The organism is Pseudaestuariivita rosea (genome assembly GCF_017592335.1).
GTDB lineage: Bacteria > Pseudomonadota > Alphaproteobacteria > Rhodobacterales > Rhodobacteraceae > Parasulfitobacter > Parasulfitobacter rosea.
In genome coordinates this window covers 1-55,670 of sequence record NZ_JACNMP010000020.1, presented here as the reverse complement: position 1 = coordinate 55,670, position 55,670 = coordinate 1, and the positions used below count along the sequence as shown (strand labels likewise).

General features: G+C 56.6%; 57 protein-coding genes (1 of these 57 running past the window's edge). 30 read left to right on the top strand and 27 right to left on the bottom strand.

The window, feature by feature from the left end:
* A protein-coding gene (locus tag H7848_RS13575) for a DUF2256 domain-containing protein (protein ID WP_208352447.1) crosses the window boundary here: on the bottom strand, window positions 1-25 show its 5' portion. 140 nt of this gene lie to the left of the window's left edge; the window shows 25 of its 165 coding nt (coding positions 1-25); its start codon is at window positions 23-25; its stop codon lies beyond the left edge, outside the window.
* Window positions 22-1,557, bottom strand: a complete 1,536-nt coding sequence (locus tag H7848_RS13570; RefSeq protein ID WP_208352446.1) for an FAD-binding domain-containing protein — start codon at window positions 1,555-1,557, stop codon at window positions 22-24. Before H7848_RS13570 ends, H7848_RS13575 begins: the two co-directional genes overlap by 4 nt.
* 133 nt (window positions 1,558-1,690) lie before the next feature.
* Here H7848_RS13570 and H7848_RS13565 point away from each other — a divergent pair, with 133 nt between their 5' ends.
* Entirely contained in the window at window positions 1,691-1,951 is a 261-nt protein-coding gene (locus tag H7848_RS13565; protein WP_208352445.1) for a hypothetical protein, read from the top strand.
* A 29-nt stretch (window positions 1,952-1,980) separates the two neighbouring features.
* Here H7848_RS13565 and H7848_RS13560 read toward each other — a convergent pair whose 3' ends face one another.
* From H7848_RS13560 to H7848_RS13550, 3 genes are all read right to left on the bottom strand, one after another.
* Window positions 1,981-2,142, bottom strand: coding sequence for a hypothetical protein (locus H7848_RS13560; protein ID WP_208352444.1), 162 nt, complete (start codon window positions 2,140-2,142; stop codon window positions 1,981-1,983).
* A gap of 63 nt (window positions 2,143-2,205) precedes the next feature.
* Complete coding sequence (locus tag H7848_RS13555) at window positions 2,206-2,898, bottom strand: helix-turn-helix transcriptional regulator (protein WP_208352443.1); 693 nt, start codon at window positions 2,896-2,898, stop codon at window positions 2,206-2,208.
* Window positions 2,898-3,275 (bottom strand): VOC family protein, encoded by a 378-nt coding sequence (locus H7848_RS13550; RefSeq protein WP_208352441.1) that lies wholly within the window; start codon window positions 3,273-3,275, stop codon window positions 2,898-2,900. The genes H7848_RS13555 and H7848_RS13550 overlap by 1 nt, the downstream gene beginning before the upstream one ends.
* Window positions 3,276-3,374: 99 nt before the next feature.
* Between H7848_RS13550 and pepN the strand changes: the two genes are divergently transcribed.
* From pepN to H7848_RS13525, 5 genes are all read left to right on the top strand, one after another.
* Window positions 3,375-5,927, top strand: coding sequence for an aminopeptidase N (pepN, locus tag H7848_RS13545; RefSeq protein WP_208352439.1), 2,553 nt, complete (start codon window positions 3,375-3,377; stop codon window positions 5,925-5,927).
* A 34-nt stretch (window positions 5,928-5,961) separates the two neighbouring features.
* Window positions 5,962-6,492 carry a hypothetical protein gene (locus H7848_RS13540; RefSeq protein WP_208352436.1) on the top strand — a complete coding sequence of 177 codons (531 nt, stop codon included), beginning with the start codon at window positions 5,962-5,964 and terminating at the stop codon, window positions 6,490-6,492.
* A gap of 111 nt (window positions 6,493-6,603) precedes the next feature.
* The gene (locus tag H7848_RS13535; protein ID WP_208352433.1) at window positions 6,604-7,461 is read left to right on the top strand and encodes a lysophospholipid acyltransferase family protein; all 858 of its coding nucleotides are present in this window, start codon (window positions 6,604-6,606) and stop codon (window positions 7,459-7,461) included.
* Between the two features lie 378 nt (window positions 7,462-7,839).
* Complete coding sequence (locus H7848_RS13530; RefSeq protein ID WP_208352431.1) at window positions 7,840-8,493, top strand: DUF5343 domain-containing protein; 654 nt, start codon at window positions 7,840-7,842, stop codon at window positions 8,491-8,493.
* Window positions 8,486-9,070 carry a Swt1 family HEPN domain-containing protein gene (locus tag H7848_RS13525; RefSeq protein ID WP_208352428.1) on the top strand — a complete coding sequence of 195 codons (585 nt, stop codon included), beginning with the start codon at window positions 8,486-8,488 and terminating at the stop codon, window positions 9,068-9,070. The genes H7848_RS13530 and H7848_RS13525 overlap by 8 nt, the downstream gene beginning before the upstream one ends.
* 170 nt (window positions 9,071-9,240) lie before the next feature.
* Here the strand turns inward: H7848_RS13525 and H7848_RS13520 are convergent, their stop codons facing one another.
* Complete coding sequence (locus H7848_RS13520; protein WP_208352426.1) at window positions 9,241-9,840, bottom strand: transglycosylase SLT domain-containing protein; 600 nt, start codon at window positions 9,838-9,840, stop codon at window positions 9,241-9,243.
* A gap of 125 nt (window positions 9,841-9,965) precedes the next feature.
* Here H7848_RS13520 and gatB point away from each other — a divergent pair, with 125 nt between their 5' ends.
* On the top strand, window positions 9,966-11,477 hold the full coding sequence (gene gatB / locus H7848_RS13515; protein WP_208352421.1) for an Asp-tRNA(Asn)/Glu-tRNA(Gln) amidotransferase subunit GatB: 1,512 nt from the start codon (window positions 9,966-9,968) through the stop codon (window positions 11,475-11,477).
* Between the two features lie 9 nt (window positions 11,478-11,486).
* On the opposite strand, the gene H7848_RS13510 is transcribed toward gatB, so the two are convergent.
* On the bottom strand, window positions 11,487-13,763 hold the full coding sequence (locus H7848_RS13510) for an NADP-dependent malic enzyme (RefSeq protein WP_208352419.1): 2,277 nt from the start codon (window positions 13,761-13,763) through the stop codon (window positions 11,487-11,489).
* 101 nt (window positions 13,764-13,864) lie between these two features.
* Entirely contained in the window at window positions 13,865-14,116 is a 252-nt protein-coding gene (locus H7848_RS13505) for an accessory factor UbiK family protein (protein ID WP_208352416.1), read from the bottom strand.
* A 98-nt stretch (window positions 14,117-14,214) separates the two neighbouring features.
* Between H7848_RS13505 and lgt the strand changes: the two genes are divergently transcribed.
* The 4 genes from lgt (at window position 14,215) to H7848_RS13485 (ending at window position 17,286) form a co-directional block, all read left to right on the top strand.
* Window positions 14,215-15,114 (top strand): prolipoprotein diacylglyceryl transferase, encoded by a 900-nt coding sequence (gene lgt / locus H7848_RS13500; protein ID WP_208352413.1) that lies wholly within the window; start codon window positions 14,215-14,217, stop codon window positions 15,112-15,114.
* Window positions 15,101-16,150, top strand: coding sequence for a class I SAM-dependent methyltransferase (locus H7848_RS13495; protein WP_208352410.1), 1,050 nt, complete (start codon window positions 15,101-15,103; stop codon window positions 16,148-16,150). Before lgt ends, H7848_RS13495 begins: the two co-directional genes overlap by 14 nt.
* Entirely contained in the window at window positions 16,147-16,902 is a 756-nt protein-coding gene (gene pgeF / locus H7848_RS13490) for a peptidoglycan editing factor PgeF (protein WP_208352406.1), read from the top strand. Before H7848_RS13495 ends, pgeF begins: the two co-directional genes overlap by 4 nt.
* Before the next feature lie 207 nt (window positions 16,903-17,109).
* Entirely contained in the window at window positions 17,110-17,286 is a 177-nt protein-coding gene (locus tag H7848_RS13485; protein ID WP_208352404.1) for a hypothetical protein, read from the top strand.
* Window positions 17,287-17,877: 591 nt separating this feature from the next.
* On the opposite strand, the gene H7848_RS20215 is transcribed toward H7848_RS13485, so the two are convergent.
* Genes H7848_RS20215 through fnrL form a run of 3 tightly spaced genes read right to left on the bottom strand, consistent with a single transcriptional unit; the run spans window position 17,878 to window position 19,536 of the window.
* The gene (locus H7848_RS20215) at window positions 17,878-18,351 is read right to left on the bottom strand and encodes a PhzF family phenazine biosynthesis protein (RefSeq protein WP_272874408.1); all 474 of its coding nucleotides are present in this window, start codon (window positions 18,349-18,351) and stop codon (window positions 17,878-17,880) included.
* Between the two features lie 17 nt (window positions 18,352-18,368).
* On the bottom strand, window positions 18,369-18,812 hold the full coding sequence (locus H7848_RS20210) for a PhzF family phenazine biosynthesis protein (RefSeq protein WP_336512100.1): 444 nt from the start codon (window positions 18,810-18,812) through the stop codon (window positions 18,369-18,371).
* Window positions 18,796-19,536, bottom strand: a complete 741-nt coding sequence (fnrL, locus tag H7848_RS13475) for a transcriptional regulator FnrL (RefSeq protein ID WP_208352402.1) — start codon at window positions 19,534-19,536, stop codon at window positions 18,796-18,798. Before fnrL ends, H7848_RS20210 begins: the two co-directional genes overlap by 17 nt.
* A 71-nt stretch (window positions 19,537-19,607) precedes the next feature.
* On the opposite strand from fnrL, the gene hemN reads away from it, so the two are divergent.
* The gene (gene hemN / locus H7848_RS13470) at window positions 19,608-20,963 is read left to right on the top strand and encodes an oxygen-independent coproporphyrinogen III oxidase (protein ID WP_208352401.1); all 1,356 of its coding nucleotides are present in this window, start codon (window positions 19,608-19,610) and stop codon (window positions 20,961-20,963) included.
* A 5-nt stretch (window positions 20,964-20,968) separates the two neighbouring features.
* On the opposite strand, the gene H7848_RS13465 is transcribed toward hemN, so the two are convergent.
* Window positions 20,969-23,302 carry an aldehyde dehydrogenase family protein gene (locus tag H7848_RS13465; RefSeq protein WP_208352399.1) on the bottom strand — a complete coding sequence of 778 codons (2,334 nt, stop codon included), beginning with the start codon at window positions 23,300-23,302 and terminating at the stop codon, window positions 20,969-20,971.
* A 130-nt stretch (window positions 23,303-23,432) separates the two neighbouring features.
* Window positions 23,433-24,413 carry a deoxyribose-phosphate aldolase gene (deoC, locus tag H7848_RS13460; RefSeq protein WP_208352396.1) on the bottom strand — a complete coding sequence of 327 codons (981 nt, stop codon included), beginning with the start codon at window positions 24,411-24,413 and terminating at the stop codon, window positions 23,433-23,435.
* Window positions 24,414-24,518: 105 nt separating this feature from the next.
* Between deoC and rpe the strand changes: the two genes are divergently transcribed.
* A complete protein-coding gene (gene rpe, locus H7848_RS13455; RefSeq protein WP_208352393.1) occupies window positions 24,519-25,214 on the top strand; it encodes a ribulose-phosphate 3-epimerase in 696 nt (231 codons plus the stop codon).
* A 185-nt stretch (window positions 25,215-25,399) separates the two neighbouring features.
* On the opposite strand, the gene H7848_RS13450 is transcribed toward rpe, so the two are convergent.
* The 4 genes from H7848_RS13450 to ppsA all read right to left on the bottom strand — a co-directional run bounded on the left by H7848_RS13450 (window position 25,400) and on the right by ppsA (window position 29,860).
* Entirely contained in the window at window positions 25,400-26,179 is a 780-nt protein-coding gene (locus H7848_RS13450; RefSeq protein ID WP_208352391.1) for an anti-sigma factor family protein, read from the bottom strand.
* Window positions 26,176-26,823: an RNA polymerase sigma factor gene (locus H7848_RS13445; RefSeq protein ID WP_237072743.1), complete on the bottom strand. Its 648-nt coding sequence runs from the start codon at window positions 26,821-26,823 to the stop codon at window positions 26,176-26,178. Before H7848_RS13445 ends, H7848_RS13450 begins: the two co-directional genes overlap by 4 nt.
* 32 nt (window positions 26,824-26,855) lie before the next feature.
* Entirely contained in the window at window positions 26,856-27,245 is a 390-nt protein-coding gene (locus H7848_RS13440) for a COG4315 family predicted lipoprotein (protein ID WP_208352389.1), read from the bottom strand.
* Between the two features lie 221 nt (window positions 27,246-27,466).
* Window positions 27,467-29,860 carry a phosphoenolpyruvate synthase gene (gene ppsA, locus H7848_RS13435; protein WP_208352388.1) on the bottom strand — a complete coding sequence of 798 codons (2,394 nt, stop codon included), beginning with the start codon at window positions 29,858-29,860 and terminating at the stop codon, window positions 27,467-27,469.
* Between the two features lie 138 nt (window positions 29,861-29,998).
* On the opposite strand from ppsA, the gene H7848_RS13430 reads away from it, so the two are divergent.
* Window positions 29,999-30,370, top strand: a complete 372-nt coding sequence (locus tag H7848_RS13430; protein ID WP_208352387.1) for a hypothetical protein — start codon at window positions 29,999-30,001, stop codon at window positions 30,368-30,370.
* Between the two features lie 511 nt (window positions 30,371-30,881).
* Here the strand turns inward: H7848_RS13430 and H7848_RS13425 are convergent.
* Together H7848_RS13425 and greA are read right to left on the bottom strand one after the other, a co-directional pair.
* Complete coding sequence (locus H7848_RS13425; protein WP_208352385.1) at window positions 30,882-31,850, bottom strand: hypothetical protein; 969 nt, start codon at window positions 31,848-31,850, stop codon at window positions 30,882-30,884.
* Window positions 31,851-31,867: 17 nt separating this feature from the next.
* A complete protein-coding gene (gene greA / locus H7848_RS13420; RefSeq protein ID WP_208352383.1) occupies window positions 31,868-32,338 on the bottom strand; it encodes a transcription elongation factor GreA in 471 nt (156 codons plus the stop codon).
* A gap of 242 nt (window positions 32,339-32,580) precedes the next feature.
* Here greA and H7848_RS13415 point away from each other — a divergent pair, with 242 nt between their 5' ends.
* The 3 genes from H7848_RS13415 to H7848_RS13405 all read left to right on the top strand — a co-directional run bounded on the left by H7848_RS13415 (window position 32,581) and on the right by H7848_RS13405 (window position 36,978).
* Window positions 32,581-34,233: an electron transfer flavoprotein-ubiquinone oxidoreductase gene (locus H7848_RS13415; protein ID WP_208352380.1), complete on the top strand. Its 1,653-nt coding sequence runs from the start codon at window positions 32,581-32,583 to the stop codon at window positions 34,231-34,233.
* A 97-nt stretch (window positions 34,234-34,330) separates the two neighbouring features.
* Window positions 34,331-36,031, top strand: coding sequence for a tetratricopeptide repeat protein (locus tag H7848_RS13410; RefSeq protein WP_336512099.1), 1,701 nt, complete (start codon window positions 34,331-34,333; stop codon window positions 36,029-36,031).
* A 20-nt stretch (window positions 36,032-36,051) separates the two neighbouring features.
* Window positions 36,052-36,978 (top strand): 4-(cytidine 5'-diphospho)-2-C-methyl-D-erythritol kinase, encoded by a 927-nt coding sequence (locus H7848_RS13405; RefSeq protein WP_208352378.1) that lies wholly within the window; start codon window positions 36,052-36,054, stop codon window positions 36,976-36,978.
* On the opposite strand, the gene H7848_RS13400 is transcribed toward H7848_RS13405, so the two are convergent.
* On the bottom strand, window positions 36,975-37,976 hold the full coding sequence (locus H7848_RS13400; protein WP_208352375.1) for a polyprenyl synthetase family protein: 1,002 nt from the start codon (window positions 37,974-37,976) through the stop codon (window positions 36,975-36,977). The two genes, H7848_RS13405 and H7848_RS13400, sit on opposite strands and share 4 nt — an antisense overlap.
* 56 nt (window positions 37,977-38,032) lie before the next feature.
* On the opposite strand from H7848_RS13400, the gene H7848_RS13395 reads away from it, so the two are divergent.
* The 3 genes from H7848_RS13395 to H7848_RS13385 all read left to right on the top strand — a co-directional run bounded on the left by H7848_RS13395 (window position 38,033) and on the right by H7848_RS13385 (window position 39,283).
* Window positions 38,033-38,248 (top strand): putative signal transducing protein, encoded by a 216-nt coding sequence (locus H7848_RS13395; protein ID WP_208352374.1) that lies wholly within the window; start codon window positions 38,033-38,035, stop codon window positions 38,246-38,248.
* A complete protein-coding gene (locus H7848_RS13390) occupies window positions 38,245-38,991 on the top strand; it encodes a tRNA1(Val) (adenine(37)-N6)-methyltransferase (protein ID WP_208352373.1) in 747 nt (248 codons plus the stop codon). The genes H7848_RS13395 and H7848_RS13390 overlap by 4 nt, the downstream gene beginning before the upstream one ends.
* A gap of 124 nt (window positions 38,992-39,115) precedes the next feature.
* Window positions 39,116-39,283 carry a YdcH family protein gene (locus tag H7848_RS13385; RefSeq protein ID WP_208352372.1) on the top strand — a complete coding sequence of 56 codons (168 nt, stop codon included), beginning with the start codon at window positions 39,116-39,118 and terminating at the stop codon, window positions 39,281-39,283.
* A gap of 5 nt (window positions 39,284-39,288) precedes the next feature.
* Here the strand turns inward: H7848_RS13385 and yddG are convergent, their stop codons facing one another.
* The 5 genes from yddG to H7848_RS13360 form a co-directional block, all read right to left on the bottom strand.
* On the bottom strand, window positions 39,289-40,146 hold the full coding sequence (gene yddG, locus H7848_RS13380) for an aromatic amino acid exporter YddG (RefSeq protein WP_208352371.1): 858 nt from the start codon (window positions 40,144-40,146) through the stop codon (window positions 39,289-39,291).
* Window positions 40,143-41,087, bottom strand: a complete 945-nt coding sequence (locus tag H7848_RS13375) for a transcriptional regulator GcvA (RefSeq protein ID WP_208352370.1) — start codon at window positions 41,085-41,087, stop codon at window positions 40,143-40,145. The genes yddG and H7848_RS13375 overlap by 4 nt, the downstream gene beginning before the upstream one ends.
* 336 nt (window positions 41,088-41,423) lie before the next feature.
* Window positions 41,424-42,149 (bottom strand): acetoacetyl-CoA reductase, encoded by a 726-nt coding sequence (gene phbB, locus H7848_RS13370; RefSeq protein WP_208352368.1) that lies wholly within the window; start codon window positions 42,147-42,149, stop codon window positions 41,424-41,426.
* A gap of 70 nt (window positions 42,150-42,219) precedes the next feature.
* A complete protein-coding gene (locus H7848_RS13365) occupies window positions 42,220-43,392 on the bottom strand; it encodes an acetyl-CoA C-acetyltransferase (RefSeq protein WP_208352365.1) in 1,173 nt (390 codons plus the stop codon).
* Between the two features lie 132 nt (window positions 43,393-43,524).
* Window positions 43,525-44,358 (bottom strand): EAL domain-containing protein, encoded by an 834-nt coding sequence (locus tag H7848_RS13360; RefSeq protein WP_208352458.1) that lies wholly within the window; start codon window positions 44,356-44,358, stop codon window positions 43,525-43,527.
* A gap of 96 nt (window positions 44,359-44,454) precedes the next feature.
* On the opposite strand from H7848_RS13360, the gene H7848_RS13355 reads away from it, so the two are divergent.
* Window positions 44,455-45,033, top strand: a complete 579-nt coding sequence (locus H7848_RS13355; RefSeq protein ID WP_208352362.1) for a DNA-3-methyladenine glycosylase I — start codon at window positions 44,455-44,457, stop codon at window positions 45,031-45,033.
* A 15-nt stretch (window positions 45,034-45,048) separates the two neighbouring features.
* On the opposite strand, the gene H7848_RS13350 is transcribed toward H7848_RS13355, so the two are convergent.
* On the bottom strand, window positions 45,049-45,606 hold the full coding sequence (locus H7848_RS13350) for a TlpA disulfide reductase family protein (RefSeq protein ID WP_208352359.1): 558 nt from the start codon (window positions 45,604-45,606) through the stop codon (window positions 45,049-45,051).
* Between the two features lie 21 nt (window positions 45,607-45,627).
* Here H7848_RS13350 and argH point away from each other — a divergent pair, with 21 nt between their 5' ends.
* The 9 genes from argH (at window position 45,628) to H7848_RS13305 (ending at window position 54,848) form a co-directional block, all read left to right on the top strand.
* Window positions 45,628-47,016, top strand: a complete 1,389-nt coding sequence (argH, locus tag H7848_RS13345; RefSeq protein ID WP_208352357.1) for an argininosuccinate lyase — start codon at window positions 45,628-45,630, stop codon at window positions 47,014-47,016.
* Window positions 47,013-47,210, top strand: a complete 198-nt coding sequence (locus H7848_RS13340) for a hypothetical protein (RefSeq protein ID WP_208352355.1) — start codon at window positions 47,013-47,015, stop codon at window positions 47,208-47,210. The genes argH and H7848_RS13340 overlap by 4 nt, the downstream gene beginning before the upstream one ends.
* A complete protein-coding gene (locus tag H7848_RS13335) occupies window positions 47,207-47,329 on the top strand; it encodes an argininosuccinate lyase (RefSeq protein WP_208352354.1) in 123 nt (40 codons plus the stop codon). The genes H7848_RS13340 and H7848_RS13335 overlap by 4 nt, the downstream gene beginning before the upstream one ends.
* A complete protein-coding gene (locus H7848_RS13330; RefSeq protein ID WP_208352352.1) occupies window positions 47,329-47,646 on the top strand; it encodes a DUF2834 domain-containing protein in 318 nt (105 codons plus the stop codon). Before H7848_RS13335 ends, H7848_RS13330 begins: the two co-directional genes overlap by 1 nt.
* The gene (gene lysA / locus H7848_RS13325) at window positions 47,646-48,911 is read left to right on the top strand and encodes a diaminopimelate decarboxylase (protein WP_208352350.1); all 1,266 of its coding nucleotides are present in this window, start codon (window positions 47,646-47,648) and stop codon (window positions 48,909-48,911) included. Before H7848_RS13330 ends, lysA begins: the two co-directional genes overlap by 1 nt.
* Before the next feature lie 49 nt (window positions 48,912-48,960).
* The gene (locus tag H7848_RS13320) at window positions 48,961-51,546 is read left to right on the top strand and encodes a TIGR02302 family protein (protein WP_208352347.1); all 2,586 of its coding nucleotides are present in this window, start codon (window positions 48,961-48,963) and stop codon (window positions 51,544-51,546) included.
* Between the two features lie 127 nt (window positions 51,547-51,673).
* Window positions 51,674-52,309: a hypothetical protein gene (locus H7848_RS13315; RefSeq protein WP_208352346.1), complete on the top strand. Its 636-nt coding sequence runs from the start codon at window positions 51,674-51,676 to the stop codon at window positions 52,307-52,309.
* A gap of 33 nt (window positions 52,310-52,342) precedes the next feature.
* Window positions 52,343-53,623: a surface lipoprotein assembly modifier gene (locus H7848_RS13310; RefSeq protein ID WP_208352345.1), complete on the top strand. Its 1,281-nt coding sequence runs from the start codon at window positions 52,343-52,345 to the stop codon at window positions 53,621-53,623.
* Between the two features lie 541 nt (window positions 53,624-54,164).
* Window positions 54,165-54,848 carry a DUF4123 domain-containing protein gene (locus tag H7848_RS13305; protein WP_208352344.1) on the top strand — a complete coding sequence of 228 codons (684 nt, stop codon included), beginning with the start codon at window positions 54,165-54,167 and terminating at the stop codon, window positions 54,846-54,848.
* A gap of 97 nt (window positions 54,849-54,945) precedes the next feature.
* On the opposite strand, the gene H7848_RS13300 is transcribed toward H7848_RS13305, so the two are convergent.
* Window positions 54,946-55,311 carry a hypothetical protein gene (locus H7848_RS13300; RefSeq protein WP_208352343.1) on the bottom strand — a complete coding sequence of 122 codons (366 nt, stop codon included), beginning with the start codon at window positions 55,309-55,311 and terminating at the stop codon, window positions 54,946-54,948.
* Window positions 55,312-55,670: the final 359 nt, after the last annotated feature.

Genomic DNA, 55,670 nt, shown 5'->3' with positions numbered 1-55,670 from the left:
CGGATTTCTTGCGATGGCGCGTCATAGGTCCAACTTCAGTTGTTCGGTGCGCGCCGGGCGTTTGCGCGGCGGATTTTTACGCGGCGCGCGATCGTTGACAAAGTGATTGTTGCTGTCTTTCCGGCTGGCATGTTTTTCGACGATCTGCGCGGCCTCGGCCCGGAAAGCGTCCCCCCGACGAACCGCCCAGACCCTGTCCCGCGCTTCGGCGGCGGCGGACTTCACATCGACGATCGGATGTGGATAGCGCTTGCCCAAAAGCTGGCCCGCGCCATCCCATTTCCAGGGCTCTTGCAGGAATGCGTCGGGAACGTCCGCCAGTTCAGGCACCCAACGCCGGGTGAAGATGCCGGTTGGGTCCTGATCGTAGCCCTGTTTGACCGGGTTATAAATGCGCACAGTATTCATGCCCGTGGTGCCCGATTGCATCTGCGTCTGTGACCAGTGAATGCCCGGTTCATAATCGGTAAACATCCGCGCCAGATGGTTGCCCGTCGGTCGCCAATCGAGCCACAGGTGATAGGATGCCACAGCCATCAGCATCGACCGCATCCGGAAATTCAGCCAACCCGTCGCTGTCAGATAGCGCATACACGCATCTACGAACGGCAGGCCTGTTTCGCCCACCTGCCAGGCATGCAGTCGGGCGGCGTCAGGTTCTTTCGGCCGCAGATTTTCGTAAGCTGAATGCAGGCAGTGGGTTTCGATCCTGGGTTCATCTTCGAGCTTTTGCATGAAGTGATCACGCCAGGCCAAGCGGCTGGTAAAGGAACTCAGCGATCCTGACCAGCCATCACGCTGGCCTTTGACCTGGGCTTTGCGCTGGTTTGCGGCCTGAACGACTTCCTTCATCGACAAGGTGCCCACTGCCAAATGGGCCGACAGCCTGGAACAGGCCCATTCCCCCTGAACTGGGGATGACATCGCCTTGCGATAGGTCTGCCCGCGCGTGTTCAGGAAACTGTCCAAAAGCGCCAAACCATTGGCCCGCCCGCCATTTTGTCGTTGTGGGCATCGATCGGGTTTCAGACCAAGCTGATCTGATGTGGGTATCTGGCCGGGATCACATTCTATAGCCTTCAGCGCCACTGGCGCAGCTATGATCGGAGCGCGGACAAAACGTTCGCGCCGCGCCGCCCAGCCATCGCGACCCTTTAATCGTCTGACCACCCCACTTTGCGGCATCTCATGCCAAAGGATACCATTTGCCCTGCACCAGTCTGCCACGCGAAGATCGCGGCGATAAGTCCAAAGATTGCCCGTTTCTTCGTGACTGATGATACGTGTCAGTCGATGCTCTTCATGGAATTGACCAAACACATCAATCGCGTCACCAACCCGAACAATCAGCGGTGCGCCGAACTGGGCCATGGCTTGCCTTAGCTCATGCAGGCTTTCCGCGATAAAGTCGTACTGTCGTGCAGACGTATCGCTTAGACGCCAATAGTCGGGTTCGACAATATACAGTGGTAAAACGGCATCCGAATGGCCAACTGCCGTCAGAGCCGCGTTATCATGTGTGCGTAGATCACGTTTGAACCAAAGCAAAATTGTCATAGCAAACAGATAAATTTTAATCGACTTATGTCCACGCCTTCCTTTTCCGCGTGCAGTGACATAGCGATGTTTCACAAAACTATGATGTCATCTGCTTTCGAAATCAGGCATCATTGAAGCGAGGGAATGTAAAATGCTGTATCGTATCTATAGTTTAATTGGCGCGATTGTGTTGGGTGGCAGCCTTGGATATCTAGGATTTCTTTTGTTTTCCGGTACGCCTGCTCAAACTGGCAATCGCCGGGCACAATTGTTTATGGATGCCCAGAATTGGCTGATCGAACAATTGGGCATGACAAACGCTGGTCTTTTACTTATGGGTCTTGGCGCTGTCATCGGACTTTACTTTGTTTGGTCCGCGCTGTTTTCCAAGCATGATGATGAAAAAGCTTAAGCATTGTTAAGACTAACTTTTCGCTGCTGCTATTCGATGCCAGCCAAACTGGCTGATTGACCTGCATAAAAGGTCCAGCCAAGCAGTAATGTCAGTAAAACAAGCGCGAATACAACGACCAACGCAATGCCTATCAAAGGTGGACGATGGTTTTCGCGCTGTTTTTCAACGTTTGTATCGGGGGCAGACATTATCAACTCCTTATTGCACTACTCTGGCCAATTAACGGACCGCAGCAGAAAAAGTTCCAAGCATTATTGATTTTCGATGCCTTCGCATTCTGCCTTATGATAAAACGCAATCAGGGACTTATCCGGATCAGGCTTAAAATGGCCAACGCTGCGGGCCTTTTGGATGCGATCAACTCGGAACATTCTGAAGTCGTCGCGCAACTCGCACCATGACATCAGCGTCCAGACCTTGCCCCAAAACCAAAGCCCAAGCGGGCGAATATGTCGCGTCGATCGTTCGCCGTTCGCATCGCTGTAAGTGATATCCAGCACCTGACACTTTTCTATAGCAGCGTCGATCTGATCCAGCCTGGCGCGTAACTTATCATTCATTTCAGGCGCAATTGAGCGTATTTCAACCTTGTCCATCACGGCGCGATCACCTTCAGACAGGACGGCTTCGATCTTGATCAGCGCCTCTTCTGCAGCGCGTGCCATGGAAAGACCGCCCCAGGCCTTGGTCAATCGCGCGCCTGCGACCAATGCGGTGATCTCATCATGGGTAAACATCAGGGGCGGCATGTCAAAACCGCCCTGCATGACATAGCCTACGCCAGCCTCGCCCGTGATCGGAACGCCACTGGCCTGCAGATCAGCGACATCACGATAAATCGTGCGCTTTGAAACCTCGTGCAGGTTCGCCAGCTTTTCCGCCGTGACCAGCCGACCGCCCCGCAGATCTTGCACAATCCTGAAAAGACGGTCGGCGCGTCGCATCACTTGGCCTCGAACAGACCGACAGAGTTGCCGTCAAGATCGTATATATAAAAGAAATCACCGGCAGGGATCGGGATTGCAGGTGACAGCACTTCTCCGCCTGCGGCTTTGACACGGTCCATCGTATCCTGCAGTTTGCCGGGCGCGATCAGGTGGATAGTCGGACCTGTTCCCCTGGTGGCTGGCTTGCCGGGGTAGATATGACCGGCAATGCCCTTATCCCTGTCTTTGGTCTCAAAGTAGGCAACTGGGTTCGGTCCGGTTTCATCATACCGCAGCTTGGTTTGCAGGACCGCTTCGTAAAATTCAGTTGCACGCGCCATGTCGGTGACCGGAATTTCTGCCCAAACTGTAAAATGATCAGGATGGAATGTCATTGGTTTGCTCCTTGTTGTATATCGTGACACATCATTGGCACAGGCCTGCTGACAACGTTATGTCAGCATCGTGTCAGGATCGAAACAGAAAGGGCCAAGATGCGCACCGATACGCCTCAGACGATTTATCTTGCTGACTACACGCCACCGGCTTTTCTGGTGGATGCGGTTCATCTGACCTTTCGTCTTGATCCGAATGCGACGCGCGTCATCAGCCGGATCGAATTTCGTCCGAACCCTGATGCGACATCACAGGATTTTATGCTGCACGGCGAACATCTGAAGCTGATCTGGGCCAAAGTCGACGGTCAGGATGTTCAGACCAATCTGACAGGCGACAGTCTAAAGCTGGATGTACCCAACGCACCATTCATCTGGGAGGCCGAGGTTGAAATCAGCCCCGCCACCAACACCGCACTTGAAGGTCTTTATATGTCGCGCGGTATGTATTGCACCCAGTGTGAGGCCGAAGGGTTTCGCAAGATCACCTATTACCCCGATCGCCCCGATGTGATGGCCGTATTCACTGTACGCATTGAAGGCAACCTGCCGGTACTATTGTCGAACGGCAACGCAGTGGCGCAGGGCGAAGGTTGGGCAGAATGGCACGATCCATGGCCCAAGCCCGCCTATCTATTTGCGCTGGTTGCGGGCGATCTGATTGCGAAGTCCGATACATTCACCACGCGGTCCGGCAGGCAGGTCGATCTGAACCTGTATGTCCGCCCGGGGGACGAACACAAGTGCGATTTCGGGCTGGATGCGCTGAAACGGTCCATGGTCTGGGACGAAAATTTCTATAACGCTGAATATGATCTGGATATCTTTAACATCGTCGCTGTGGACGACTTTAATATGGGCGCAATGGAAAACAAGGGGCTGAATATCTTCAACTCTGCCGCCGTTCTGGCGTCGCCTGAAACCTCAACTGATGCCAACTATGAACGGATTGAGGCGATCATTGCCCATGAGTATTTCCATAACTGGACGGGTAATCGGATCACTTGCCGCGACTGGTTTCAGCTTTGCCTGAAAGAGGGTCTGACCGTTTTCCGCGACCAGCAGTTCACCGCAGATGAACGCAGTGCGGCTGTTGCACGGATCAACGATGTGATGGCGTTGCGTGGGCGTCAATTCCGCGAAGATAACGGACCACTGGCACACCCCGTGCGGCCCGAAAGCTTTGTCGAGATCAACAATTTCTACACCGCCACCGTTTACGAAAAAGGGGCCGAGCTTATCCGGATGCTCAAAACGCTTGTGGGTGATCAGGATTACTACAAAGCGCTTGATCTGTATTTCCGCCGTCACGACGGTCAGGCTTGCACAATCGAAGATTGGCTGAAGGTTTTCGAAGACACCACAGGGCGCGATCTGACCCAATTCAAACGCTGGTATTCGCAGGCCGGAACACCGCGGTTAAAGGTGAGTGAGGCATTTGAAAATGGTGCCTATACGCTAACCTTCCGCCAGAATACGCCACCCACGCCAGGGCAAGAGGCCAAGCAACCGGTTGTCATCCCCATCGCGGTTGGGCTGCTGAACCCGGATGGGGGCGAGGTCGTGGAAACCCAGGTGCTTGAGATGACTGAGGCCGAACAAAGTTTCAGCTTCGATGGCCTTGGGGCAAAGCCCATTCCATCCATTCTGCGCGGATTTTCTGCCCCGGTCATTCTTGAAACAGACGGGATTGGCGATAATGCTGCCTTCCTTCTGGCCCATGATACAGACCCGTTCAACAAATGGGAATCCGGTCGCGCGCTGGCCCGTAGGACCCTGATCGACATGATTACCAAAGGTGCGGCGCCCGATCAAGCATTCCTTGATGCGCTGTTGGCGGTTTTGCGGGATGATAGCCTTGATCCGGCTTTTCGTGCGCTTGTTATGCGCCTGCCGACACAGGATGAACTGGCACAAACCTTGTTTGACATGGGGCACACGCCCGATCCGATGGCGATTTATCAGGCGCTTGAAACGCTGCGCCAGACAATGGCACAGCATATGCAGGACGCTCTTCCGCGGATCTATGCAGCAATGCATGTCGATGGCTCCTACTCCCCCGATGCCGAAGCGGCGGGAAAACGGGCCTTGGGCAATGCTGTTTTATCCTTAATTTCGTTGACCGACGGCGGTGCGCAGGCGCAAAAGCAATATGATTCTGCTGACAATATGACCCAGCAATTGGCGGCATTCGGGTGCTTGTTGAATATCGATCAGTCCGACACTGCAACGCAATCATTTTATGAACAGTGGAAAGCCGACCGACTGGTCATAGACAAGTGGTTTGGCCTGCAGATTTCATATGCCGCCCCGGCAAAGGCGGCCGAGATTACTGAACACCTGACCCAGCATCCTGATTTTGACTGGAAAAACCCCAACCGGTTCCGCAGTGCTTTGGGCGCATTAACGGGAAATGCAGCTGGCTTTCATCATCCAAGCGGCGCAAGCTATGATCTGTTGGCCGACTGGTTGATCCGGTTGGATCCGTTCAATCCGCAGACCACCGCGCGCATGTGCACCGCATTCGAGACCTGGCGCCGTTATGACACAGATCGTCAGGCAAAGATGAAAGCCGCATTGCAAAGAATCGCAGATACACCGAATTTGTCACGCGATGTAACCGAAATGGTGGGCCGCATATTGAACGGCTGATTATGTGCCATTCTTGACGATGTAAAGGACTGAAATGCCATTTTTAATTGCTTTGGCAGGTGCTGCCGTTGCTCTATATTTCTTTGTTCTGCGGTCAAGGAATGCGGCCAATATCGCAGGTGACATATTCGACGCCGCCCTGGACGTGAAAAATGCGGCTCGCAGATTTGGGTTCAAGCGCCGCGCCAATACTCATCCTGTAGAAGATATCGACGACCCCAAGATTGCCATTGCGGCGCTGGCGGTGTCATTTCTTGAGCTTGATGATTATCCCACCCAGGAACATCGCAATGCGCTGCACCGCAATTTGCAATCAGTTCTAAGTATGTCCGACAAGGACGCCGAAGAAATGACCGTTTTGGGACGTTGGCTGATGAACCAATGTGGTGGTGCGGATCAGGCTGTATCGCGCCTGTCTCGCAAGTTGTATAAAATGACCGGCGGCGAGGCTTTCACCCCCCTGCTAACAGTTCTGCGCGATACGCTATCGACGAATGGCGACGATATGAATGACAAACAACGCGATGCGCTGGATGACGTAAAACGGGCCTTCCATATCACCTAGGCTGTGCGGCGCATTAGCTGATATTGGCGGATAATTTCCGACCGACTTGTAGCGCTGTGAAAAATACACACCTGTCATGCAAACGTTGCATTTATCTGATGTGTCAGGCCCATGCAGGAACGGATCGATCCCCTTATTCAGGAACGTGCCCCTTGGTTGTTCAGGGACCGGCCAGGTACGCATTTAGCCCGCACAGCGCTTCACAATATGCTGGGCTACGCGCGCACTTTGGAACTGGCAGAAGAGTTTCGAAGCCAACCCACTGATCAGATCATGCATCGTCTGGGTGCGTTGCTGGCACGCGATGTGACGGTCAGCGGCTTGCAGCACATTCCGCGCCACGGACCCGCTTTGATTGTCGCCAATCATCCGACGGGTATCGCTGATGGTGTCATTCTGAACCACCTGATCAGTCAGTTGCGGTCTGACGCGTTTTATTTTGCCAACGGGGATATCCTGCGCGTTCTGCCGCAGATGGAAACCATGATAGCCTCGGTCGAGTGGCGCGAAGAAAAGCGTACGATAGCCAAGACGCGGGCCACGATGGACTATACACGCAAGGCCGTGAACGATGGCCGCCTTGGGGTGATCTTTCCATCCGGTCGACTGGCCAAACGCCGCGGATTGCGTCTTTATGAACGGCCCTGGATGGCCTCGGCTGCGATGATCGCGCGCAAGTTCGACCTACAGGTGATCCCCGTCAATATCCGCGCCCGAAATTCGGCGCTATTTTATCTGTTCGATCTGATCCACCCCACGCTGCGGGACATCACACTGTTTTATGAAACGCTGAACAAACACCGCCAACCGTTCCGGATCACGGTCGGCGATCCCATTTCCGCCAAGGCTCTACCAGCCAAATCGGAAGACGCCATTCGGGTTTTACGCGACGCAACACTCGCCCTGGGCGGCCGCCACGCACCTGCTGTGTCTTTGGTGCAAATGACACGACGCCCAAGCTGGGTCTGACTTTACGCAGGTCTCAGCTTCATCAACCCTTAAGAGGGCGTTGCTCTATCCAGTTGAGCTACGTGGTCGTGTTGGTTTTTGGTTTTCTGAAGCGTGCAGCGGTTCAAAATGGGAAGCAAGGCGGGAAGCAGAAAACTCTATACAAATCAGTTACATTTTTTTGCCGCTGGTCAGCAGATCATTAAGTTGTACCCCGTGAAAAAACAGCCTTGATCACGCATATTAATGGCTTGCTACTCCTAGCCTATTTCCGTTCTCCGCTTCTACTGGAAATTGTGCCGTGACTTTTTTATTGTGCGTTGACGGTGAGCAAACCGACTCAAAGATAGTTTTCAAATCGAAAGCACTTCATAGATGGTATCTATATAGGAAATTTTTATGGCACTTTTAAAGCAAACGACACAAATCTACACAAAGCTTGGGGAATTTTTTGATAAGTTGCGCGAAGGCCAAGCGCCTTCAACATTTAACCGAACTTTTTTGAAAGACCTTGGTTTAACATCATCAAACTGGCATTCTACAATCGGCTTGATGAAGGGTCTCGGTTTCTTGTCAGCCGATGGGACACCAACAAATCAATACATGGACTTCCTCGACAAAACCCGCTGGAAGATCGTGTTGGGTGAAGCCGTCAGAGAAGCTTATAGTGATATTTTCGTTATGAAACGAGAGCCTTCACCTGCCGATCTCGACATGATCGTAGGTAAGTACAAAAGCACCTACAATATGTCAGATACATCAGCTGACAGGGCCGCGCGGACATTCTTGGCGCTCTATGAACTTTCAGACAAGCAATCGATTATAGGTGGAGGGGTTCAGGCACGCGAACCTGAACTGGAAGTTAAAAGACCTGATAAGTCCGCAACCAGCGCAGTAAAAGAAACGACAGACTCCGTTCAGCCGCAGATTCCAGTGATGCAACCAAATAGCATCGGGTTGAATTATAATATCCAAATTCATCTACCTGCTACCAAAGACATAGAAGTTTACAATGCTATCTTCAAATCCCTGCGGGAGCATATCATTGAGTAGCTCAGTCAGAGATTTCGTCTTTCGTGGATTACTTTTTGAGTCGGAGTCGGAGATTTTTAGGCAGGCAGGAATTAAGGTTGGAGCAGATATCGGCCAGACCGAAGAGAAGCTGCTGCTAGAAGCTCTAAGTCCATTTGGCGTGCAGCGAAGAAACGACGCACTCGAAATGGCTCGCTTGTACTCTGTTTTGCATGCGTTCGAGAATGAAGTGCGTTCTTTGATACGAGACACCCTGGATGAGAAAGTCAGCCCGGAATGGTGGGAAACAGACTCTGTTCCAAACAAGGTCAAGAGCATGGCCGAGTCTCGCCAAAAAACTGCTGAGAAAGATTCGTGGCTAGAAGGTGCCAAAGGCGATCGTCTGGAGTTTGTCGATTTTGGTGATTTAGCCTCGATCATCATCGAGAACTGGGCGCATTTCAAAGACACAATGCCAAGCCAGGCTTGGATTCGACAACGAATGACAGAACTGGAAAAAGCTCGTAATTTTGTTGCGCACAATCGCATGCTTCTACCGTCGGAATTCCAACGCATATACATGTATATCTCGGATTGGAACAAAGTGGTTGGCCTTTAAAGTGAGGCTTACAAAGCCAGAAAGCCGTAACTGGACACGTTGTCAGCCCCCAAACCACGGGGTATGGGTTTGAGTGGTTAAGTCAAGGGAGGGTATCAAAATCCAACTGGCTATTCGTCATGTGGCTTTAGCCATATTCCGTACTTCTTAGAGCACGCCAGACATCGGCTTTATAAGCTGCAGTAGCTTTGCGACGACGTCCAGGCGGCCATGCTTTCGCGTTTTTCCGCGCTGACAAATGGGCCCCAGTCGGCGGCGACGCCTCCGCGGCGGCCGTCTTCTTTGAATGCCACAGCGTTATCGCGCGTGACCGTTGTGGCCATGATGCGGATGGCGCAGCTTAGGTTTGCCTCACCATCCTGCAAAGCAAGGCCTGACTTGGCCCGGCACCCATACCCACGTGCCGTTGCGGGTGATATCTGAACCAAACCGAACCACTGCCCACCCCCGCCGACGGCCTGTGGGTTCCAGGTGCTTTCGTATTTTGCCAGGGCCGACAAAAGGCCAGTCCAGAATGCGCGACGTTCGGCGGCACTGGCCTCAGGATAAGCAGGACACCATGTAGCGATGTCGTTGGGTACCGTGTCTGTCAAAGCTGCACCATGGGATTCCAGCGCATCCATACTGGCCTGCGTCCAGTCCGGACCTTGTTCATGAAAATCCCATTGCATGACAGGCAGATAGGTCGAAGGTTCTTCGGATGTATCTGCACCGCACCCCATCGGAAGGGCCAGCAGTGTCAGACTAAAAACTGTTTTCAATGCACTCATGTCACCAGCTTTTAGAACTTGGCAGCATCATTCAAGCAATTTCTGCATCACATGGCTTTATCGGCAGGCTTGCCCCCTTTGTCTGGCTGTCTTAGAACGCACTGACAGACAAAGGACTCACAGCCATGCTTGATCTGACCTACGACACCCCGAAACCCAAAGTGATCGCTGGCGCGAAACATGATTGGGAACTGGTCATTGGGATGGAAGTCCACGCGCAGGTGTCCAGCAAGGCCAAGTTGTTTTCCGGCGCCTCGACCCAATTCGGGGCCGAGCCTAACTCAAACGTCGCCTTTGTGGACGCGGGCATGCCGGGCATGTTGCCGGTGATCAACGAAGGCTGCGTGGCGCTGGCCGTGAAGACCGGGCTGGGGCTAAAAGCGCAGATCAACCTGCGGTCGGCCTTTGACCGCAAGAACTATTTCTACCCCGATTTGCCACAGGGCTATCAGATTTCGCAGCTGTATCATCCCATTGTGGGCGAGGGCGAAGTTCTGGTCGAAATGGGCGACGGCACCGCGCGCATGGTACGGATCGAACGCATTCATCTGGAACAGGACGCTGGCAAATCCATCCACGACATGGACCCTGCGATGAGCTTTGTGGATCTGAACCGGACAGGCGTCGCACTGATGGAGATCGTCAGCCGCCCCGACATCCGCGGCCCCGAAGAAGCCGCCGCCTATATCGCCAAACTGCGCCAGATCCTGCGCTATCTGGGCACCTGTGATGGCAACATGCAGAACGGAAACCTGCGGGCGGATGTGAACGTATCGGTCTGTCGTCCGGGTCAGTATGAAAAGTATCAGGAAACGCAGGATTTTTCGCATTTGGGCACGCGGTGCGAGATCAAGAACATGAACTCAATGCGGTTTATCCAGCAGGCGATTGAGTATGAAGCTCGCCGCCAGATCACCATCCTTGAGAGCGGCGGCAGCATTGATCAGGAAACCCGCCTTTATGATCCTGACAAGGGCGAAACGCGGTCGATGCGATCCAAGGAAGAGGCGCATGATTATCGTTATTTCCCCGATCCCGATCTGCTACCGCTTGAGATCGAACAGGCCTGGGTCGATGAGATTGCCTCCGATATGCCCGAACTGCCGGATGAGAAGAAGGCGCGGTTTATCAGTGACTTCAGTCTGTCGGACTATGACGCCAGTGTGCTGACGGCCGAGGCTGAGAATGCCGCCTATTTTGAGGAGGTCGCCACCCACGGTGACGGCAAACTGGCCGCGAACTGGGTAATCAACGAACTGTTCGGGCGGCTGAAGAAAGAGGATCACGATATCACCGAAACCCCCGTCAGCCCCGCGCAATTGGGCGCGATTATTGAGCTGATTGCCAAGGGCGATATCTCGGGCAAGATCGCGAAGGACCTGTTTGAGATCGTTTATACCGAAGGGGGCGATCCTGCGCAGATCGTGGAAGAGCGCGGGATGAAACAGGTCACCGACACGAGCGCCATTGAGGCGGCGGTGGATCAGGTGATCGCGGACAACCCGGCTCAGGTCGAGAAGGCCAAGGAAAACCCGAAACTGGCGGGATGGTTCGTTGGTCAGGTGATGAAGGCGACGGGCGGCAAGGCCAACCCGAAGGCCGTAAATGAAATCGTTGCAAAAAAGCTGAACGGATAGCTGTTCAAGCTATCCGTAATGCGTCACCGGCGTTCCGGCTAAAGCTGACATATTCAGCAATCCACGCGCAGTGATCGACGGGGTTACGATATGCGCGCGGTTGCCCATACCCATCAGGATCGGGCCGACCTCAAGCCCGCCACCCTTCATCTTAAGTACGTTTCGCACGCCCGAGGCGGCATCTGCATTGGCAAAAATCACGACATTCGCCGCGCCTTCCATCCGGGCGTCGGGGAAAATCCGGTTGCGCAGTTCCGGGTCCAGGGCGCTGTCGATGTGCATTTCGCCTTCGTAGATAAAATCGCGCGGGGCTGCATCCAGAATTTCCAACGCCGCGCGCATTCGACGGCCCGTATCACAATCCAGATTGCCGAACTGAGAATGCGAACACAGCGCGATCTTCGGCGTAATTCCAAAACGGCGGACATGACGCGCTGCACCAACCGTGGCCTCGGCGATCTGTTCAGGCGATGGTTCGGGATGAACCTGCGTGTCGGCGATAAAAAGCGGGCCATCTTCCAGGATCATCAGGCTGAGCGCACCAACCGGGCGCATATCCCCGGTCGCCAAAACCTGTTCGACGTAATTCAGATGCCACAGATACTGGCCGAAAGTACCGCAGATCATGCTGTCGGCTTCGCCCATATGCACCATGACAGCGCCGATTGCGGTGGTGTTCGTCCGCATGATGGCGCGGGCCAGATCGGGGGTGACCCCACGGCGTGCCATCAGCGCATGATATGTGCCCCAATATTCGCGGTACCGCGGGTCATTCTCAGGATTCACGATCTGCATGTCTGCCGCACAAATGCTAAGCCCCAGACGCTGGCAGCGGGTTTCGATCACATCCGGGCGACCGATCAGAACGGGTATATCGGTGTGTTCCTCCATCATCGCCTGAGCAGCGCGAAGCACCCGTTCATCTTCGCCTTCGGCAAAAACGATGCGGCGGTTGGCGGTTGCAGCCGCCTCGAACACAGGGCGCATCAGCAGGGCTGACTTGAAAACCGACTGGTTCAGCTTGGCCTTATAGGCCTTCATATCCTCTAGCGGGCGCGTGGCCACGCCGGTTTCCATTGCGGCCTTGGCCACTGCACTGGCCACAACGCCCATCAGGCGGGGATCAAAGGGTTTGGGGATCAGGTAGTCCGGCCCAAAGGTCATCTGTTCACCCTGATAGGCCGCGGCGGCCTCGGCACTGGTGGTGGTGCGGGCAAGTTCGGCAAGACCTTCGATGCAGGCGATTTTCATCTCATCATTGATATCGGTCGCACCGACATCCAATGCACCGCGAAAGATAAACGGGAAACACAGCACGTTATTGACCTGATTGGGAAAATCGCTGCGCCCTGTCGCGATGATAGCGTTTGGAGCAACTTCCCGCGCCAGGTCAGGCATGATTTCAGGCGTCGGGTTGGCCAAAGCAAAGATGATAGGCTGCGCCGCCATCTTACCCACCATTTCGGGCGTCAGAACATTCGGGCCCGACAGTCCAAGAAACAAATCCGCACCTTCAATCACCTGATCCAGCGTGCGCAGATCGCTTTTCTGCGCATATTCGGCTTTCTGTGGGGTCATACTGCTATCTCGGCCCTCGTAGATCAGCCCATCGATATCGCACAGCCAAACGTTTTCGCGTCGCACCCCCAATTTCAACAGCATGTTCAGGCACGCAATGCCAGCAGCCCCACCACCCGTTGAGACGATCTTGATATCTTCGAATTTTTTATCGGCGACGCGCAGTGCATTACTGGCAGCGGCCCCCACCACAATAGCCGTTCCATGCTGATCATCATGGAAAACGGGGATATTCATCCGTTCGCGGCACAGCTTTTCCACGATAAAGCAATCAGGCGCTTTGATATCTTCCAGATTGATCGCGCCAAAAGTGGGTTCCAGCGCGCAGACAATATCGGCCAATCGTTCCGGATCAGTTTCGTTCAGTTCGATATCAAAACAATCAATATTGGCAAATTTCTTAAACAGAACCGCCTTGCCTTCCATCACAGGTTTTGACGCCAAACCGCCGATGTTGCCAAGACCTAAAACGGCGGACCCGTTCGAAACAACCGCAACAAGGTTACCGCGGGCGGTATACGTGGATGCGCTGGCGGGATTGGATTGGATTTCAAGACAGGCTTCGGCAACACCCGGTGAATAGGCACGTGCCAGGTCGCGACCATTCGCCAAAGGCTTTGTCGCACGGACCTCTAGTTTTCCAGGCTTTGGATATGCGTGATAGTCAAGTGCAGCCTGCCGCAGGCCATCATTCGCGCCGTCGTTCATACAAACAAATCCTTCATCCCCAGAATTTGTTTAACGTTAAACTATTTTTCACAGCTTTGAAAAGCCGATAGTTTGCAAGAGTTAAAACCGCTGGCTTTCGGCTATTTTTTCTTGCCCTTAGCTTCCAGCGCTTCGATGCGTGCCAAAAGGGCTGCGTTTTCTTCACGTGCCTTTTGTGCCATTGTACGAACGGCTTCGAATTCCTCGCGCGTGACGAAATCACGATCAGCCAGCCAACGGTCAACCATACCTTTAAAGGCCGTCTCGGCTTCGTCTTTGGCGCCTTGGGCCACGCCCATCGCATTCGTCATCAACTGAGAGATATCGTCAAAAATTTTATTACGGGTCTGCATCATTCGTCCCTTAAGCATCACATTGATTTTATATATGGGCTGCAAAAGGCGAAGTCACAAGGTTGACTTTATCGCATCGTCACAGCAGGAACGCATTTATGCTTGCAGCCATCCCATTCCCCGATATCTCGCCCGAGATCTTTTCGATTTCTATTGGCGGCTTCGACTTTGCCCTGCGGTGGTACGCTATGGCCTATATTGTCGGCATCATCATAGGTGTTACGCTGGTGATCCGCGCGACCAAGCAACCTGCTTTATGGCCCAACAATACCCCACCCCTGACGCGTCAGCAGATTGACGATCTTTTAATGTGGTTGGTTTTGGGGGTCATTCTAGGGGGGCGCCTGGGCTATGTGATTTTCTATAAGCCCATGGAGTATCTTCAGGATCCACTGGCGATCTTCATGGTATGGGAAGGCGGCATGGCCTTTCACGGCGGCTTTCTGGGCGTTATATTAGCAGCCTATATCTATTGTCGGCGCTATGACATTCCAAAGCTATCTGTAGGTGACGCCATTGCCTTGGCGACACCCCCTGGTTTGTTGTTGGGGCGCATTGCGAATTTCATCAATGCCGAGCTTTGGGGTAGGCCAACCGATCTGCCGTGGGGTGTGATTTTTCCTGGGCGAGCAGCGCAGAACTGCCCTGACATCGTCGGTCTATGCGCGCGGCACCCGTCGCAGCTTTATGAAGCATTGCTAGAGGGGCTGATTTTGGGTGCGGTTCTGATCTATCTGGTCTGGCGACGCGGTGCGCTTAGAACACCCGGCCTTGTCGGCGGTGTTTTTCTAATCGGATACGGTCTGGCCCGCTTTATGGTCGAATTTGTCCGGCAGCCTGATGCGCAGTTTGTCAGCGAAATCAATCCGATCGGCTTTTATGTGCATATTCAGGGGTATGGCCTGACGGCAGGTCAGCTTCTGTCGCTGCCCATGATCATCTTTGGCATCATCCTGATCCAATACGCCCGCCGGACCCGACAGCATGAGCCTGCGTGAGCTGCTGATCCAACAGATTGCCACATCTGGCCCCATGACGATTGCCGAATACATGCACCAGTGTTTGATGCATCCTCGTTATGGTTACTATGCGACGCGCGATCCCTTCGGTGCATCTGGCGATTTCATTACAGCGCCGGAAATCAGCCAGATGTTCGGCGAATTGGTTGGATTATCGCTGGCCCAGACATGGCTGGATCAAGGGGCGCCTGCGGAATTTCTTCTGGTTGAACTGGGTCCGGGTCGCGGCACCCTGATGAAGGACATCCTGCGTGCGACCAGACATGTTCCTGGCTTTTCCAACGCTCAGGTTCATTTGATCGAAACCTCAGCGGCATTGAAAGAGATACAAAAACAGACACTGGGACCTGTAATATGGCATGATAATCTGAATAGCTTGCCGGATTGCCCCGCTTATTTTGTGGCGAATGAATTTTTTGATGCCTTGCCGGTACATCAATTCGTGCGACGTGGTGCTGCGTGGGCGGAACGCTGCATTACTGTTAACGGGGATGATCTGGCATTTGCGCTGATGCCGCCGCGTCCTGTTCATGATCTGTCGCATCGGCTGGAAGACACAGCCGAAGATGATATCGTAGAATTCTGCCGCCCTGCACGTACTATCGCATGCCAGATCGGTGAACACATCGAAAATCACGGCGGTGCCGCGCTGATTTTTGATTATGGTGAATGGCGCAGTCTGGGCAACACTCTGCAGGCACTGAAATCCCATAACCCCATTAATCCGCTGGAAACACCCGGCCAGGCCGATCTGACCACGCATGTTGATTTTGAGATGCTTGCGCAGGCAGCCCCTTGCGCCCACACAAGGCTAACACCCCAGGGCGTCTTTCTGGAACGTTTGGGCATCACCGAACGTGCGCAGATTCTGGCCCGTCAGCTTGATGGTCCGGCGCTGAAGACGCATGTCGCTGCACATCGTCGCTTGACGCACCCCGAAGAAATGGGAACGCTATTCAAAACGATGGGATTCTATTCAACATCGCAAAAACCACCACCTGGGCTTGAGGGATGACACTGGAAATTCTGACCTCTGACGAACTGGACGGCGTGCGTCACGGGTTCTTTACCCGTCGTGGCGGGGCGTCATCGGGTGTTTTCAGTGGCCTGAATTGCGGCATGGGCAGTTCAGACCAGGCCGAGGTTGTCGCAATCAATCGCGCCCGTGTCGCAGCAGCGATGAACGTCGGCCAAGATGATCTGCTGACCGTACATCAGGTACATTCGTCTGACGTGGTCGTCATCGAAGACGCACGCGATGCGCATACACAGGCTGATGCCATGGTGACGAGGGTTCCCGGTTTGGGGCTTGGGGTCTTGGCCGCAGATTGCCAACCGGTTCTGTTTGCTGATCGCCACAATAGCATTATCGGTGCAGCACATGCCGGCTGGAAAGGGGCCCTTGGCGGCGTGCTTGAAGCGACGATAGATGCGATGGTCCGTACCGGGGCCATGCGTGAAAATATCAGAGCCGTGATTGGCCCATCCATCAGTCAGCGTGTTTATGAGGTCGGGCCAGAGTTTCTTGATCAGTTCATTGCAGAAGATACAGATAACAGCCGATTTTTTGCCAATGGTTATGGGGATCGATACCATTTTGACTTGCCGGGTTTTGGACTACACCGTCTGCGCCGGGCCGGTATTGCATCGGCCAGTTGGACCGGACACTGTACCTATTCCGATCCTAAGCGCTTTTACAGCTACAGACGCAGCGTGCATCAGAAAGAAGTCGACTACGGTCGTCTTATTTCGGCCATCCGTCTCTGAATCTGGCGTGATGATGTCAATTTTGGTCTAATTCTTGCCAGACTTCAGATTATTGCCGCTTTAAACACGTTGTTTTTAACACTGTCGGCCTTTCTACCATAAATGCATAGGTAATTAAAAATTGGCGATAATCGTCATGCTTCTGACAAAACCACGCCGCAAAAGATCTTCATCATAGTATTAACCAAGTAATAAGGGTCGCTCGGCATGATGCATTATGAAGTGATAGAAGGTCGTGAAATGACAGTTTCTGAAAACACGTGGGTCCAATCCATTCTTGATGCAACCGATAGGGAAAATTTTCAAATGCCGTGGGCCCGTGGATCGCGCAGAAAAGCGATGTTTCAGCGGCTGAAAGAAGATGCTCATATCGCTGGTGAATAACGGTACGTTCATTCTAATAAATTAGAATTTTTATACTTCAAAGACAAAGGCTTGCTTTCACGATTAATTCTTGTGCAATTTAATCTGGCGATATCGCCTTGTTAGCAAGGCATTTTCCTAACCCCAAAAAAATGTGATCCCAAAAGACGGTTTTCTGTCAGGAAATAATTGACAGCACCACGATCAATCGGCAAATTTACGCCTACTTAGTTGGTGTTTGTTTCTTAGGGCCGAATCAGCCGTTGAAAGTCCGTTTTCTCCAGAATGGGCATTCCATGATCAAGAATGATCCTGCCCTTGGCCCGGTAAATTATTCGTCGCTCGTTCAGTTTAGGCGACCTCGGTGCAAGCTAGCCTCATTGCACAATAGAGGTCGCCTTTCTGATCAAAGGTCGCATATCCACGTATCGACACAATTCTACGTGCCGCTTACGGGCAGAATTTCTGTCTTGAACGGGCGCATGTTCCAACAGAATTATTTATAAGAACAACAAACCAGGCTACTACAAACAAAATTCACATGAACAACACTGTCCAGATCAGAGTCACACACCCAACACCAGAGCAATTTGTTATCAATTTCTAAATAAATTAAATTTTCCGGAATTCAGGGCAACGTAACTGACCTGACATCACTTGAACGGCGGTACCATTGACATAGACACACTGCAATTTGTCTGATTGGATCACTGCGCGCGTCCCGATGTCACTGGGACGACCCATTTCGATGCCTTGGCGGATCGTGAAGCTGTTTTCGCCAGTCTTCAACAAACCCGCCCGCAGCAATTGATCTGCTAAAATAGCCGCGGCTGATCCGGTGGCGGGGTCTTCGGGAATGCCTGCCGTAGGTGACAGCATGCGGGCGCGGATCTGGTTTTGCCCCTGCAACACATAAAAATAGCCACTGTCGACGACGGCGACGTTCATCATTTGCGACCACGCGGGCTGAGAGGCGTGAACCTGCGCCAAGGCATCAATATCCACGACCGGAATATACAGAAAACTGGGGCCGCCCTGCCCCAACCCCGGCTTTAGACGATCCGTCACAATCTGTTCGGGTCGCAATCCGGTTGCCGCGCAGATCAGATCGATATCTCAGGCACCTGCCCCTGGTCCGGCTGAAAGGGTAAAACGGGGGCCAAGAACTCAGCGCGCACCTGACCGGCCTTGCGTGTGACCTGAACGGGGACGAGGCCCGCCTGTTCCTCAAGCACGAGTGGCACGTCGAAATCACCCGTCGGATGATCCAGTGTCGCCAGGTAAATCGCGCAGCCAATGGTGGGATGCCCGGCAAAGGGGATTTCGGCTGTTGGAAAGAATATACGAACCTGGGCGCGGTGCGATGGGTCTGTGGGTGTCTGAACAAAGATCGTCTCAGACAGATTGAATTCCCGCGCGATGGTCTGCATCTGTGCGCAGGTCAGATCATCGGCGCCCAACACAATGGCCAAGGGATTACCTGCAAAGCGCGTGTCGGTGAAAACGTCGTAGGTGACGAACTCAAGCCGCTCAGGCAAGCATGCCACCGTCGCTGTCGTCGCCTGCTTCATCCAGCAGCATGTTCATATCAGGAATGGTCACAGCACGTTTGCCTTCCAGATGGATCACGCCATCCTTTTTCAATGCGCTGATCTGGCGACTGACGGTTTCCAGGGTCAGCCCCAGATAATCTGCCATCGCTTCGCGTGTCAGCGGCAGGTCAAAGGACAAACTGTTGTTCGTTACCGCCTGATCCAAAGCCGCCGTACGCTGAGCAATAATTGCCAGCAGGCTTGCGATTTTTTCGCGCGCGGTTTTGCGGCCCAACAGCAGCATCCATTCGCGGGCCGCATCCAGTTCATCCAGCGTCATCTGCAACAGACGTTCCGCGATATGCGGCGTCGTTATCATCAGCTGTTCAAAGGGGCGGCGGCGAAAACAGCACATCACCAGATTGGTGGTGGCCACAACATCGTAAGCTGCATGCTCGCGTCCGGGGCGGCCGACAAAATCGGAGGGCAACAAAAGACCCACCATCTGGCGGCGTCCGTCTTCCATCGTTTGGGTCAGCGAAGCAATGCCGGTCACAACCGAGGCCACGAACTCCATCTTGTCACCTTGCCAAATGACGGTCTGGCCGGCCTCAAAACTGCGATAATATTTGATTTCTTCCAGCAGCTTAAGCTCATCCTGCTCACACCGGGCGCAGACGGCACGGTGACGGATCGGACAGTCCGAACAGTCCTGAGAGGTTGGCTTAAGATCCTGCATATTTTCTCCGCCCTTGATATTTTGATCTGTATCAAAGCACCGTGTGACCACACTATCCTAAACCTATGCGCATGAGCACCATGACGCAACTCCGACAGCTTGGCCTTTTTGATGCAAAAGTGCCCCGCTACACCAGTTATCCCACGGCACCACATTTTTCTGACGCCGTAGGGCCAGCGGAATATGCTGATTGGATCGCTGATATTCCGCCGAATTCTGACATATCGCTTTATGTGCATGTGCCATTTTGTCGCCGTCTGTGCTGGTTCTGCGCCTGCCGCACACAAGGCACAAAATCGGATGCCCCCGTACAGGCTTATGTCGACACGCTGCTGTCCGAACTTGATTTGCTGAAACAGCGACTGCCACAGGGTACAAAGTTGGCGCGGCTGCATTGGGGTGGGGGTACGCCCACTTTGCTTCCGCCCGCACTGATGGAAAAGCTGGCCGGTGCGATTTTTGCGACCGCTCCTTTGGCGGCCAGCTATGAATTTTCCGTGGAAATTGACCCGAATGAGATCGACGACACCCGTATCAGCACCCTTGCCAATCTGGGCATGAACCGTGCCTCGATCGGAATTCAGGACTTTGACGAAGATATCCAGAAAACCATCGGTCGCCAGCAATCCTATGACATTACGAAAAAGGCCGCGGACGCGTTGCGCGACGTTGGCATCCATTCTCTGAACGCAGATATCCTTTATGGCCTGCCCCATCAAAGCCGCGAAAAAATCGCCGATAGCGTTCAAATGCTGCTGAGCCTGTCGCCGGATCGTGTGGCGCTTTATGGCTATGCGCATGTGCCCTGGATGGCCCGACGTCAGGGGATGATCCCGTCCGATGCGCTTCCCACGCCCGAGGAACGTCTGCAACTGTTTGAAACCGCGCAACAGCTTTTCGCCTGGGACAGTTATGTGGATATCGGTATCGACCATTTTGCCAAACATGATGATGGTCTGGCCGTGGCGCAACGTGCAGGCCAGCTGCGGCGCAATTTTCAGGGCTACACCGACGATACATCACAGGTGCTGATCGGTGTCGGGGCCTCGGCCATTTCGCGTTTTCCGCAAGGCTATGCGCAGAACCAGCCTGCCACGTCGAAATACACCGGCGCACTGCGGGATGGGCAATTTGCGACCAGCCGGGGCCATGCGATGACACCACAAGATGCCCTGCACAGCCGCATCATCGAAGCCCTGATGTGCGATTTCAAGGTTAGCACGAACGAACTTCTAAGCGATTATCAGGTCAGTGTGAAAGAGCTGGGCGCGCTTTATCAGAAGGCATTAAGTGCCTTTCCCGGCATGGTCGCCGTGACCAAAAACGGGCTTGAAATCCCGGTCAAAGGGCGGCCACTGACGCGAATGATCGCGCGCTGTTTCGATGCCTATGCGCTGGACCAAGCGGGACATTCGCACGCGATCTGACCGGATTATTCGCCGTAGGGTACCCAGATGTTCTTCACCTCGGTTGCCGCATCCAGAAACGTGCGGGCGTCGTTCGCCCACCAGTCCCGTGCCATGCCATGATTGACCCATGTACGTTTCAGGTTCAGTGTGGCGGATTTTTCGACCACGCCGCTGATGTCTGACGATGAAAAGCTCCAAACAGCGTCAACATCCATATGCGACGCCATGGGCTCGGCCAGTTCAGCATGCGACCCGGTCAGAATGTTCACGACACCACCCGGCACGTCGGATGTCTCTAACACCTGAATGAAATCCGTGGCCGCCAGAGGGAACGGCTCTGACGCTACCAGAGCCACGCGGTTGCCCATCGCGATGGCGGGCGCCATGACTGACACCAAGCCAAGCAGCGGTGCCTCATCCGGACAAAACGCACCTATCACACCGACGGGTTCTTTCATGGCCAGCGCGACACCGCGGATTGGCACATTATGGATTTGCCCGTCGTATTTATCGGCCCAGGCGGCATAGGTGAACAGACTGTCAATGGCCTGTCCGACCTCATCCTGCCCCGACTTTCCGCCCTGCATTTCGTTCAGCCGTGCGGCGAATTCATCGGCGCGGGCCGACAGGTTTTCGGCGATATAATACAGGATCTGCGCGCGCAGGTGCCCGGTGGTGGTGGACCATGACTTGGCGGCATGGGCTGCCTCGACCGCGTTGCGGACATCCTTGCGATTGGCGATGGAGACATGCCCCAGCAGCGCGCCTTTTGGTCCCCAGACCCGGCGGGAATAGCCCCCATCCGGCCGCGCCTGTTTGCCGCCGATATATAGCTTGGCGGTGCGGTCTATAGGGTCAAACGGGCCCTCATCACCTGCAAAAGCCGCAATGGGTTTCAGGGCCTTGGGCTTGGTTTTGGATTTTGTGTAGGCGCTCAGCCCCTCCCACCCGCCTTCGCGACCAAAGCCGCTTTCGCGCACCCCGCCGAAACCCACAGCCGCGTCGAAAAGGTTCGTGACGTTAACCCAGACGATCCCCGCTTTCAACTTGGGCGCCATATCCAGCGCCAGGTTCACGTTTTCCGTCCAGACCGTCGCGGCCAGCCCATAGCGGGAATTATTTGAAATCTCGACGGCCTCACCCGGTGTGCGGAAGGTCGTGGCACACAGGACGGGGCCAAAGATTTCGTCCTGCATCAAGTTTGAGGCGGGCGAGAGCCCCGTGATCAGTGTGGGCGGATAAAAGCAGCCTTTTTCAGGGACTTGGCCCGCTTGGAATATCTCACCTTCGTCATTGGCTGCGACTTTGGCGCGGATGCTGTCCAGTTGAACGGGGTCCACGACCGCGCCGACGTCGATACATTTGTCCAGCGGATCACCAATGCGAAGGTTTTCCATCCGGGCGCGCAGCTTGTCATAAAAGCGATCGGCGATGCCTTCCTGCACCAACAGACGACTGCCCGCGCAGCAGACCTCGCCCTGATTGAACCAGATGGCGTCGACCAACCCCTCAACAGCACTATCCAGATCGGCGTCGTCAAAAACGATGTAAGGGGATTTGCCCCCCAGTTCCAACGTCAAAGCCTTGCCCGTGCCTGCGGTCGCTTCGCGAATGCGGCGACCCACGGCGGTTGAGCCGGTGAAGGCGATCTTGTCGACGTCCGCCTGTACGATCATTTCGCCCACCGCGCCGTCGCCGGTGACGATGTTCACGACGCCCTTGGGTACACCCGCCTGACGGCAGATATCGGCAAACAAAATCGCGGTCAGGGATGTGTATTCGGCGGGTTTCAGGACGACCGTGTTGCCCATGGCCAGCGCCGGCGCGATCTTCCACGCCAGCATCAGCAGGGGGAAATTCCACGGGATAATCTGCCCGCAGACACCCAAGGCCTGACGGTCAGGCAGCTCGGTGTCCATCAGTTGCGCCATGCCCGCGTGATAGTAGAAATGCCGTTGGGCCAGTGGGATGTCGATATCGCGGCTTTCGCGGATGGGTTTGCCATTGTCCAGCGTCTCCAGCACCGCGAAAAGCCGGGCGTGTTTTTGCAGCAGCCGGGCCAGAGCATAAAGCACCCGTGCGCGGGCGTGGCCGCCCGATTTTTCCCATTTGGGTTGGGCCTTGCGGGCGGAGGTGACGGCGGCATCGACATCGTTTGCCATGGCCTGTGTCAGCTTGGCCAGCGTTTCGCAAGTGGCCGGGTTTTTGGCTGCGAATGTTTTGCCGGGTTTGGTGAAGGTGCCGTCGATGAAGTGCCCGAACTTACCATCAAAGCCCTTGATCCACTCTAACGCCTCCGCCGCGCTTTCGGGGGCTGGGCCATAGTCCATGGTGTCGAATTTTTCTTTTATGGTCATGAGTATATCCAGATGCCATAGGATTGAGGGCTGCGACCGTCCGCGGGTGGGCGTGAAGCGCCCGCCCATGGGGGGCGGTCGGGCGCTGCCCGGTGGTGCCCACCGGGCGATATGTTGGTATTAGTTATCATCACCCCATCCCATGCCGCCACGCGGCCGAATAGGCGCCTGTCACGTGGTGTTCTAACTGCCGTTCGATATCGCCCAACAGACTGGACGCGCCAAAGCGGAACAGGTCGGGCTGCAGCCAGCGGTCGCCCAGTTCTTCTTTGATCATCGCCAGATAGACCAGCGCATCTTTGGCCTTGTTGATGCCGCCCGCGGGTTTGTAGCCCACGCGCAGCCCGGTGCATTGATAATAGTCGCGGATCGCGCGGATCATCACCAGAGTCACAGGCAGTGTCGCATTGACCGGCTCTTTCCCGGTGGACGTTTTGATAAAATCCGCCCCGGCCATCATACAGATCAGCGACGCGCGGGCGACGTTGCGCAGCGTGCCTAACTCTCCGGTCGCCAGGATCGCTTTGACATGGGCGTCACCGCAGGCCTCACGAAAAGCGCGCATTTCGTCGTAAAGCGCCTGCCAGTTCTGGGTCAGGACATGGCGACGGGAAATGACGATGTCGATCTCGTCCGCGCCTGCCTTGACGCTTTCGCGGATTTCCTCGACCCGCAAATGGAAGGGCGACAGGCCCGCGGGGAACCCGGTTGAGACAGCGGCGACGGGGATGCCCGACCCCTGCAACGCCTGCACGGCGGTCGGGACCATATCGTGATAGACGCAAACCGCACCCACGGTCAGGGGTGGCATATCCAGCGCGGCCAGCAGATCGGACCGGACCGGGTGGCGCGCCTTTGCACATAAACGACGGACGCGACCGGGCGTGTCGTCCCCCGCAAGCGTCGTCAGATCGATGCAGGTGATTGCCTTCAAAAGCCAAGCCGCCTGATAGTCTTTCTTCACCGACCGGCGTCCGGGCAGGGTCACGGCGCGGCGTTCGATGGCGGATGTATTGGCCTGCGCCCCGCGCACCCAATCCAGATCCAGCGCCATACCGTCGTTGCGGCGTTCAACAGCAAGCGGCAGTTGAGTTGTGGCTGTTTTGTTCATTGCGCCCTCCCCCATAAAATCTGTCACGGGGGCGCGGCAAGTACAAGCCTTGATGGCGCGCGGCAAAGGGCGTAGATCAGCAGGACGCACCATAGGACTCTGCATATGACCTTCGACCGATCAGTCAAAATTGCCCCATCGATTCTGTCAGCCGATTTCGCCAATTTCGGCGCCGAGTGTGAGGCAATCGAGGCGCAAGGCGCCGATTGGGTGCATGTTGACGTGATGGACGGGCATTTTGTGCCGAATATCACCTTTGGTCCAGCGACCTGCGCGGCGATCCGTCCGCATATCAAGGGTGTTATGGACGTGCACCTGATGATCGCACCCGTCGATCCCTACATCGAGGCCTTTGCCACGGCGGGGGCGGATATCATCACGGCCCATGTTGAGGCCGGCCCGCATATTCACCGCACCGTGCAGGCGATCCGCGGCGCGGGGGCCAAGGCGGGTGTGGCACTGAACCCCGGCACGCCTGCAGAGAGTGTCGAGTATCTGCTGGACATGGTCGATTTGATTTGCGTGATGACGGTGAACCCCGGTTTTGGCGGGCAGAAGTTTATCCAGTCTCAGGTCGAAAAGGTACGTAAGCTGCGCGCGATGATCGGGGATCGGCCGGTTCACATCGAAATTGATGGCGGCGTGACCGCTGACACTGCACCGAGGGTGGTTGCTGCGGGGGCCGATGTTCTGGTCGCGGGATCAGCCGTGTTCAAAGGCGGGTCGGTCAGCAATCCTGCACCTTACGGAGATAACATCCGCGCCATTCGTCAGGCCGCTGCGGCGCTGGCAGCTGAATAGAGTGATAGCCGCGGCTTAGAATGTCTTTCCAGACGTTAAATACTCTGCCCTAAGTTTTTCGCCCGGTGGGCACCACCGGGCAGCGCCCGACCGCCCCCCCACGGGCGGGCGCTTCGCACCCACCCGCCGGTCTGTCGCTGCCCTCGTATTTGCAGCAGCAGGTTTCAGATTTTCAGTGCAAAGTTCTAGATTTCGACGGCCGCCTGTTCCGCAATCGCACCCAGTTCCGGCTGACCTTCGGGACCGATCACGACGTAATCAGCACCATTTGCTGTCCAGCTGACGAAATCGAAGCCGTTGATCGTGCGTTCGCGGAAGGCCAGGGTACCTTCGGCGTCGCTACTGCTGCGCTGCAGGCACAGGGCGATCACCGTTCCATCCGCTTGCCGATACATCAGCTGCGCGACGGGTTTGCCATTAGCCACCAATAGCCGCCCGCCCTGAAACGTCAGACCGAATTCAGCCAGATCGGGGATCATAAAACTGGCACCGACCGTATTGCCCAGCCAGGTTTCGATATGGTCGGACTCATCCGCGCCGACCTCAACCAGATGGCGGCCCTGGCTGGCGTAGACGGCGTGATAATCGGCGATGTCCTGTAACCAACTGGCCACCTGAACAGGTTGTTCGGTCTGGCCCTTGAACCAGTATCCACCAGCGCTGCCCAAGGCGAACATGATCAGACTGGCGGCCAGAGCCCCCCAGATCGGGCGTGTATTCATATTCGAAGAGGCAGGTTTTTCCTGCAACGGGGTCGCCTTGATCATCTGCGCCAGTTCAAAGGGAACCGGATCGTTCAGCTGATCCTCAAACTGCTCCTGTGCCATCGCATCAGCCCCGATCAGCGCATCCAATTCGGCCTGAACGGCAGGATCGGACGCCAGCTGTGCCTCAAGCGCTTCGGCTTCGGCCGGGCCCAACTCGCCATCCAGATAGGCACTTAATTTTTGCGACAGGTCAGTCATTGCGCCACATATCCTTCCTCTGACAGACTGGATATAAGCAGTTTTCGGGCCCGGTGAATGCGACTCATGACCGTTCCGATTGGTATATCAAGCAATTCAGATGTTTCGCGGTAACTGTAGCCCTCGGCACAGACCAGCATCAGCGGCTGCGCCAGTTCAGGGTCCAGATTATCGACCTTGCCGCGGATTTGCTGGGCGGTCAGCATGTCATCGGCAGTGCCGTGCGATTGCAGTTCGGTCGCCTCTTCGGCAGGCACCTGGCCCTGCCCCTGACGGGTTTTGCGTTTGCGGACCTCACTGATCCAAAGATTGCGAACAATGCGAAACATCCAACGATCCATAGGCTGGGCAGGATCATACTGCTGCCAGCGCTGAAGAGCGATTGTACAGGCTTCCTGCAACAGATCGTCTGCGTCCGGGCCGGACCGTGTCAGACTTAGCGCAAAACGGCGCAACCGCGGTAAAAGACCGATCATCTGGGTCTTGAACTGATCAGGTGTCATCGCCACCGCATTGATTTGTTTCGGGCCCGTCTTTGCAGCTATGGCTGCAGTCCCGACATCATGGCGAGTCTTGACGTCGGGTTCAATGCCATGCGGGTCAGTTTTCGGCAGTTTGACACCTGAGGGGTTGGTGGTGCCCATCCATGATGCAGATGGGCACCCAGCCTGACAGATCAACGGGCGATGTGCCAAACGCCGCCAACGCCGTCACCTGTTGTGTCGCCAGGCTGACGGTCGCCAACCCAGAGGTAAAGCGGGGCGCCATTCTTGGCCCACTGACGCGTGCCGTCGCGGCGTTCGACCACCGTAAAGCCTTTGCCTGGGGCCGAGGCACCGCGTTCAACCAGATAGGGTGGCCAGCTTTCAGCACAGCTGTCATAGCAGTTCGATGTGCCTGCCTGATCGCGGTCAAATGTATAAAGTGTCATTCCGTTTGCGTCGGTCAGGACGCTGTGCCCGGCAACGGGGGTCACGTCGTTCGACCCATACCCATATCCGTCTGCATAGGCCTGGTCGCATCCGGCGACGATTAAACCCAAGGTGATTGCGGCGATCAGTTTCATGTCCAAAGCTCCTACTTTTATGTGGGTGAGCAACCATCTTTGCTGCTCTTGCCATGACTACGCCTGGGGCTTTGGGTTTATTCTGGGGATTTTGTATTTCTTCTGAAAAATCTTTTAAGTATTTGTTTTTGTTAATTAAATAAAATAGATAACTCTGAAATAACTATAATTCCTGCAGTTTAGCCCACCCAATGAACAACATCAGGAGGGCCTTTACGTAGCTATTCTTCGGCCTTGGCGACGTTCGTTTTCACCGCCAGGTAACTGTCAGGCGTGACCGAGATTGTGTCTATGCCAGCATCCACCAGCAGCCGCGCGAATTCGGGATCGTTGCTGGGCGCCTGACCGCACAGACCGATTTTACGCCCCGCGGTTTTGGCCTTCGAAATCGCCGTTTCGATCATCCATAAAACAGCCGGATCGCGTTCGCTGAACAGATCGGCCAGAGATTCCGCATCGCGGTCAATGCCAAGGGTCAGTTGGGTCAGATCGTTAGAGCCGATCGAAAACCCGTCAAACCGTTCGGCAAAAGCCTCGGCATTGATCACATTCGACGGGATTTCGCACATGACATAGACCTGCAGGCCATTTTCGCCCCGCGTCAGACCCTGATCCGCCATGACCTGCAGAACGCGGTCGGCTTCCTCGACCGTGCGGCAGAAGGGGATCATGACGACGACATTGTCAAAACCCATTTGTTCGCGCAGCCGTTTGATGGCGCGGCATTCCAGGGCAAATCCGTCGCGATATCCGTCAGAATAATACCGCGATGCGCCGCGAAACCCGATCATCGGATTTTCTTCCTTGGGTTCGAACATCTGACCGCCCAGAAGTTCAGCATATTCGTTTGTCTTGAAATCGCTCATCCGGATGATAGTCGGGTTGGGGTACCAGACGGCAGCGATCCGCGACAGGCCCATGGCCAACTTGTCGACAAAGTATTCAGACTTGTCGTCGTACCCCTGGGTCAGCTTGTCGATGGTCGCTTTGTCTTCTTCCGACGTCAGCTGATCGTACCGTGTCAGGGCCAGCGGGTGCACTTTGACGTCGTTGTTTACCACAAACTCCATCCGCGCCAATCCAACGCCATCGGCGGGCAGGCGCCACCAGCGGGCTGCGGCAGACGGATTGGCGATGTTCAGCATCACCTTGGTCTTCGTTTCGGGCACGTGATCAAGGTGAATTTCCTCGACCGAGACCTCGGCTTTTCCGGCATAGATAATGCCCTCTTCCCCCTCGGCGCAGGATACTGTGACCATCTGGTGGTCGTGCAAAACATGCGTGGCATTACCTGTGCCCACGACCGCTGGCACACCCAGTTCACGGCTGACGATGGCCGCGTGGGACGTGCGCCCGCCGTGGTCTGTGACAATCGCCGCGGCGCGTTTCATGATCGGCACCCAATCAGGGTCCGTGGTTGAGGTGACCAGCACCGCGCCATCAATAAACCGGTCAATGTCGGCCGCGCTTTCGATGATGCAGACCTCGCCCGTCGCAACGGCACCGCCGACGCTGAGACCTGACAGCAGCTTTTCGCCGCGATCCCCAAGGGTATAGGTTTTCATCGCCCCGGTTTCGGCGCGGGATTGCACGGTTTCGGGACGTGCCTGCACGATATAAAGGCGGTTGTCTTCGCCATCGCGGGCCCATTCCATGTCCATCGGGCAGCCATAGTGGGCCTCAATTTCCACCGCGGCGCGGGCCAGTTCCAGAATTTCGGGATCGGATAGAACGAAACTGCCGCGCTCGGCCTTGGACGTCGGGACATTACGTGTGGCCATGTCACCGTCGCGGCCATAGATCATCTTTATTTCTTTGGCGCCCAATGACTTATGCACAATCGGCACCAGATCATCGCGGTCGAGGAAGGGTTTATAGACCTGATATTCATCGGGACTGACGGCGCCTTGCACAACGTTTTCACCCAGGCCCCAGGCGGCGTTGATCAGGACAGTTTTTTCAAAGCCGCTTTCGGTGTCGATTGAAAACATCACACCCGATCCGGCGATATCGGACCGGACCATCAGCTGAATGCCGATCGACAGGGCGACCTCCATATGGTCGAAGCCATTGATTCCACGATAAGTTATCGCCCGGTCGGTGAAAAGCGAGGCATAGCAACGTCGGCAGGCGGTCATCAGGGCATCTTCGCCCACAATGTTCAGAAAGGTTTCCTGTTGACCCGCAAAGCTGGCATCGGGCAGGTCTTCGGCAGTGGCCGAGGACCGAACGGCGACTGACGGATCCTTGCGGCCCAGTCGTTCGCCCAACTCGCGGTAGGCGGCGCGGATATCGTTTTCGATGTCTCGCGGCCAGATGCCGTTGACAATGGTTTCGCGGATGGCGCGGCCAGCGGCGGCCAGCGTTTTACGACCCGAGGCCAACTGGCCCAGTTCATCCCGCAAAATCTGACCAAAATCATTGGCTTGCATATATTGGCGGTAGGCGTGTGAGGTGGTTGCAAACCCGGGCGGCACCCGGATACGGCCTGCGTCAAGCGATTGCACCATTTCGCCCAGCGACGCGTTCTTGCCGCCAACAAGCGCCACATCTTCGCGCTTTAGGTGTTCAAGCCAGATCAGGTTCTGCGTTTCAATCTTGTCTTGCTGTCCCATGAGAATCCCCCTCTAATCAGTCCTTGTTGAACCCTAGGTTGCGCTATCCTTCGGGGCGTTGACACAAATCAAGGTCGGCAGACCGCCGGTGCATTAATCATTTAAAACAAGGGATTGGAGTTATAAAAAGGGATTCCCATGGCCGTCGACCTAGCAGATATCCGTGATCGTCTGGAAAAAGCCGAACAACATGATGCAACCAACCTGCCTGATGCCGTTGCGTTCATGATGCAGAACCGTGTGGGCGATGGTTCAGACGGTCCGATCACGGTGGATCATGTCAAATCATCCGATGCGGTTTTGCACCTGATCGACGATGTTGTGCCCGGCTGGACCATTTGGATCACAGGCAAGGCGACCGAGCCGAACGGGCAGTGGCGATGCACTTTGCGGCAGTCGTCGTCGCAGGACAATGACGAGTTTATCGGAAGCGGCCGCGGCAAGGTTTTATCCCATGCACTGCTTTCGGCGTTGCTGGCTACCATCGATTATCTGTCCAGCCGCCAATAGGCCGATTTTTCCAGTAAAAGCAGGGCTTTCATCGGTTAGAGCATTTTGCGCCGCAACGTCACGAAAGTTAACGGCCCGTTCGATCGGAATTTTGCTTAAAAATAGATGTGCAAATTGCACATTTTCGGTGCTTTTGGCCCCTCGGCGAACCGCGTTTGTGACAATTCGTACGTTTTGTACGCAGGTTTTGTACGAACTGAAAACGGTGTTTGTACGATTCTTCCGTTGCGGACGGGTGCGTCAAGGCGGACGGTTTGGGTAGAGTTACTTCATAAACAATCGATGTTAACCTTTTCGAGCCGCTACTAACGGTTTTTTAACCTTGTCGCGTGGGCATCTCGATAACGGCGTCCTTAAAGCCCGAAACGCTTTGTCCAATCATCCCGCCCGGTGGGCACCACCGGGCAGCGCCCGACCCGCCCCCCAGGGCGGGCGCTTTTAGCACCCACCCTCGGGCCGGTCGCTGCCCTGCTTTCGTAGTATCCACAACGCAGATTTCCAAAACCGCACTCTAGCTGAAAATCCCGGTCACGCGGCCCAACAGCATAAAGGCCACCGCGGTTCGGGTCGTCGTGAACCGGTCGATTTCGGCGTCTGAGGCATCAGGTTCGAAACTGTTGAGCATCTTGTCGAACAGGCGCAGGAAGTGGTGTGCCGCGTCGCGGAAGATCGCGTCGTCGCGCATGCGTTGGGCAGCCAGGGCCAGAGACGACCGGTCATGCACGCCGCCCAGGGCCGACATCATCGGGCCGCGTTCGCCCTGCGCAAAACGGCGCCAAAGGTCGGGCCGCGCGCGGTCATAGGACAGGTCATCCATATAGATGCCTTCCTGACTAAGCAGGGTCAGCATATCCTGCGCGGATTGCACCAGCTTTTTGCTGCCGGGATGTTTCATAGCACGGCGCAGCGAGGCAAAGCCCACAGCATCATCGGTTGTTTCGGGGAAATGAAGCGCGCGGATCAGATCCTCGGTCGGCAGGGGCGCGATGTCGTGGTTTTGATGCCCGTCGAAGGCCAGACTGGACTGCGCCGGTTCTTCGCCATTGTGGGCACGGGCCGACGAAAAGGCGACGGGGTCTTCCGGCGCAGCTGCCGGTTCATTGGCTTTGGCAATCGCGGCGATGGGTTGGGCGGCAGGTTTGACGACCATGCCGCCGCTTTGTTGCTGTTTGATGTAGTTCTGGCGCATGCCGTCCATCATCTGGCGCATCAGTTCGCTTTCTTCGCGGACGATCCGCAAGGACCGCGCGGCCGATGCCGCCACCCAGATCATCGCAATCGGCAACAGAACTGACAGCACGATCATCAGAACGCCCAAGACGCCCAAGACGCTGGTATCGGGTTTGAGCGCGATGAAAAAGATGGTCGAGGCCACCAGCCAAACAGCACTCAGCGCACCTGCGATCACCTCGGTCGAGGTGATCAGCTTGGGCTTGGGTGGGTCCGTCAGGATAAGTGGCGTTTTATCCGAATGCGCCATGGCAGCCTTTAATCACGTCAAGAATACGCGACGCTTACCACTTCATAGGCGCGGTCACCACCGGGTGTGCGGACTTCGATGCTATCGCCCTCATCCTTGCCGATCAGGGCACGTGCGAGCGGCGATTTTATGTTCAAAAGACCCTTTTCGATGTCGGCTTCGGGTTCGCCGACGATCTGATAGGTCTTTTCTTCTTCGGTGTCTTCGTCCACCAGCGTCACGGTCGCACCGAATTTGATGGGACCGGACATCTTCGACGGATCGATCACGTCTGCACGGCCCAGGATGGATTCAAGCTCTTTTACGCGGCCTTCGATAAAGCTCTGTTTTTCGCGGGCGGCGTGGTATTCGGCGTTTTCGGACAAATCACCATGTTCACGTGCCTCGGCGATGGCCTTGATCACAGCCGGGCGTTCGACCGTTTTCAGGCGCTTCAATTCTTCATCAAGGCGGGTGTGGCCCGCACGGGTCAAAGGTATCTTTTCCATGGGCTGACTTCTGTGGCTACTCGAATTAAAACGATAACTCGCATCTTTATGATCAGTTCAGACAAACGCAGTGGGCCAGCGATTGCAAGAGAAATGCGGATATAATGTCGCAGATCGGTTGTAAAGCGCTGCCATAGGCCGGATTGCATCCATATAACGCTGTGTCACAATTGACCGTGCGAAAGGCTTCACGATACCACGTCGCGAAGACACAAAGAGCCACGCCCAAGAGGAGAGCCACAATGGCCGAAGTCGAACGCGAAACCATGGAATATGACGTTGTCATCGTCGGTGCCGGCCCCGCGGGCCTGTCTGCCGCGATCAAGCTGAAGCAGCTGGATGACAGCCTGGACGTGGTCGTGTTGGAAAAGGGGTCCGAGGTGGGCGCGCATATTCTGTCGGGTGCGGTGCTGGACCCCAGCGGTCTGGATGCGCTGATCCCCGATTGGAAGGACAAGGGCGCCCCGATTACCGTGCCCGTCAAGAAAGACAACTTTTATATGTTGGGCGAAGCCGGTCAGATGCGCATCCCGAATGTCTTGATGCCACCGCTGATGAACAACCACGGCAACTATATCGTCAGCATGGGCAACGTCTGTCGTTGGATGGCAGAACAGGCCGAGGGCCTGGGGGTCGAGATTTTCCCCGGTATGGCCTGTTCGGAACTGGTTTATGCCGAGGATGGCAGTGTGAAGGGCGTGGTTGCCGGTGAGTTTGGCCTGAACGCCGACGGCACGCCGTCTGACGGATATGAGCCAGGGATGGAGCTGCACGGCAAATATGTCTTCCTGTCCGAAGGCGTGCGCGGGTCACTGTCAAAGCAGGTCATGGCCAAGTTCGATCTGGCCAAGGACGCCGAGCCGCAGAAATTCGGGCTGGGCATGAAAGAAATTTGGGAAATCGACCCCGAAAAGCATAGCGAAGGCACTGTGACCCATACGATGGGCTGGCCTTTGGGTGGCAACGCCGGTGGCGGGTCGTTCATTTATCATCTGGGCAACAATCAGGTTTACGTGGGTTTCGTGGTGCATCTGAACTACGAAAACCCGCATCTGTTCCCCTATATGGAATTCCAGCGGTTCAAGCATCATCCGATGGTGGCCGAGTTGCTAAAAGGCGGCAAGCGCGTGGCTTACGGTGCGCGCGCGATTTCCGAGGGCGGCTGGCAGTCGATCCCTCAGGTGGCCTTCCCTGGTGGCGCTCTGCTGGGATGTTCCGCCGGTCTGGTCAATGTGCCGCGGATCAAGGGGAACCATAACGCGATGTTGTCGGGTATTGCCGCGGCCGAGGCTGCGCATGAGGCGATCAAGGCGGGTCGCGCCGGTGATACGCTGGACGCCTATGAAACCAGCCTGCGCACCGGTCCGATTGCCAAGGACTTGAAGCGCGTGCGCAATGTAAAACCGCTGTGGTCGAAATTCGGGCTAACCGCGTCGCTGGCCGTTGGCGGGTTTGATATGTGGACGAACAACCTGTTCGGATTTTCGCTGCTTGGCACGCTGAAACACGGCAAGTCGGACGCCGAGGCGACGGGGCTGGCCAAGGATCACAAGGAAATCGACTATCCCAAACCCGACGGTGTGCTGAGTTTCGACCGGCTGACCAACGTCAGTTATTCGATGACCAATCACGAAGAAAGCCAGCCTGCGCATCTGAAGCTGCTTGATCCGTCGATCCCGGTGAACATAAACCTGCCGAAATACGCAGGCCCCTCGGCACGTTATTGCCCGGCCGGTGTCTATGAGTTCGTCGAGGAAGAGGGCAAGGACACACGCTTTGTCATCAACTTCCAAAACTGCGTACACTGTAAAACTTGTGATATAAAAGACCCCAGTCAGAACATAAATTGGGCAACACCCCAGGGGGGCGACGGGCCAAATTACCCAAATATGTAAGATTGAAGACACATTCACGCCTTTGTTGAACTGCAAGGATTGTAGGCAGAAGAATCGCTGACTAGCCTACATCCAAGCAGTTCAAAGGAGGCTTCTGGTGCCACTACGTCCTTTCCGCATTTTTGCTATGGCCACGATCGGCCTGTTACCCAGTGTTCCTGTTGTCGCGGATACTTTGCCCGGCGCTTATCTGTCGGCCCGGCACGCAAGCCTGAACAAAGACTATGAAAGTGCAGCCCGGTTTTATGTGCAGGCGCTGCTGCAGGACCCGTCTAATCCTGAACTGATGGACGATGCCATCACCGCCTTTGTCCGGCTTGGTCAGTTTGACAAGGCTGCGACGATTGCCCGGGAAATGGAAGCGCTGGATGCGCAAAGCCAGGTCGCGCATATCGCGCTGACGGTCGATCTGTCGACCAAGGGTGAATATGCCAATCTGATCACGGGCATCGAAAACGGCCGCAAGATCGGGCCGCTGGTCGATGGTCTGATCACGGCCTGGGCGACTTTGGGCAATGGCCAAACCTCTGAGGCGATTGGACTTTTTGACAAAATTGGTGGGTCAGCGGGCCTGCGCAGCTTTGCAATGTATCATAAATCGCTGGCGTTGGCGTCCGTTGGTGATTTTGAGGCAGCAGAGCTGTTGTTTTCCGGTGAACAGGCCGGGCCGCTGCACAAGACACGCCGCGGCATCATGGCCCACGCCCAGGTGCTAAGCCATCTGGACCGCAACGATGATGCGATCGCCATGCTGGATGATCTTTTTGGCGCCAACCTTGACCCTGGCCTGCGCGCGATGCGTGATACTCTGGCCACGGGTCAGACGCTTGAGTTCACCCATGCCGCCACCGCCCGCGATGGCCTGTCCGAGGTGTTTTATTCCGTCGCTGCTGCCCTATCTGGCGATGCGTCCGAAGAATACACACTGCTTTACAGCCGTGCGGCCGAGCATCTGCGCGATGATCATGTGGACGCGATCCTGATGTCGGCAGATCTGCTTGAAAAGCTGGAACTTTTCAAACTGGCCACGGAAACCTATGACCGTGTTCCGCGTGAACACCCGGCGTTTTATTCAGCCGAACTTGGCCGCGCCGAAGCGATGCAGCGCGCCGGGCGGGATGATACAGCGATTGAAATCCTGAAACAGCTGACCAAAAGCCACGGCGATGTGCCAATGGTTCACGTCAGCCTGGGCGACACCCTGCGCGGCATGGACCGCTTTGGCGATGCCGTTGCCGCCTATAGCCAGGCGATGGATTTGACGACGGAACCAACGCGGTCGAACTGGTTCATGTTCTATGCCCGCGGTGTCAGCCACGAACGTCTGGATATGTGGGATGAGGCCGAGGCCGATTTCCGCAAGGCGCTGGAATTGAACCCCAATCAGCCGCAGGTATTGAACTATCTGGGCTATTCGCTGGTCGAAAAGCAGATCAAGCTGGATGAAGCGCTTGAGATGATCCAAACCGCCGCCAAGGCACGCCCCGACAGCGGGTATATCATCGACAGTCTGGGCTGGGCGCTTTACCATCTTGGCCGTTTTGACGAGGCGGTCGTGCAGATGGAACGCGCGGCCGAACTGATGCCGACGGACCCCATTGTGAATGATCATCTGGGGGATGTTTACTGGGCCGTGGGTCGTTATACTGAGGCCGAATTCCAATGGCACCGTGCCCTGTCTTTCGACCCGGAGGCTGAGGATGCAACACGCATTCGTCGTAAACTGTCCATCGGCCTTGATGCCGTTCTGGCCGAAGAAGGCGCAGAACCGCTGCAAATGGCGAACGAACAGAACTGATCCTGTATTGACGGCGGGCCATGTTGGATAAAGCGGTGAAAACCGCCACAGTCTTTGCGCCTGCCAAGGTCAACCTGACCCTGCATATCACCGGGCAACGGGATGATGGCTATCATCTGATCGACAGCCTTGTGGTTTTTGGCTCGGTCGGGGATGACCTGACGATTGAACCGGCCCAGCGTGTATCGCTGACTGTTACGGGCCCGGAAGCAGCCGGGCTGTCGGCGGGCAGTGACAATCTGGTGACGCGCACGGCGCAGATCTTTCCGCCCGACCTTGGGGCGCATATCACGTTGACCAAAAACCTGCCGTCCGCCTCGGGTATCGGGGGCGGATCGGCGGATGCAGCAGCAGCCTTTCGCGGTCTTATGGCGTTCTGGGGCGGCGACACCCCGACAGATGTGCTAAGCGAGACCTTGGAAGACGAAGCTGCAGCACTGATGCAGCTTGGCGCCGACATTCCCATGTGCCTTTTTTCGTCCCCCTGTCGGGCGCGGGGGATAGGCGAAATTGTTGATCCGGTCGCCGGACTGCCCCGGGTCTGGGCTGTTTTGGTGAACCCCAGGGTATCGCTTTCAACGCCAAAAATCTTTTATCTGCTTGAGAAAAAAGACAATCCGCCCATGCCGGATGTCTTGCCTGATTTCAAAAAACCCGCTGATCTGGCCGATTGGATGAGCGAACATCGCAATGATCTTGAACCGCCCGCGCGTAGTGCAGCCCCTGTGATTGGTCAGGTTTTGTCCAGCTTGCGCGCAACCGAAAGCTGCCTGATTGCGCGCATGTCGGGGTCGGGCGCCACATGCTTTGGGCTTTATCCCAACAAGACAGCGGCCAAAAAGGCCGCAAAAGCGATTGGCGAGCAGCACAAAACGTGGTGGGTCAAGCTGTGCAGTCTAGGCGATCAGCACGCTGATGCCATGCCCAAGACGACAGCTGAGGCTTAGTTCACCCGCGCCACAACATAGTCGGCCAGATCGATCAGCATCTGTTTGATGTCGTGATCGGGCAATGGCCCCAGCGCGGATTTTGCCTTGTCCGTCCAGGCAATCGCATCGCTGCGCGTCTTAGCCATGGCATCGTGTTTGGCCAGCAGGTCAAGCGCATGATCCAGATCACCGTCGCGTTGATCGCCGGCCTCGATCACGCGGGACCAAAACGCGCGTTCATCTGCATCCGCCCTGGCCACGGCCTTGATCACAGGCAGCGTCAGCTTGCGTTCGCGGAAATCGTCGCCGATGTTCTTGCCGGTCGCCGTGGCCTGGCCGCCGTAATCCAGCAAGTCATCCACGATCTGGAACGCAATGCCCAGCGCGTCACCATAGTCAAACAACCCCTGCACCAGATCATCAGGCTGGCCAGAGATCACGCCGCCGACCTCGGTCGCGGCGGAAAAAAGTGCGGCCGTCTTGCCGCGGATCACCTTTAGATACAGCGCCTCGTCCGTGGCCAGGTTCTGCGCCGCGGTCAGCTGCAGCACTTCACCTTCGGCAATCGTTGCAGCAGCATTGGCCAGGATGTTCAGCACGCGGATATTGTCGGTTTCCACCATCAGCTGAAAGGACCGCGCGAACAGATAATCGCCCACCAGAACGCTGGATTTATTGTCCCACAGCAGGTTCGCCGTGGGTCGCCCGCGGCGCTGGCCACTTTCGTCCACCACATCGTCGTGCAGCAGGGTTGCGGTGTGAATGAACTCAACGGCGGCGGCCAGATGCACGTGATAAGGCCCCGGATAGCCGCACATCTTGGCACTGGCCAGCGTCAGCATGGGGCGCAACCGTTTACCCCCGGCTTCGATCAGATGGGCTGTCACCTCGGGGATGCGCGGCGCATGTTCAGATGCCATACGGTCGCGGATCAGGTCGTTGACCTGCGCCATATCGGCCTGCAGCACGGCGCTGAGTTGTTCGTGTGGTTTTACTGCGGCTTCGTCCAGGCTCATTACATCTCCGTCAGCAGACCTCGACAAGGTGGGCCAACTGCCCTTAAGTCGATCTTATGAAAGAACTTCTTCGCACCAACGATCCAACGATCATCGCATTCGCGAAAGCCCTTCTTGAAGGCGAGGGTATAGACTGCTTTGAAATGGACGTAAATATGAGCGTTCTGGAAGGATCGATAGGCATAATGCCGCGCCGGCTGATGGTGCGGACCCAGGATCACTGGCGCGCCAGTGTGGCCATGCGGGACAATGACATCGACGTGTCGGAATGACGGATCTGACCTGCGATGATTTTCTGGGCGGGGCCGTGCGGATCTGGCAACCCAAAGCCGGCTATCGCGCGGGGATTGATCCGGTTTTGCTGGCAGCGGCGGCGCCTGCAAAGGCGGGGGATCATGTGCTGGAGCTAGGCTGCGGGGTTGGGACCGCCAGCCTATGTCTGGCCCACCGCGTGCCGGGCGTGCATCTGACCGGGGTTGAGCTGCAGGGCGACTATGCCGATCTGACCCGCCGAAATGCTGCTGAAAATGGCATCGACATGCGGGTTGAGACCTGTGATCTGACGCAGATGCCCGCCGATCTGCGCAATATCAGCTTTGATCACGTCATCGCCAATCCGCCCTATTACACCGACGGCACCCCTGCCCCCGACCCCGGCCGCAGTATCGCCAGGGTCCAGGATACACCGCTGGTCGATTGGGTCGAAACCGCCAAAAAACGTCTGAAGCCCAAGGGCTGGCTGACGTTTATTCAAAGGGCTGAGCGGCTGCCAGACCTGTTGTGGGCTATGGACGATCGTGTTGGGGCGATGACCCTTTTGCCGATCGCGGCGCGCGCGGGCCGCCCGGCACGGTTGGTCATTCTGCAGGCACAGAAGGGATCGAAAAGCGCAGCGCGGCTTCTGGCCCCCCTGATTCTGCACGAAGGGGACCGCCATGCACGCGATGGCGACAGTTACCGCGTCCCGGTTCAAAAACTGCTGCGTGATGCGGCGCCATTGTTGATGGACCGTTAATGCTGCGTGAGCCACACGCAATTGAATAAAATCTTTTTGATAATTGTGCAGCTGCGGCGTGACACATTCCGATATCTATGATGCACTGTCAAAGTTGACAAAAATCAGAGAGAGGAGACTGCCGATGGCCCTGAAATCCCATATCGAGGAACTCAGGAAGAAACACCAACACCTCTCAACAGAGGTTGAGCAAGCTCAACGAAGTCCGGGCGTGGATCAGTTAAAGATCGCCTCTTTGAAAAAACAGAAATTATATCTGAAAGAGCAGATCGAGCGTTTAACCGCAAACTGAGCACGTCAAGCGCTGGCCCGGGCTGCCAGCGCCGCGCCTGCGGTGATCAGCAAGGCCGCCAAACCCAGTGTCAGACTGGCGTCAGCAAACCCAGCCAATACCAGAACCAGTGTCGATAACAGCGGCGCGGCGTAGGACAGCGTGCCCAGCACCTGAATATCGCCGCGTTTGACACCGATATCCCAGACATAGAACGCCAGCCCCACCGGCCCGAGGCCCAGCAAGACGGTCGCGGCCCAGCCCGTTGCATCGACCGGCCAGCGGGTATCTTCCAGTGCAAGGTGGGCGACTATCGACAAAAGCGCCGTAGCAATGCAGAACACAGCGACGCTGGCCGTTGGAATATCGCCCAGTTTGCGCGACAGGACTGAATAGCCCGACCATGTCAGCGCGCACAGGAATGCCAGCCCAAACCCTGGCAGCGCACTGATGTCAAACCCCTGCGCGCCGCCCAGCACGATCAGCGCAGCACCGGCAAAGCCGATCAGGGCACCGATGATGTGACCCGCGCGCAGCCGTTCGCCGGGCAGCAGACCGGAAAACAGGACAATCAGCAGGGGCCAGAGATACGCGATCAGCCCCGCTTCGGCCGGGGGTGCGATGCGCAGGGCGCTGAAATACAGAAAGTGATAACCAAACAGGCCCACGGTGCCAAAGGCATAGACCTTCCACGATACGTGCCGCAGTGCACCGAATTCCCGCCGGGCTGCCAGCCAGATCAGCCCGATGACCCCGCCGATCGAAAAGCAGATCGCATTCAGTTGCAGGGGCGGCACCGGTTCTGACCCTTTGGTGAACAGCGCCAGCAAGGCCCACAGCAAAACCGCGACAAAACCGATTGCGGTCGCGCTGCGTTTTGTCATTCGGCGGGTTCCGCGGCCGAAACAAAGCGACGCCCCTGTTCGAAACTGCTGGCCTGGCTGGCCTCAGCCATGATCCAATCCAGAAACGCTTTGATCTGGGGTCGTTTTTCGGCCCTCATCGGGCACAGAAACCGAAAATGCGCCTTGGTCGTCAGTGCGGTTTCAAAGGGCGCGACCAGGCGGCCCTCTTGCAGTTCTTTGTGGGCCAGTGAAATCCGCGCCAGCACGACGCCCGTTCCGGTCAGGGCCGCGTCAATGGCATGGTCTGCCTGGCTGAAACGCGGTCCATGGCTACTGTCGACATCGACCCCTTCGACCTTGAACCAGGCCGCCCAGTCACATGCGGGTTTCAGAAAATGCAGACTGTCGTCGTGCAGCAAGGTGACATTCGCCAGATCCACGGGCGTCTTGACCCGCTTGGCCAGATCAGGCGTCATGACCGGGGTCATCCATTCATCGGCCAGACGCTGTGAAAACAGTCCTTCGTCGGGGCCATAGCCAAACCGGATCGCCACATCGATTTCGTCGCGTGTGAAATCCATAATCCGCAGGCTGGCGGACAGGCGCAATTCGATGTCAGGATTGGCCTGGGCAAAGTCGTAAAGGCGCGGGGCCAGCCATTTTGCGGTAAACGCCGGGCCCGCGGTGACGGTCAGCGTGCTGTTGTCCTGCAACCTGCGCGTATTGCGCCATGCGGCGGTCAGGGCGGCAAAGCCATCGGCCGTGCCGGGGGCCAGCGTGCGGCCCGCCTCGGTCAGTTCAACAGCGCGATTGAGGCGTCGAAAGACGGGTTGGCCCAGATGTTCCTCAAGCGATTTGATCTGAAAACTTAGTGCAGCGGGGGTGATGTTCAGTTCAGCCGCGGCTTTGGAAAACGACATGTGCCGTGCGGCGGCATCAAAGGCGCGCAGGGCGGTTAAGGGGGGTAATCTGTCATTCATTTCGCTTAAGTATAACTTAACTGAAGGATTGAAAAGTCTCGTTTGTCAGGATTGTGCAAAAGCAACATATTAGAAACAGTTAATTCAACCGAGGATCCTGAGATGTTCGAAAGCACAACAGATACCCGCACCCGCCAAGCCCTGCAAACCGCCCACACCCTGCGCGGACAAGTCGTTGCCGACGCCTGGGCATGGTTGTTCGGAAAAACTTCCCGCTGATCGTTGCAAGTCAAAAGGAAGTCGAAAGGGGCCGGTCTGATCCACCGGCCCTTTTTCTTCCTTTGGTGTCGCATATTTTTATGCGCAAAACCGGTATCCACTTTTGCGCGACATGCTCTAAACGAAAAACTGTGCACCATTGGCAGTGATTGTCGATCCAGTAATGAACCCGGCATCATCAGAAGCTAAGAAAACCACACAGCGCGCGATTTCTTCCGGCTCGCCCAGACGGCCCACAGGAATTTGGGGGATGATGCGTTCGTTCAAGACCTTTTCGTCGATCGCTTTGACCATTTCGGTCGCGATATAGCCGGGACAGATGGCATTAACTGTAATACCAGCCCGCGCACCTTCCTGAGCCAGCGCCTTGGTAAAGCCCAGATCACCGGCCTTGGCTGCGGAATAATTGACCTGACCCGCCTGCCCCTTTTGTCCATTGATCGAACTGATGTTGATCACGCGGCCAAACTTGCGGTCGCGCATGCCCGGCCAGATCGGGTGGGTCATGTTGAAGACACCGGTCAGGTTCGTGTCGATCACCTGCTTCCACTGATCGGGCGTCATGCGGTGGAACATGGCGTCGCGGGTTATCCCTGCGTTGTTGACCAGCACGTCGATGGGGCCGTTTTCCTCTTCGGCCTTGGCGATACCCGCCGCGCAGGCCTCGTAATCGCCGACGTCCCATTTATATGTTTTGATTCCAGTCGCTTCGGTAAAGGCGGCGGCCTTTTCATCGTTGCCAGCATAGGTCGCGGCGACGGTATAGCCTGCGTCCTTTAGCGCCTTGGAAATCGCCTCGCCAATCCCGCGTGAACCGCCGGTCACAAGTGCAACACGTCCCATATGTCTCCTCCGTATTGGTTATTTTTGTGTGATAGGCGATGCCTCCCGCATCGCCCATGATCTGGATCAGTTAGCGTTCAACGCACAGCGCAACGCCCATACCGCCGCCGATGCACAGCGTGGCCAGACCCTTTTTCGCGTCGCGGCGCTTCATTTCGAACAAAAGCGTGTTCAGCACACGGCAGCCCGACGCACCGATGGGGTGACCGATAGCAATGGCGCCGCCGTTGACATTCACAATCGCGGGATCCCAGCCCATGTCTTTGTTCACGGCGCAGGCCTGCGCGGCAAAAGCTTCGTTCGCTTCTACCAGATCAAGATCGTCGACCTTCCAACCGGCTTTTTCCAGCGCCTTGCGCGACGCATGGATCGGGCCGACCCCCATGATCGATGGGTCAAGACCGGCAGTGGCATAGCTGACGATGCGGGCAAGGGGTTCGATGCCACGCTTTTCAGCTTCATCCGCTGTCATCAGCAATGTGGCCGCCGCACCGTCATTCAGGCCCGAGGCATTGGCCGCCGTGACAGACCCGTCTTTGGTAAAGGCCGGGCGCAGTTTCTGCATGGCTTCCATGGTTGCGCCGTGGCGGATGTATTCGTCTTTGTCGACCACGATGTCGCCCTTGCGGGTTTTCACGGTAAAGGGGATGACCTCATCATCAAATTTCCCCGCTTTTTGGGCGGCTTCGGCTTTGTTTTGCGAGGTGACGGCGAATTCATCCTGCTGATCGCGGCTGATCTGCCATTTTTCAGCAACGTTTTCAGCGGTTTGCCCCATGTGATAGCCGTTGAAGGCATCCCACAGGCCGTCGCGGATCATCGTGTCGATGTATTTCACGTCGCCCATCTTGTGCCCGGCCCGCAGATGGGCCGCATGGGGGGACAGCGTCATGTTTTCCTGACCACCCGCGATAACGATATCGGCGTCACCCAACTGGATGTGCTGGGCCCCAAGGGCAACCGCGCGCAGACCTGATCCGCAGACCTGGTTGATCCCCCAGGCCGCAGATTCGATCGGCAACCCTGCGTTCACATGGGCCTGACGGGCGGGGTTCTGACCCTGTGCAGCCGTCAGAACCTGACCCAAAATCGTCTCGGACACCTCAGACTTGTCGATCCCGGCGCGATCGACGACGGCTTCCAGAACCGCGGCGCCCAGATCGTGGGCCGGTGTGTTTGCAAAACTTCCGCCGAAACTTCCCACTGCGGTCCGCGCAGCCGATGCGATCACGACATTGGTCATGGGTGACTCCTTTATCCTCATCCCGTGCGGACAAAGAGCATGTCACAAAATAACCAGCGCACCAAACTCTTGCCGCTTGACGCATGGGTAAGCGGTTGATCGCCCAAGGGCAATAGCTGATCGCGGTTGAGATCAGGCCTTCTTTTGCGAAGGCTCCTGTCGCCAAAGCGGTCGTGTGGTGGGGGCACCGACGTGATAGCCCTGGATGCAATCGATCCCGGCCTGCGCCAAAAAGGCTGCATCTTTCGGCCCCTCGACACTTTCGGCCACGGTGAACATCTCGAACTGACGGCCAATGGCAATCAGCGCTTTGACCAGCACCTGATTGTCGGGGTTATTGTGAATCTTGCGAATGAACTGACCGTCTATCTTTATGATATCAAAGAAAAAATCGTTTAGGTAACGAAAGGCGGTGTAGCCCGCGCCAAAGTCATCCAGCGCAAAACAGACGCCCATCTGCTGCAGGTCATCCATGAAGCTGATCACAACTTCGGGCATCATCATGGCCGAGTCTTCGGTGATTTCCAGAATAAGCCGTTCGGCCACCGACGGGTTATCGGCCAGCCCGTTTTCCAGCGTACGGATAAAGCGCCGATACCCGATGGAACGGGCCGACATATTGATCGAAAGTCGTATATCGGGAACCGAGTTGAGGGTGTTCAAACCCATCTCAAGCGCCAGACAGTCCAGAATTCGGCCCATTTCGTGGGTTTCGACCACCGACATGAATTCGCCCGCCGGGATGATCCGCCCGGTCGAATCAAGCACCCGCGTCAGCCCCTCATAAAATGCGACCTTGCCGGGGTTGTTGGCCAGAACAACAGGTTGATAGGCCAGCATCGTTTCTTTGTGCAGCAATGCGGCATGGACCATGTCCAGTGTTGACTGATCGCGTTGTTCCAGCGCGATGTCCAGCGGGCTTTTAACCTTTTGGTCATCGTCCTTTTGCCGCTTTTTGCTGCCCATCATCATCGGAATGCTCCTGCCTTATCTTTGGCGCACTCTTGCGCAGCAGGTTCTAACATGGCGTAAACGGATTGAATTTAAACGAAAGGAAATTCCATGGGCGAACGCTGTGGCTGGGTCGGGACAGAACAGATTTACATTGACTATCACGACACCGAATGGGGCGTGCCCGAATGGGATAGCCGCGCGCTGTGGGAAAAGCTGATCCTGGATGGGTTTCAGGCGGGGCTGTCATGGATCACAATCCTGAAAAAACGCGAAAATTTCCGACAGGCGTTCGCGGGGTTTGACCCGAATATCGTGGCCGATTGGGGTGAGGCCGAGGTTGAGCGGCTGCTGCAGAACGGCGGCATCATCCGCCACCGCGGTAAGATTGAGGCCACCATCGGCAACGCCCGCGCCTGGCAGAAGATTGAGGCGCGTGAGGGGTTTGACACCTATTTGTGGAATTACATGGGCGGGGTGCCCCTGCAGAATAGTTGGGCCACTTTGGCCGATGTGCCCGCGCAAACCGAGCTATCGCAAAAGATCTCAAAGGACCTGAAGAAAGAAGGGTTCAAGTTCTGCGGCCCGACGATTGTCTATGCGTTTATGCAGGCGGTGGGCATGGTGAATGATCACCTGATCACCTGCCCACGATACGAAGAGGTTAAGGCGCTTGGCAAGCGCCCTTGATGGGCACGGGCACGCCTAAGACCCACGATTAAGCAGGGTCGCAATAATCGCCTTGGCGCTGTCGCTGTTCCAATGGGCGTCGCCGCGCATCCGCGCGATCTCTTGCCCCTCGGGGTTCAGGATCACCGTGATCGGCAGGCCCAGCACCGCCATGTCGCGGGCGACGGCCTGTTTCGGGTCACGGTACTTTGGCAGGTTTTCCACCTCAATCTCGGCGAAGAACTTATCGATCCCAGTGGGTGAATTCCGCCCCGTGGCCAGCGTGACCACCGCAAAGTTCTCACCCCCGAATTCGGTCTGCAACTCAGACAGCATCGGCATTTCCTTGCGACACGGCGCGCACCACGTGGCCCAGAAATTCAGCACGACATATTTGCCCTGATAATCAGCCAAAGTCTTTTCGCCACCATCCTCGGTCACGAAGGCCGTCGTCGAAACATCAGCCGGGGTCGAATGAAACATCAGCTTTTTCATCGTCCCTTCGCGCAGGGCTTCCAATTCAGCATCGGCAAATGCACTGTTTGCACTGAACAAAAGGGCCGTATAGACAAGCGCTGACGTGATAAATTTCATTTTCCCTCCGAAGGGCTGACGATGACTGATACCTCGAACCAGATGTGGGGCGGACGCTTTGCCGCCGGGCCGGACGCGATCATGGAGGCAATTAATGCCTCGATCGATTTCGACAAGCGGTTGGCGCGCCAGGATATCGACGGCTCAAGGGCCCATGCCGCCATGCTGGCGGCCTGTGGCATCATCAGTGATAGTGATGCAGACGCGATCCGGGAAGGGCTTCTCACGGTCTTGTCAGAGATTGAAACAGGTAAATTCGAATTTTCGAAAGCGCTGGAAGATATTCACATGAATATCGAGGCGCGGCTGAAAGAGATCATTGGTGAACCCGCAGGGCGTTTGCACACAGGCCGCAGCCGGAATGACCAGGTGGCGACCGATTTCCGGCTGTGGGTTAGGGATCAGATTGATGAGGTGGACGCAGCGCTGGTGGCACTTTGCAAGGCGCTTGTGGCGCAGGCGGAAAGCGGGGCCGATTGGGTGATGCCGGGGTTCACACATCTGCAAACAGCGCAACCTGTGACCTGGGGCCACCACATGCTGGCCTATGTCGAGATGTTTGCCCGTGATCTTTCGCGGTTCCGCGATGCCCGCGCGCGTATGAACGAAAGCCCCTTGGGGGCGGCGGCCCTTGCAGGCACGTCCTTTCCGATTGACCGCGATATGACCGCGCAGGCGCTTGGCTTTGACCGCCCCGCCGCCAATTCGCTGGATGGTGTCAGTGACCGGGATTTCGCGCTGGAATTCCTGAGCGCCGCCAGCATCTGCGCCATGCATCTGTCACGACTGGCCGAAGAGCTGGTGATCTGGTCGTCAGCCCAGTTCCGCTTCGTCACTTTGTCGGATCGCTTTTCAACCGGCAGTTCGATCATGCCGCAGAAGAAGAACCCTGACGCGGCCGAACTGATCCGCGCCAAGATCGGGCGTATCTTCGGGGCCAATGTCGCGCTGATGACGGTGATGAAGGGGCTGCCGCTGACCTATTCCAAGGACATGCAGGAAGATAAGGAACAGACCTTTGATGCCGCAGACAACCTGATGCTGGCCCTGGCCGCAATGGAGGGGATGGTTAAGGATATGCAGGCCAACCGCGCCAGTCTTGAGGCCGCCGCCAGCAGCGGGTTTTCCACCGCGACCGATCTGGCCGACTGGCTGGTGCGCGAACTGGGCCTGCCGTTTCGGGATGCACACCATATCACCGGTGCGCTGGTGGCGCGGGCCGAAACGCGCGGTGTGGACCTGCCGGATTTGACCCTGGAAGAAATGCAAAACGTACATCCCGACATCCGCGCCGAGGTTTTCGACGTATTAGGTGTACACAACTCGGTCGCATCCCGCACCAGCTATGGCGGCACGGCGCCCTTGCGCGTGCGCGAACAGATCGCGCGGTGGAAAGGAATACTGGGATGAAAAAACTGGCAATTCTAGCGCTTCTGGCCCTGGCCGCTTGTGGCGTTGACGGCGAACCCATCCGCCCGTCCTTTGATGCGGGTGTCAGCACCAATGACGACACAGTGCGTGGCGGGGCTGCAGTGGGTGTGGACAGCGGACCGGTTTCCGTTCGCGTCGGCACCGGCGGCGCCGGCATTGGGATCAGACTATGAGGTTGCTCGCCCTACCCTTGATCTTGCTACTGGCCGCCTGTGGCCCCTCGCAAGACCGCGAAACGCCTGAACCCGGCATCACAATCTCTGGCACTGCAGAAATCGGAATCGTCAAATAATGTCACCTTTACGCATGTTGTTTCTGGCCCTGGCCATCTGGGGTGCGATCCACCCGATGTTCCACTTTATCAGCTGGTTTGCCGCCAATGGCGTCAGCCTGTCGGCCATGGTCGACGCGTGGAAGGTTAACGCGGCGACCACCGGCCTTTACTGGGATCTGGTCATCGCCGCCATCGCCCTGACGGTCTTTATCGTGGCAGAGGTCTCGGTCCGCAAAAACTGGATCGCGCTGGTGGCGATCCCGGCGACCTTCTGCATCGGGGTCAGCTGCGGCCTGCCGCTGTACCTATTCCTGCGCTCGCGGCCCGTGGACTGATGGATCATTTCCTGTACCGCGACGGCGAACTTTATGCCGAAGATGTGCCCATTGCGGCCATCGCAGCCCAGGTCGGCACACCGTTTTACTGCTATTCCAGCGCAACGCTGCTGCGCCACTACCGCTTGTTTGATGACGCGCTTGAGGGCACCGACCACCTTGTCTGCTTTGCCATGAAATCCGCCAGCAATCAGGCGATCCTGAAACTGCTGGCCGATGCAGGTGCAGGCATGGATGTGGTGTCGGGCGGTGAATACGCCCGTGCGCGCGCCGCCGGTGTTCCGGGCGACCGCATCGTCTTTTCCGGCGTGGGTAAAACGCGGGACGAAATGCGCATGGCGCTGACGGATGGCATCAGACAGTTCAACGTTGAATCCGAGCCCGAGATGCACGCGCTTAGCGAAGTCGCGACCAGCCTTGGCCTGACCGCCCCCATCACCGTGCGCATCAACCCCGATGTCGACGCCAAAACGCATGAAAAGATCTCAACCGGCAAGAAGGGTGATAAATTCGGCATCCCGATTTCCCGTGCGCGTGAAGTTTATGCCCTGGCCGCGTCGCTGCCCGGCCTGCAGGTCATCGGCATCGACGTGCACATCGGATCACAACTGACCGAACTGGAACCCTTTGAGCTGGCCTATCAGAAGGTCGCCGAGCTGACCGAACAGCTGCGCGCCGACGGCCACACGATCACCCGCCTTGATCTGGGCGGCGGGCTGGGCATCCCCTACACCCGCTCAAATCAGGCCCCGCCCCTGCCCACAGAATACGGCGCGCTGATCAAGCGGACCGTGGGACACCTGGGTTGTGAAATCGAGATTGAACCGGGCCGCCTGATTTCAGGCAACGCCGGGATCATGGTCAGCAAAGTGATCTATCTGAAATCGGGCGAGGATCGGGATTTCCTGATCCTGGACGGCGCGATGAACGATCTGACGCGCCCAGCGATGTATGGCGCCTATCACGATATCATCCCCGTGATCGAAGCTGAGCCAGGCGTTGATCAGCAGCCTTTCGACATCGTGGGTCCTGTCTGCGAATCGGGCGATACCTTTGCCAAGGGCCGCATGATGCCGCCCGTTGCGGCCGGTGATCTGGTCGCCTTCCGGTCCGCCGGGGCCTATGGCGCTGTAATGTCCAGCGAATACAATACCCGCCCCCTGATCCCGGAAGTTTTGGTGCAGGATGATCAATTCGCGGTTATCCGCGCACGTCCGACCTTTGACGATATCATAAAACGCGATACCATACCCCCATGGCTGTGACGCTATCCCGTGACATGGCCCACCCGGAAAGATATAACCCGGAGAGATGATGTCAGACAGCGTCCAACTGCCCAAATCCACCCTGCGTGCCGCGAAAATCACTCGCATCGGCATGGCCGCCGAACGGATCACACGGGCCTTTTGGCCCTTCTGGACGATCCTGTTTGCGGGTCTGGCTGCTGTGATGATGGGGCTGCACGACACCCTGCCGGTCGAAGTGGTCTGGGGCGGCATCGTCGGTTTTGTAGGCGGAAGTCTTTGGACGCTGGTGCGCGGGATCAGGTTGATGCACTGGCCCGATCTGGCCGAGGCGCTGCAACGGATCGATGCCACCCTGCCCGGCCGCCCGATCACCGCACTGGCCGATACGCAAGCCATCGGCGCCGGTGACACGCAGTCCGAGGAAGTCTGGCGCATCCACGTGGCCCGCATGGCCGACCGCGCCCGCGCCGCCAAACCCGTTGATCCGAACCTGCAGATCTCGGACCGCGACCCCTTTGCCCTGCGCTATGTCGCCCTGATCGCCTTTGTCACGGCGCTGCTCTTTGGATCGATCTATCGCGTCAGCACCGTCAGCGGCATGACCACCGCCAATGAACCGCTGGCCGTCGGTCCCACATGGGAAGGCTGGGTCGAACCGCCCTTCTACACCGCCAAACCCAGCCTTTACCTGAACGACATCGAACCCGGCCCCCTGCAAGTGCCCGAAGGCAGCCGCATCACCATCCGCCTTTATGGCGAGGTCGGCGCACTTGCGGTCAATGAAACCGTCTCGGGCCAACCTGCGCCCGCGGCCGACCCCGAAACACCGCCCGCAATGGTCCATGATTTTGAGGTCACGCAAAGCGGCACCATCGCGATCGAAGGACCGGGTGGCGTGGCGTGGAATATCTCTGTCCTGGATGACACGGCACCGACGGTCCGCGTAAACGGCCCGGTCGAGCGCATGGCCAGCGGCGAAATGAACCAGCCTTTCGCGGCGCAGGATGACTATGGCGTGCTGTCCGGTACGGCGCGCATCGTGCTTGATCTGCCATCGGTCGACCGCCGCCACGGCCTGACCACCGATCCCGAACCACGTGAGGCCATTGTCGTCGATCTGCCGATCACCATTTCAGGCGACCGCAGCAACTTCGAAGAAACCCTGATCGAGGATTTTTCACTACACCCCTTCGCCAACCTGCCCGTCACGCTGACGATGACCGTGCAGGATGAACAGGGCCAGACGGGGCAGTCCGAACCGGCGCAGATCGTCCTGCCCGGCCGTCGCTTCTTTGATCCGATGGCGGCTGCGATCATCGAACAACGCCGCGATCTGCTGTGGACCAAGGAAAATGCCCCCCGCGTGACCCAGGTCTTGCGGGCGGTGTCGCATCTGCCTGACGATATTTTCCGGTCGGAAACCGCCTATCTGCGCTTGCGCGTCACCCTACGGCGGCTTGAAAACATGACGGAATTCGGTCTGACCACCGAACAACAGGACGAAATCGCCCAGGCCCTTTGGGATCTGGCCGTGCTGTTGGAAGAGGGCGATATCTCGGACGCCGCCGAACGCCTGCGTCAGGCGCAGGAACGCCTGTCCGAGGCGATCGAGAACGGCGCCAGCGACGAAGAGATTGCCCAGCTGATGCAGGAACTGCGCGACGCCACCCGCGACTACATGCGTCAACTGGCCCAACAGGGTCAGGAAAACGGCGACCAGCAAATGGCGCAGGACGAAAACACCATCACCATCACGCAGGACCAGCTGCAACAGATGATGGACCAGATTCAGGAACTGATGGAACAGGGCCGCATGGCCGAAGCGCAGGAATTGCTGGATCAGTTGAACCAGATGATGGAAAACATGCGCACCGCCCAGATGCAGCCCGGTCAGGGTCAGGGCAACCCGGCGATGGAAGGTCTGGCCGAAAGCCTGCGCGAACAGCAGGGCCTGAGTGACGAAGCCTTCCGCGATTTTCAGGAACAGTCCAATCCGAACGCGCAATCGGGGCAAAGTCAGCAAAATCAGGGCCGCAGCGGCGATCAGGGCCGTGGCGAACAGCACGACAACGGTCAGCAACAGGGCCAGGGTCAGGGTCAACAACCCGGCCAACCGCAACAGGGTCAGGGCGGCACGCAATCGGGCGAAAACAGCCTGGCCCAGCGTCAGGGCGACCTGCGCCGCGAATTGGAACGCCAGCAGCAAAACCTGCCCGGTGCCGGCACGCCCGAAGGTGACGCTGCGCGCGAAGCCCTGGACCGCGCCGGTCGCGCCATGGATCAAGCCGAAGATGCCCTGCGCAACAACGACCTGCCAGGCGCGCTGGACAATCAGGCCGACGCGATGGAAGCCCTACGCGAAGGCATGCGCAATCTGGGTGAAGCGCTGGCGCAGAACCAGCAAAACCAACAACAAAACGGCCAATCTGGTGATCGTATGGGCCAGGCCCGCCCCCTTAGCCGCGATCCCCTGGGGCGCAATCTGGGCGATGACCGTCGGGGGGCCCAAGGCACCGATCAGGAACTGCTGCAAGGCGAAGACATTTATCGCCGCGCCGAGGAACTGCTGGACGAAATCCGCCGCCGCTCGGGCGACCCAAACCGGTCAGAGACCGAGCTTGAGTACCTGCGCCGCCTGCTGGACCGGTTCTAAAGCCCCGCGGGTCCCGGACCTGATCCGGGACCTCTTGCCTATGCCACACCCCGGTACCTTGCACTCACCCCCATGACACGTCATAGAGGGGCAAAGGGCGACATCGAAATTTATTCAGGAGTTCACAATGAACCTCTATTTCCGTGCGGCCCTGGTTGTTCTCAGCTTCTCTGCCCTGTCCGCCTGCAACATCAGCATCAGCAATGACAGCAGCGACTCACCCAGCGCCAACCTTGATTTCAACAGCCGCCTGCAAACCCCCAGCGCCGAAGGCGAATATCCCGACGACCGCAACGACTACGCCGAATTTCGCAGCGGCCGCGTAAACAACAACGGAAACGGATTTGCCTATCAGGTGGGCCGGGTTTCAGGAACAGATGACATTGTTGCCGTTGCGGGCGTCTTACCGACCACGACTGTCGGCAGCGCCCCCACCGAAGCCAGCGCCACCTACGACGGCGAATATCAGATGACAATCGCGTCTGAAACCGGCAGCCGCAGCGACCCCATTAGAATACGCAATGAAGAGGGCCGTATCACCCTGAATGCCGATTTCACTCGTCAAACGCTGACAAGCACGTCCGGTGACCTGCAGGTCGATGGCACGATAGACGGCCAGACCGTCGGCGGCACCGTGACACACTCGGGCGTCACTGCGAACATGGCTGGCTCTATCGGCGCAGACCGCGTTGTCACAGCGTTTTCAGGCGACAACGGCCGCACCGCCATTGTCGGCGGCATCCTAGCCAATCGCGACAGATAAGCCCGCGGCAACGCCCACCTGTCACAACCACCGATGCGACTGATATTTATCTGCATAACGGCCCTACTGGTTACGGCGGCCAGCGCCGGCCCCAGCCGCGCCCAAAGCCTGGATCAGCAACTGGTCACACTGATCGCCCAGAACCGCTTGGCCGAGGCCGAGGCGCTGCTGAATACCACAAACCCAACGCCCACCGACCGGCAGTTCTTTCAGGGTCGCATCCACAAGGCCAACGGCCGTTACGATCAGGCCATCGCCACCTTTCAGGATATCCTGGCCCGCGACCCTGACTACCTCAACGCCCGCCGTGAACTGGCCCATACCCTGCTGCTGGATCGGCAATACGGGGCCTCGGCACGTCAGTTTCGGCTGCTTCTGCGCATCGATCAGAATGAAACCATGCAGGCGGGCTATCGCACCTTCCTGCGTGTGATTGAAAACGAACGGCCCTTTGGCGTGGGGGTAAGCTTTGCCCTGCTGCCCTCGACCAACATCAACCGGGCCACCACGAACGAAACCTTCGACCCCGATGTGCCCACCCTGCCAACGCTTCAGATCGACGGCGAAGCCACATCCGGCACCGGTGTCCTTTTCGGCCTCAACGGCTTCTATCGACACAGGCTGTCCGAGCGGGACCGGCTGATCTTTGACGCCGGGCTGACCGCACGGCGCTATCCCGATGACATCTTCGACAGCACCACGCGGGTCGCCGCGCTGACTTTTGAGCGGCGCGAGCGCACATATGGCTGGGCCCTAAGCGCCTATCAACGCAACACGGAAACCGAAGACGACGATGATAACATCGCCACCGGCCTCAGCTTCGGCCTGAACCGCCAAATTGGCCCGAAAACCGTCCTGTCGCTGTCCGCCCTGCAGGAATACCGCAGCTATCTGACAACCGACACACTTGACGGCGGCTTTCTGTCGACCGGCATCGGCCTGTCATACGACCTGCAGCCCAACCTGACGCTGGCCGCAGGCACACGGCTTAGCCAATACAGCGCCCGCAGCGATGCGCAGGCCTACGTCGGACGAGCCTTTTTCGGGCGCGCGACCAGAACGTGGGACAATCAGACAGAAATCGGACTGGGCCTTGAAATCGGCGAACGCGATTATGCGGGCGACTATCCCCTGACCACCCGCGCCCGCGCCGATGACTACTACCGCGTCGACATCACCCTCTCCAACCGCCGCCTGAACTGGCGCACCTTCACCCCCCACCTCCGCTGCGCCTACACCGACAGCACATCAAACATCGAGTTTTTCGACTACACCGTCACCGAATGCGAACTGACGCTAAGACGGACGTTTTGATCGGGTCCGAGCATCATTCTGAAAACCTGAAGCGCTGTTCAAACACTCCCGCCCGGTTGGCACCACCAGCCAGCGCCCAACCTGCGCCCCGTCACGCCAAATGCGTGCTTACAGTACGACGGGAGGGCGCTTCTCGCCCACCCTCGAACCGGTCGCTGCCCTCAGGATCAAAGTATTGGTTTTAAAGATTTATCGTACAACACTTTGCGGACATTTCCGCCTTTCGATAGCAGTACTTGAATGCCTGTTCCGGGAAATCGGAGATTGTCAAAGTGGTAGTTCTTGGGCTGCCTGCAGTACCTTAAATGGGCAATCGCTTTGGGGCGCATGAATTTCCACTCTGCGGATGAGATGGCTGCCTCATATATCGCTCAGCTTCACAAGAGCAAACCCAAATCGTTTCCAGAGCTGAATATCAATAACCCGTTTGCTTATGACCTGCTTATAAAAAGGGTTTGAAGGCCGCAAATACAGTCAACCCCGCTATTGCATCTTGCTGGTTACGTTTCTACGATAAAAATGAATTTTATACGTTTGGGCCATGTTCGTATTTGAAACCATCGACCAGCCGGAACTTTTTGATCATCCCTTCTCCGACGAAGAAGCGCTGCCGTCATGGATTTTGGACAGGTTGACCGATACAGATAGCGGTGAGACGCGCAGGCTATACGCCGTTGTGGACGCCGCCAAAACGGTGAACTTGCCTGAACTGCTACAGGCAAGCGGGTTGCCTCATACGTGTCTTTTCGACGGTAAATCCGCCGAGGAATTGGCAAATGTCTGCCCATGGCTCGTTGAGTTGGATCGTACTACAACCTTCAGTCGCGCGTTATTTTCTAGCGATCCGGAAGGCAAAGATTCATGGTGCCACTGGGACAAGGGCTGTGCCATGTTTGTGCTGTCCTCTGCCGCACTAAAGGATATCCGAAAGCATTTCCGTAAATTTCTCAAAGTTGAACGCAGCAATGGCAGTTGGCTGTATTTTCGGTTTTGGGAAGATAGCGTCCTGCCCTACTTTTTGAATGCATTGCCCGCCAATGATCAGCGCCGTTATCAAGGATTGTTTTGCGGAATTGGGACAACACGACTTGACCAGGTAATCTTTTGTCAACCCTTGTTGGAGCAAGCGTTGGTTGTCAGTGGTGCTCCAAGGGGCAGCCTGTGGCACGACAGACCGCCTGAAAGACGATACGGCCAACGTTATTCTGGAGAGAAACGAGCCTGAGGATGCACGACAAGATCAGTCGGCAATGCGCCATAAGAGATATCAATGGCAAGACACGCCTGTTGTGGCCAAGATGTAGGCATGTGATGAGGTGAGACTATGCTGCTGCGATGACTTGTATATAAAGGGCAGCCACAATGATCCAAACCATTGTTGCGAACGAGACTGACACAAGAAACAAGATGGTAGCAATCGCGATGCTGACCAAGGGACCCCTGGCGAGGCTTTTTTCTGTAACACCGCTGAACGAAAACTTAATGATCTTCGCCCCAATAGAGATAATCGAGAACAGGCCAAGAGATAAGCCCAGAACCAAAGCGCCCATAGATTGGGATTGGTCATAGATCAATAGAACAGTTACTGACGCGATAATCCACCTTAAGGCTTTCCAGGCATCATCGGCAAATGCCCACGTACTGTCTGCAAAAGTACTGAATGCGTCCCAAAATTTTTGATTGTTCATATGATATACCTATGATCTGCGTTTCAAAATGTGCTGCAGATAAGACCTTCCTGCTTTAGGGCAAGATCCCCCAAGCGGCGCGCCTGGTGCATCGGGCCACTCACCTTCTGGGCATCGCGGTTTGGGACAGAGGCGAAAGAGCGCCGCCGTTATCTCATGCGATGCCCTATGGCGGTGCTCTGGGGAAGACGTCTTGAGGTGCCCCTAGATTTGTAGACGCTTTGCCGCCTATTGGTGCGTGATGAACCTGCAGCCTCCATCATCCAAGAAGTCATGAAAGGCTACGCCTCTGGCCGCTTTGAAAGTCAGGCCGAGGTGAAACGCTACCTCGAAAACAGCACAGACTTCCCGAACATCAA

What these genes read in the sequence shown, in the direction of transcription:
- H7848_RS13570 (WP_208352446.1), bottom strand. Translation starts at nt 1,557, where the DNA reads ATGACAATTTTGCTTTGGTTCAAACGTGATCTACGCACACATGATAAC.
- H7848_RS13565 (WP_208352445.1), top strand. Translation starts at nt 1,691, where the DNA reads ATGCTGTATCGTATCTATAGTTTAATTGGCGCGATTGTGTTGGGTGGC.
- H7848_RS13560 (WP_208352444.1), bottom strand. Translation starts at nt 2,142, where the DNA reads ATGTCTGCCCCCGATACAAACGTTGAAAAACAGCGCGAAAACCATCGT.
- H7848_RS13555 (WP_208352443.1), bottom strand. Translation starts at nt 2,898, where the DNA reads ATGCGACGCGCCGACCGTCTTTTCAGGATTGTGCAAGATCTGCGGGGC.
- H7848_RS13550 (WP_208352441.1), bottom strand. Translation starts at nt 3,275, where the DNA reads ATGACATTCCATCCTGATCATTTTACAGTTTGGGCAGAAATTCCGGTC.
- pepN (WP_208352439.1), top strand. Translation starts at nt 3,375, where the DNA reads ATGCGCACCGATACGCCTCAGACGATTTATCTTGCTGACTACACGCCA.
- H7848_RS13540 (WP_208352436.1), top strand. Translation starts at nt 5,962, where the DNA reads ATGCCATTTTTAATTGCTTTGGCAGGTGCTGCCGTTGCTCTATATTTC.
- H7848_RS13535 (WP_208352433.1), top strand. Translation starts at nt 6,604, where the DNA reads ATGCAGGAACGGATCGATCCCCTTATTCAGGAACGTGCCCCTTGGTTG.
- H7848_RS13530 (WP_208352431.1), top strand. Translation starts at nt 7,840, where the DNA reads ATGGCACTTTTAAAGCAAACGACACAAATCTACACAAAGCTTGGGGAA.
- H7848_RS13520 (WP_208352426.1), bottom strand. Translation starts at nt 9,840, where the DNA reads ATGAGTGCATTGAAAACAGTTTTTAGTCTGACACTGCTGGCCCTTCCG.
- gatB (WP_208352421.1), top strand. Translation starts at nt 9,966, where the DNA reads ATGCTTGATCTGACCTACGACACCCCGAAACCCAAAGTGATCGCTGGC.
- H7848_RS13510 (WP_208352419.1), bottom strand. Translation starts at nt 13,763, where the DNA reads ATGAACGACGGCGCGAATGATGGCCTGCGGCAGGCTGCACTTGACTAT.
- H7848_RS13505 (WP_208352416.1), bottom strand. Translation starts at nt 14,116, where the DNA reads ATGCAGACCCGTAATAAAATTTTTGACGATATCTCTCAGTTGATGACG.
- lgt (WP_208352413.1), top strand. Translation starts at nt 14,215, where the DNA reads ATGCTTGCAGCCATCCCATTCCCCGATATCTCGCCCGAGATCTTTTCG.
- H7848_RS13495 (WP_208352410.1), top strand. Translation starts at nt 15,101, where the DNA reads ATGAGCCTGCGTGAGCTGCTGATCCAACAGATTGCCACATCTGGCCCC.
- pgeF (WP_208352406.1), top strand. Translation starts at nt 16,147, where the DNA reads ATGACACTGGAAATTCTGACCTCTGACGAACTGGACGGCGTGCGTCAC.
- H7848_RS13485 (WP_208352404.1), top strand. Translation starts at nt 17,110, where the DNA reads ATGATGCATTATGAAGTGATAGAAGGTCGTGAAATGACAGTTTCTGAA.
- fnrL (WP_208352402.1), bottom strand. Translation starts at nt 19,536, where the DNA reads ATGCAGGATCTTAAGCCAACCTCTCAGGACTGTTCGGACTGTCCGATC.
- hemN (WP_208352401.1), top strand. Translation starts at nt 19,608, where the DNA reads ATGAGCACCATGACGCAACTCCGACAGCTTGGCCTTTTTGATGCAAAA.
- H7848_RS13465 (WP_208352399.1), bottom strand. Translation starts at nt 23,302, where the DNA reads ATGACCATAAAAGAAAAATTCGACACCATGGACTATGGCCCAGCCCCC.
- deoC (WP_208352396.1), bottom strand. Translation starts at nt 24,413, where the DNA reads ATGAACAAAACAGCCACAACTCAACTGCCGCTTGCTGTTGAACGCCGC.
- rpe (WP_208352393.1), top strand. Translation starts at nt 24,519, where the DNA reads ATGACCTTCGACCGATCAGTCAAAATTGCCCCATCGATTCTGTCAGCC.
- H7848_RS13450 (WP_208352391.1), bottom strand. Translation starts at nt 26,179, where the DNA reads ATGACTGACCTGTCGCAAAAATTAAGTGCCTATCTGGATGGCGAGTTG.
- H7848_RS13445 (WP_237072743.1), bottom strand. Translation starts at nt 26,823, where the DNA reads ATGGGCACCACCAACCCCTCAGGTGTCAAACTGCCGAAAACTGACCCG.
- H7848_RS13440 (WP_208352389.1), bottom strand. Translation starts at nt 27,245, where the DNA reads ATGAAACTGATCGCCGCAATCACCTTGGGTTTAATCGTCGCCGGATGC.
- ppsA (WP_208352388.1), bottom strand. Translation starts at nt 29,860, where the DNA reads ATGGGACAGCAAGACAAGATTGAAACGCAGAACCTGATCTGGCTTGAA.
- H7848_RS13430 (WP_208352387.1), top strand. Translation starts at nt 29,999, where the DNA reads ATGGCCGTCGACCTAGCAGATATCCGTGATCGTCTGGAAAAAGCCGAA.
- H7848_RS13425 (WP_208352385.1), bottom strand. Translation starts at nt 31,850, where the DNA reads ATGGCGCATTCGGATAAAACGCCACTTATCCTGACGGACCCACCCAAG.
- greA (WP_208352383.1), bottom strand. Translation starts at nt 32,338, where the DNA reads ATGGAAAAGATACCTTTGACCCGTGCGGGCCACACCCGCCTTGATGAA.
- H7848_RS13415 (WP_208352380.1), top strand. Translation starts at nt 32,581, where the DNA reads ATGGCCGAAGTCGAACGCGAAACCATGGAATATGACGTTGTCATCGTC.
- H7848_RS13405 (WP_208352378.1), top strand. Translation starts at nt 36,052, where the DNA reads ATGTTGGATAAAGCGGTGAAAACCGCCACAGTCTTTGCGCCTGCCAAG.
- H7848_RS13400 (WP_208352375.1), bottom strand. Translation starts at nt 37,976, where the DNA reads ATGAGCCTGGACGAAGCCGCAGTAAAACCACACGAACAACTCAGCGCC.
- H7848_RS13395 (WP_208352374.1), top strand. Translation starts at nt 38,033, where the DNA reads ATGAAAGAACTTCTTCGCACCAACGATCCAACGATCATCGCATTCGCG.
- H7848_RS13390 (WP_208352373.1), top strand. Translation starts at nt 38,245, where the DNA reads ATGACGGATCTGACCTGCGATGATTTTCTGGGCGGGGCCGTGCGGATC.
- H7848_RS13385 (WP_208352372.1), top strand. Translation starts at nt 39,116, where the DNA reads ATGGCCCTGAAATCCCATATCGAGGAACTCAGGAAGAAACACCAACAC.
- yddG (WP_208352371.1), bottom strand. Translation starts at nt 40,146, where the DNA reads ATGACAAAACGCAGCGCGACCGCAATCGGTTTTGTCGCGGTTTTGCTG.
- H7848_RS13375 (WP_208352370.1), bottom strand. Translation starts at nt 41,087, where the DNA reads ATGAATGACAGATTACCCCCCTTAACCGCCCTGCGCGCCTTTGATGCC.
- phbB (WP_208352368.1), bottom strand. Translation starts at nt 42,149, where the DNA reads ATGGGACGTGTTGCACTTGTGACCGGCGGTTCACGCGGGATTGGCGAG.
- H7848_RS13365 (WP_208352365.1), bottom strand. Translation starts at nt 43,392, where the DNA reads ATGACCAATGTCGTGATCGCATCGGCTGCGCGGACCGCAGTGGGAAGT.
- H7848_RS13360 (WP_208352458.1), bottom strand. Translation starts at nt 44,358, where the DNA reads ATGGGCAGCAAAAAGCGGCAAAAGGACGATGACCAAAAGGTTAAAAGC.
- H7848_RS13355 (WP_208352362.1), top strand. Translation starts at nt 44,455, where the DNA reads ATGGGCGAACGCTGTGGCTGGGTCGGGACAGAACAGATTTACATTGAC.
- H7848_RS13350 (WP_208352359.1), bottom strand. Translation starts at nt 45,606, where the DNA reads ATGAAATTTATCACGTCAGCGCTTGTCTATACGGCCCTTTTGTTCAGT.
- argH (WP_208352357.1), top strand. Translation starts at nt 45,628, where the DNA reads ATGACTGATACCTCGAACCAGATGTGGGGCGGACGCTTTGCCGCCGGG.
- H7848_RS13340 (WP_208352355.1), top strand. Translation starts at nt 47,013, where the DNA reads ATGAAAAAACTGGCAATTCTAGCGCTTCTGGCCCTGGCCGCTTGTGGC.
- H7848_RS13335 (WP_208352354.1), top strand. Translation starts at nt 47,207, where the DNA reads ATGAGGTTGCTCGCCCTACCCTTGATCTTGCTACTGGCCGCCTGTGGC.
- H7848_RS13330 (WP_208352352.1), top strand. Translation starts at nt 47,329, where the DNA reads ATGTCACCTTTACGCATGTTGTTTCTGGCCCTGGCCATCTGGGGTGCG.
- lysA (WP_208352350.1), top strand. Translation starts at nt 47,646, where the DNA reads ATGGATCATTTCCTGTACCGCGACGGCGAACTTTATGCCGAAGATGTG.
- H7848_RS13320 (WP_208352347.1), top strand. Translation starts at nt 48,961, where the DNA reads ATGTCAGACAGCGTCCAACTGCCCAAATCCACCCTGCGTGCCGCGAAA.
- H7848_RS13315 (WP_208352346.1), top strand. Translation starts at nt 51,674, where the DNA reads ATGAACCTCTATTTCCGTGCGGCCCTGGTTGTTCTCAGCTTCTCTGCC.
- H7848_RS13310 (WP_208352345.1), top strand. Translation starts at nt 52,343, where the DNA reads ATGCGACTGATATTTATCTGCATAACGGCCCTACTGGTTACGGCGGCC.
- H7848_RS13305 (WP_208352344.1), top strand. Translation starts at nt 54,165, where the DNA reads ATGTTCGTATTTGAAACCATCGACCAGCCGGAACTTTTTGATCATCCC.
- H7848_RS13300 (WP_208352343.1), bottom strand. Translation starts at nt 55,311, where the DNA reads ATGAACAATCAAAAATTTTGGGACGCATTCAGTACTTTTGCAGACAGT.